This window comes from Streptosporangium sp. NPDC053982 (assembly GCF_055585205.1).
The window spans coordinates 272,427-320,878 of record NZ_JBVJKQ010000013.1 but is presented as its reverse complement, the minus strand read 5'-3'; the positions used below and the strand labels follow the sequence as shown (position 1 = coordinate 320,878).

The 48,452-nt window shown below is 69.4% G+C and carries 35 protein-coding genes and 1 tRNA gene (1 of these 36 only partly in view); 15 read left to right on the top strand and 21 right to left on the bottom strand.

The window, feature by feature from the left end:
• Positions 1 to 103 precede the first annotated feature (103 nt).
• Positions 104 to 580: an NUDIX domain-containing protein gene (locus ACZ6W9_RS25330; RefSeq protein ID WP_470119975.1), complete on the top strand. Its 477-nt coding sequence runs from the start codon at positions 104 to 106 to the stop codon at positions 578 to 580.
• Between the two features lie 2 nt (positions 581 to 582).
• On the opposite strand, the gene ACZ6W9_RS25325 is transcribed toward ACZ6W9_RS25330, so the two are convergent.
• From ACZ6W9_RS25325 to ACZ6W9_RS25310, 4 genes are all read right to left on the bottom strand, one after another.
• Positions 583 to 1,239: a DUF6000 family protein gene (locus tag ACZ6W9_RS25325; protein WP_470119973.1), complete on the bottom strand. Its 657-nt coding sequence runs from the start codon at positions 1,237 to 1,239 to the stop codon at positions 583 to 585.
• A gap of 7 nt (positions 1,240 to 1,246) precedes the next feature.
• Complete coding sequence (locus tag ACZ6W9_RS25320) at positions 1,247 to 1,798, bottom strand: HD domain-containing protein (RefSeq protein WP_470119971.1); 552 nt, start codon at positions 1,796 to 1,798, stop codon at positions 1,247 to 1,249.
• 67 nt (positions 1,799 to 1,865) lie between these two features.
• Positions 1,866 to 2,339, bottom strand: a complete 474-nt coding sequence (locus ACZ6W9_RS25315; protein ID WP_470119970.1) for a GntR family transcriptional regulator — start codon at positions 2,337 to 2,339, stop codon at positions 1,866 to 1,868.
• A 12-nt stretch (positions 2,340 to 2,351) separates the two neighbouring features.
• On the bottom strand, positions 2,352 to 2,696 hold the full coding sequence (locus ACZ6W9_RS25310) for a hypothetical protein (RefSeq protein ID WP_470119968.1): 345 nt from the start codon (positions 2,694 to 2,696) through the stop codon (positions 2,352 to 2,354).
• Between the two features lie 180 nt (positions 2,697 to 2,876).
• Between ACZ6W9_RS25310 and ACZ6W9_RS25305 the strand changes: the two genes are divergently transcribed.
• From ACZ6W9_RS25305 to ACZ6W9_RS25290, 4 genes are all read left to right on the top strand, one after another.
• Positions 2,877 to 3,608 carry an XRE family transcriptional regulator gene (locus ACZ6W9_RS25305; RefSeq protein ID WP_470119966.1) on the top strand — a complete coding sequence of 244 codons (732 nt, stop codon included), beginning with the start codon at positions 2,877 to 2,879 and terminating at the stop codon, positions 3,606 to 3,608.
• Positions 3,609 to 4,159: 551 nt separating this feature from the next.
• Complete coding sequence (locus tag ACZ6W9_RS25300; RefSeq protein ID WP_470119964.1) at positions 4,160 to 5,500, top strand: hypothetical protein; 1,341 nt, start codon at positions 4,160 to 4,162, stop codon at positions 5,498 to 5,500.
• Positions 5,501 to 5,511: 11 nt separating this feature from the next.
• The gene (locus ACZ6W9_RS25295; RefSeq protein WP_470119962.1) at positions 5,512 to 7,419 is read left to right on the top strand and encodes a DEAD/DEAH box helicase; all 1,908 of its coding nucleotides are present in this window, start codon (positions 5,512 to 5,514) and stop codon (positions 7,417 to 7,419) included.
• Positions 7,412 to 8,215 (top strand): protein NO VEIN domain-containing protein, encoded by an 804-nt coding sequence (locus ACZ6W9_RS25290; RefSeq protein ID WP_470119960.1) that lies wholly within the window; start codon positions 7,412 to 7,414, stop codon positions 8,213 to 8,215. Before ACZ6W9_RS25295 ends, ACZ6W9_RS25290 begins: the two co-directional genes overlap by 8 nt.
• A gap of 8 nt (positions 8,216 to 8,223) precedes the next feature.
• Here the strand turns inward: ACZ6W9_RS25290 and ACZ6W9_RS25285 are convergent, their stop codons facing one another.
• The 3 genes from ACZ6W9_RS25285 to ACZ6W9_RS25275 form a co-directional block, all read right to left on the bottom strand.
• The gene (locus tag ACZ6W9_RS25285) at positions 8,224 to 9,966 is read right to left on the bottom strand and encodes an Eco57I restriction-modification methylase domain-containing protein (protein WP_470119958.1); all 1,743 of its coding nucleotides are present in this window, start codon (positions 9,964 to 9,966) and stop codon (positions 8,224 to 8,226) included.
• 359 nt (positions 9,967 to 10,325) lie between these two features.
• Positions 10,326 to 10,703: a hypothetical protein gene (locus ACZ6W9_RS25280; RefSeq protein ID WP_470119956.1), complete on the bottom strand. Its 378-nt coding sequence runs from the start codon at positions 10,701 to 10,703 to the stop codon at positions 10,326 to 10,328.
• Positions 10,704 to 10,842: 139 nt separating this feature from the next.
• Positions 10,843 to 11,694, bottom strand: a complete 852-nt coding sequence (locus ACZ6W9_RS25275) for a hypothetical protein (protein ID WP_470119954.1) — start codon at positions 11,692 to 11,694, stop codon at positions 10,843 to 10,845.
• A gap of 651 nt (positions 11,695 to 12,345) precedes the next feature.
• Here ACZ6W9_RS25275 and ACZ6W9_RS25270 point away from each other — a divergent pair.
• Positions 12,346 to 12,417, top strand: a tRNA-Arg gene (locus ACZ6W9_RS25270).
• Positions 12,418 to 12,446: 29 nt separating this feature from the next.
• On the opposite strand, the gene ACZ6W9_RS25265 is transcribed toward ACZ6W9_RS25270, so the two are convergent.
• The gene (locus tag ACZ6W9_RS25265; protein ID WP_470119952.1) at positions 12,447 to 13,538 is read right to left on the bottom strand and encodes an HNH endonuclease; all 1,092 of its coding nucleotides are present in this window, start codon (positions 13,536 to 13,538) and stop codon (positions 12,447 to 12,449) included.
• 33 nt (positions 13,539 to 13,571) lie between these two features.
• Between ACZ6W9_RS25265 and ACZ6W9_RS25260 the strand changes: the two genes are divergently transcribed.
• The 3 genes from ACZ6W9_RS25260 to ACZ6W9_RS25250 all read left to right on the top strand — a co-directional run bounded on the left by ACZ6W9_RS25260 (position 13,572) and on the right by ACZ6W9_RS25250 (position 16,178).
• Positions 13,572 to 13,904, top strand: a complete 333-nt coding sequence (locus ACZ6W9_RS25260; RefSeq protein ID WP_470119951.1) for a nucleoside triphosphate pyrophosphohydrolase — start codon at positions 13,572 to 13,574, stop codon at positions 13,902 to 13,904.
• A 466-nt stretch (positions 13,905 to 14,370) separates the two neighbouring features.
• The gene (locus tag ACZ6W9_RS25255; protein WP_470119949.1) at positions 14,371 to 15,225 is read left to right on the top strand and encodes an ankyrin repeat domain-containing protein; all 855 of its coding nucleotides are present in this window, start codon (positions 14,371 to 14,373) and stop codon (positions 15,223 to 15,225) included.
• 137 nt (positions 15,226 to 15,362) lie between these two features.
• Positions 15,363 to 16,178, top strand: coding sequence for a YwqG family protein (locus ACZ6W9_RS25250; RefSeq protein WP_470119947.1), 816 nt, complete (start codon positions 15,363 to 15,365; stop codon positions 16,176 to 16,178).
• A 106-nt stretch (positions 16,179 to 16,284) separates the two neighbouring features.
• Here the strand turns inward: ACZ6W9_RS25250 and ACZ6W9_RS25245 are convergent, their stop codons facing one another.
• The 8 genes from ACZ6W9_RS25245 to ACZ6W9_RS25210 all read right to left on the bottom strand — a co-directional run bounded on the left by ACZ6W9_RS25245 (position 16,285) and on the right by ACZ6W9_RS25210 (position 26,380).
• On the bottom strand, positions 16,285 to 18,381 hold the full coding sequence (locus tag ACZ6W9_RS25245; protein ID WP_470119945.1) for a cellulase family glycosylhydrolase: 2,097 nt from the start codon (positions 18,379 to 18,381) through the stop codon (positions 16,285 to 16,287).
• Between the two features lie 596 nt (positions 18,382 to 18,977).
• Positions 18,978 to 19,304: a hypothetical protein gene (locus tag ACZ6W9_RS25240; protein ID WP_470119943.1), complete on the bottom strand. Its 327-nt coding sequence runs from the start codon at positions 19,302 to 19,304 to the stop codon at positions 18,978 to 18,980.
• A gap of 59 nt (positions 19,305 to 19,363) precedes the next feature.
• Positions 19,364 to 20,764, bottom strand: coding sequence for a hypothetical protein (locus tag ACZ6W9_RS25235; RefSeq protein ID WP_470119941.1), 1,401 nt, complete (start codon positions 20,762 to 20,764; stop codon positions 19,364 to 19,366).
• Between the two features lie 140 nt (positions 20,765 to 20,904).
• On the bottom strand, positions 20,905 to 22,170 hold the full coding sequence (locus ACZ6W9_RS25230) for a hypothetical protein (protein ID WP_470119939.1): 1,266 nt from the start codon (positions 22,168 to 22,170) through the stop codon (positions 20,905 to 20,907).
• Between the two features lie 151 nt (positions 22,171 to 22,321).
• Entirely contained in the window at positions 22,322 to 22,969 is a 648-nt protein-coding gene (locus tag ACZ6W9_RS25225; protein WP_389957258.1) for a LuxR C-terminal-related transcriptional regulator, read from the bottom strand.
• On the bottom strand, positions 22,960 to 24,687 hold the full coding sequence (locus ACZ6W9_RS25220; RefSeq protein WP_470119937.1) for a sensor histidine kinase: 1,728 nt from the start codon (positions 24,685 to 24,687) through the stop codon (positions 22,960 to 22,962). The genes ACZ6W9_RS25225 and ACZ6W9_RS25220 overlap by 10 nt, the downstream gene beginning before the upstream one ends.
• Before the next feature lie 237 nt (positions 24,688 to 24,924).
• Positions 24,925 to 25,314 (bottom strand): DoxX family protein, encoded by a 390-nt coding sequence (locus tag ACZ6W9_RS25215; RefSeq protein ID WP_389957263.1) that lies wholly within the window; start codon positions 25,312 to 25,314, stop codon positions 24,925 to 24,927.
• 442 nt (positions 25,315 to 25,756) lie between these two features.
• Positions 25,757 to 26,380, bottom strand: a complete 624-nt coding sequence (locus tag ACZ6W9_RS25210; protein WP_389957265.1) for a maleylpyruvate isomerase family mycothiol-dependent enzyme — start codon at positions 26,378 to 26,380, stop codon at positions 25,757 to 25,759.
• Between the two features lie 172 nt (positions 26,381 to 26,552).
• Between ACZ6W9_RS25210 and ACZ6W9_RS25205 the strand changes: the two genes are divergently transcribed.
• Both ACZ6W9_RS25205 and ACZ6W9_RS25200 read left to right on the top strand, forming a co-directional pair.
• The gene (locus tag ACZ6W9_RS25205; protein ID WP_389957268.1) at positions 26,553 to 27,566 is read left to right on the top strand and encodes a sigma-70 family RNA polymerase sigma factor; all 1,014 of its coding nucleotides are present in this window, start codon (positions 26,553 to 26,555) and stop codon (positions 27,564 to 27,566) included.
• 195 nt (positions 27,567 to 27,761) lie between these two features.
• Positions 27,762 to 28,118, top strand: a complete 357-nt coding sequence (locus ACZ6W9_RS25200) for a VOC family protein (protein ID WP_389957271.1) — start codon at positions 27,762 to 27,764, stop codon at positions 28,116 to 28,118.
• Here ACZ6W9_RS25200 and ACZ6W9_RS25195 read toward each other — a convergent pair.
• The 3 genes from ACZ6W9_RS25195 to ACZ6W9_RS25185 are packed head-to-tail and all read right to left on the bottom strand — an operon-like array spanning position 28,096 to position 42,712.
• The gene (locus ACZ6W9_RS25195; protein ID WP_470119934.1) at positions 28,096 to 29,283 is read right to left on the bottom strand and encodes a threonine ammonia-lyase; all 1,188 of its coding nucleotides are present in this window, start codon (positions 29,281 to 29,283) and stop codon (positions 28,096 to 28,098) included. The genes ACZ6W9_RS25200 and ACZ6W9_RS25195 overlap by 23 nt on opposite strands.
• Positions 29,280 to 37,853, bottom strand: a complete 8,574-nt coding sequence (locus tag ACZ6W9_RS25190; protein WP_470119932.1) for a non-ribosomal peptide synthetase/MFS transporter — start codon at positions 37,851 to 37,853, stop codon at positions 29,280 to 29,282. Before ACZ6W9_RS25190 ends, ACZ6W9_RS25195 begins: the two co-directional genes overlap by 4 nt.
• Positions 37,850 to 42,712, bottom strand: a complete 4,863-nt coding sequence (locus ACZ6W9_RS25185; protein WP_470119930.1) for an amino acid adenylation domain-containing protein — start codon at positions 42,710 to 42,712, stop codon at positions 37,850 to 37,852. The genes ACZ6W9_RS25190 and ACZ6W9_RS25185 overlap by 4 nt, the downstream gene beginning before the upstream one ends.
• 276 nt (positions 42,713 to 42,988) lie before the next feature.
• Between ACZ6W9_RS25185 and ACZ6W9_RS25180 the strand changes: the two genes are divergently transcribed.
• A complete protein-coding gene (locus ACZ6W9_RS25180; RefSeq protein WP_389957280.1) occupies positions 42,989 to 43,867 on the top strand; it encodes a MerR family transcriptional regulator in 879 nt (292 codons plus the stop codon).
• Between the two features lie 57 nt (positions 43,868 to 43,924).
• Here the strand turns inward: ACZ6W9_RS25180 and ACZ6W9_RS25175 are convergent, their stop codons facing one another.
• Positions 43,925 to 45,097 carry an FUSC family protein gene (locus tag ACZ6W9_RS25175; RefSeq protein ID WP_389957282.1) on the bottom strand — a complete coding sequence of 391 codons (1,173 nt, stop codon included), beginning with the start codon at positions 45,095 to 45,097 and terminating at the stop codon, positions 43,925 to 43,927.
• A gap of 693 nt (positions 45,098 to 45,790) precedes the next feature.
• Positions 45,791 to 46,297 carry a MarR family winged helix-turn-helix transcriptional regulator gene (locus ACZ6W9_RS25170; protein WP_389957285.1) on the bottom strand — a complete coding sequence of 169 codons (507 nt, stop codon included), beginning with the start codon at positions 46,295 to 46,297 and terminating at the stop codon, positions 45,791 to 45,793.
• 77 nt (positions 46,298 to 46,374) lie between these two features.
• Between ACZ6W9_RS25170 and ACZ6W9_RS25165 the strand changes: the two genes are divergently transcribed.
• From ACZ6W9_RS25165 to ACZ6W9_RS25155, 3 genes are all read left to right on the top strand, one after another.
• A complete protein-coding gene (locus ACZ6W9_RS25165; protein ID WP_389957288.1) occupies positions 46,375 to 47,004 on the top strand; it encodes an AAA family ATPase in 630 nt (209 codons plus the stop codon).
• Positions 47,005 to 47,242: 238 nt separating this feature from the next.
• The gene (locus ACZ6W9_RS25160; protein WP_470119927.1) at positions 47,243 to 47,680 is read left to right on the top strand and encodes an SgcJ/EcaC family oxidoreductase; all 438 of its coding nucleotides are present in this window, start codon (positions 47,243 to 47,245) and stop codon (positions 47,678 to 47,680) included.
• Positions 47,681 to 47,982: 302 nt separating this feature from the next.
• Positions 47,983 to 48,452 carry the 5' portion of a cellulose-binding domain-containing protein gene (locus ACZ6W9_RS25155; protein WP_470119925.1) on the top strand. It continues 787 nt past the right edge of the window, so 470 of the gene's 1,257 nt are visible here — the first part of the coding sequence; its start codon is at positions 47,983 to 47,985; its stop codon lies beyond the right edge, outside the window.

Genomic DNA, 48,452 nt, shown 5'->3' with positions numbered 1-48,452 from the left:
GTTGACGCGAAGGACCGCTCATACCCCGTTAGATATCCCGGCCGCCACCGACGACACAGACCGTGAATCCTCATGTGCGAAGAACAGGGCTAGAGTCCTGACCATGGCCCGCCGCATCGACTTCTACGACGACCCCGACGCACCCAAGCCCAACAGCCTGGTCCCGTCGGTCAACGTCGTGGTCACCAACGACGCCGGCGAGATCCTCATGATCCGCCGATCCGACAACGGCAACTGGGCTGTGCCCGGCGGCGCGATCGACCTAGGCGAGTCCCTGCCCGAGGCCGCGATCCGCGAGACGCTGGAAGAGACCGGCATCACGTGTGAGATCATCGGCCTGGTCGGCACCTACACCGACCCCAAGCACGTCATCCTCTACACCTCCAACGGCGAGGCTCGTCAGGAGTTCTCCATCGTGCTGACCGCACGGGCCGTCGACGGCGAGCCGACGCCGAGTGATGAGTCCCGCGAGGTGCGGTGGGTGCCTCGTGAAGAGGCCGGCGCATTGTCGATGGACCGGTCAATGCGCCTGCGGATCGGCCACTTCCTCGACGGCCGGGCGGTGCCGTACATCGGCTGAGGTCAACGCCGATCGAGGGCGCGGCGTTTCTTCGGAAGCCAGCGGACGATATCGCCGCTCATGCAGCTCTCGGCGAACCCGCACATCAGCTCCGTACGCCCCTTCTGCTCCGCAGGGTCCACGCCTGCCATGGCCGAGTTGTTCCAGAGTCCGTCAGGAATGAGGAACCGGGCAGTGCGGTCAGCCGAGTGCAGCTCGTCCAGATACAGGAGGGCCCCCATCGCGTCGTCCTGGTTGTAGGAGCGGGACTTCTCCGGGAGCCACCGATCCAGGTACGCCGTGAGGATCTCCGCATCGCGCTCTTCACCGAAACGGGCCAGGGCGAAGCAGTACCCCTGCCCGGCGTAGACGAGTTCGCTCCCCAGGAGCAGTGCGCCAAGCTGTTCGCGGAACCGTATGCGCCGGTCCATGCCGATCAGCCACGCCGCCGTCATGCGTGCCCGCCACTCGCTGTCCAGCAGGACACTCAGGTCATCGTCCGTGATCTCCCGCGCGTCCTTGGCCAGCGACCGGGCGAACCAGAGAAAGGCCGGATCAGGCAGACTCAAAAAGTTGCCGTGCAGCAGCTTAAGGTAGCGGCGGATTCCGCCCATGCCGGGGGATACGTAGCGCTTGGCCAGCGCCATCATCTGATCGTCCGGAGAAATCGGCAGGCGCACCGGCCCATCATGCCCGAGCGGTCAACACCGCCTCTACGGCGCGGACCGCGGCCAGGATGCAGGGTGTTGACGCCGTGATCGATCGCGAGACAAGATGCTCGGGACCGTAGCGCGAGTGGATCTCCGCCAACCGGTCGGTGACGCCGAGGGGTACGCCGTCCGGGCTGGTGGTCATGTCGCAGTAGGTCAGTGCCTCGACCAGCTCGGGGCGTTCCTGGTCGAACTCGCTCATGAGCGCGTCGAAGAGGCCGCGGTTGCGCGCCTCGTTGACCGCGCAGGAGTGATGAGCGACCAGGCGGCAGAGCCGGGCGTCGGCCTGGTGGACATTGCGCAGGTACCGGGCGCCGTCCAGTGGATGAAAGCCGGTGTCGACGAGATCGGGTGCGTAACCGATGTCGTGCAGCCAGGCCGCGGCGGTCAGCAGGTCGGCCTCCTGGCCGAGGATCGGCGCCAGGGACTCGGCACGCGCGGCCACTCCTTGCGTGTGGACCCAGCGGCGCGGCAACGGCTCACGCAGGAGGTTTTCGGCCAGGTCGCGTGCCCATTCAGCATGTCCCATACGGCTCACGATAGACGCCGGCCTCAGGGAGGTTTCCAGGGTCGGCGCCAGGACGTCCTTAGACGTCTTAATCCGGGGCAGGCCGGACGAACCGGCCTTTGCCGTGCGCAGTGGTGATCAGCCCTTCGCGCTCCAGCTCGGCCAGGGCGTGGCGGACGGTGTTGCGCGAGGCCCGGTGCCGGCGGCACAGCGCGTGCTCACTGGGCAGCATGGCCCCGGTGGGCAGCGCTCCGGTGCGGATCTGCTCACGCAGGCCGCGGGCGATCGCCTGGTAGCGGTAGGCCGCCTGCCGCTCCGGGTCCTCGCATCTGACGACGCGCCCCTTGCCGGGCAGGGTGACGATGAGGCCCTCGTCTTCCAGGACCGCCAGGCCACGCCGGGCCGTGGAGCGGGCGATGCGGAACCGATCGGCGAGGGCCGTCTCTGAGGGCAGGGTGCTGCCCGGCGGGTAGGTCCCCGCGGTGATCTGCGCGCGGAGCCGATCGGCGAGCTGGTGGTAGACCCGCCCGCCGGTCAGCCAACTGCTCTCAGCAACCGACATCGAAGGCCGGGTTCAGGAGCGGTAAGCCTGGCGGATCTGGCTGAGGTCCAGGCCGAGCTCTTCCTGCTCGCCGTCGCGCCAGCCGGCCCGCGCCGCCTCGGCGATCCGGTCGGCCGCGGGGAACAGCTTCAGGCACGAGACGCGCTCGTCGTGCTCGGCGCCCCAGTAGTACCACTGGAACGCCAGGTGGGCGTAGACGCGGCGGGGGCGGAACGCGCTGTCGGTGACGTCCAGGCGCGGCCGGTTCTTGCTGTCGGTGATCAGGACCGCGATGATCTCCCGGTTGATCAGCTCGTTGCGGAGCGCGGTGAGCAGCTCCACCTGGTAGGCGTGCTGGCTTTCTTTCACGGTGCCCATGACTGTTGTAGCTCCCATCGGATGGTGGAGGGCGAAGACCCCGGGATCAGGCAGGGGTCGCATGCCGATGAGCTTCGTCGCCGGGGAGGGACTCGGGCACCGCAAGTTAGGGACGTCTAGGGACGTCTTATGTTAGCGTCGCAGGCACCGGCCCTCCTGCTACGGAAGGTGCGTCCCCTGATGAACGAAAACCTCCGGCACGCCTTCATCCGGGCGCGACTGCAGCCCGTCGACATCGCCGCCCGCCTGGCGGTCGACCCCAAGACCGTCGCCCGCTGGATCAGCGGCCGCATCCCCCATCCCCGCCACCGCCTCGCGGTCGCCGACCTCCTTGGAGCCGAGGAGAGCGACCTGTGGCCCGACGCCGCCCGCGGCCGGCGCGTCCCTGATGAGATCAAGGCGATCTATTCCCACCGCTGGGCCGTACCCGCCGACGTCTGGCGCACCTTCTTCGAGACCGCGACCGAAGAGATCGGCATCCTCGTCTACAGCGGCCTGTTCCTCGCCGAAGACGCCGGCCTCCTGCGCATCCTCACCCAACGAGCACGAGCAGGGGTACAGGTCCGCATCCTCCTGGGCGACCCCAACAGCCCGGACGTCGCCGCCCGAGGCATCGAGGAAGGCATCGGAGGCGACGTCATGACCGCCCGCGTCCGCAACACCCTGACCCTCTACCGGCCCCTCCGAGACGTCGAGGGCATCGAAATCCGGCTGCACCGCACGGTGCTGTACAACTCGATCTACCGTGCCGACGGCAGCCTGTTGGTCAACCTCCATGCCTACGGCATCCGAGCCTCCGAAGCACCGGTCATTTACCTGGCCGGCACCGAGAACGGCAACGCCGCGACGACCTACCTCGACAGCTTCGAACGCGTCTGGACCAGCACCGAAACAGCAGCTCAGACGAGCTGACAGCCCTGCACCCCAAGATCGAACGTAACTTATCTGTTCGCTTTCAAGGCGTGCGCCGCCCGCGGCGGCCCACGCACGTGCTGGGCTCCTCCTGGCCGCATTGCGGCTCTCCGGCCGGTCGCGGCCAGGGACGCCCTGCACGGTTAGAGAACACCAGCGACCATCCCTCACTCTTGCCTAGCCGTCCGGACCGCACCAGAGAGGCACAGGTAACACATACGCCTCCAGCAAGATAACCCATACTGACGCCAACAAGTTGTATGGTCTGGTCCATGAAAGGTGACCCAGGATGCACCGGGCTCGGACGCACTTCTCCCGCAATACATCGCGCCCTTCTACCCGGAGCCAGCTAAGGGCCTCTATCCCAGAACTACAGCGAGCCACGAACCAGCCGGCAACATTCCGAAAAGCTGTACCAAACTACGCATGCAGGCATGACAGGGTGCATAATGACCGAGAACAGTAGGCGGCTCCACATATCACAAGCTCTCAAGCAGTATTGGGATAGCCAAGGGCCAAAAGAGACCTACCGTGTCCCCCTCCGAGGTCACATGACTCTCGAGGTCATCGACGTCCCTCTCTCCATTCCCGTACTCAACGCGGACAGCTTCCGGATCGCGCCTCAGCTCGATGAGCATCCCCAGCGAGAACTGGTACGTTCTGACCCATACTCTCCAGCTGCCCAGCAGCTCGTAAGTGACCTGGTTAAGAGCGTGCACAGACATTCCCAGGATCTCAAGGAAAACATCGGCGAGGAGGGTCAGAGCCAGCCAGGTGTCATAACTCGCGAAGGCAAGTTGATCAATGCCAACACCCGGTGCGTACTCCTTCGTGAGCTTGCCCGTGAGGGCAGGACAAAGATAACGACTCTACGTGTAGCAGTTCTCCCTGCCGATGTAACCGATCAAGAGCTTCTGGAACTTGAGATGCTGCTCCAGCAGCAGGTAGAACTCAAGGATGAGTATCGCCTCGTAAATCAGCTCACTATGATCAAGAAGCTCCATGACGCCGGTGTGAGCGACGACGCGATTGCAAGGAAGCTCAGAATACGAAGTGCTAGAAGCATGAGCGCCGGAGCACGTGTGCGCGAACTCCGGGAAGTCCTTTTCCTGATGGAAAGAACGAGACGACTAACAGAGCCAAGACTGTCTATCACTACCTTTGCTTCAGACCGTGACAAGGAACAGAACTGGCGAGAATTGTTGCGGGAAGTGAAGCGCCTTGATAGCACCCAAGGTCGCGAAGCAGCAGATGCACACATTCTCGGCTGGCTCATCGCATATCTCACCGGGATCGATTCCGTTCACAAGCTCCGGCTCGCCAACGGCGACTGGGTCGAACGTGGCGTCATCGATCAGCTCGCGCAACACCACCACGCCCTACATGACGCCATTGCCGGCAAGCAACAAGGAGAGACAACACCTTCAGGCCGTCCCGATAAGGTCGATCAAATCCCCGGTCTCGACTTGCTTGGTTCTCTCGAAGAGACATTGCCAGCCGAATCAGTCAAACCTCAAGTGCAAACCCTCGCCAACATTGTGGCACAAGCCCATCAGGCAGGAACCAATCACCATGTTACATTGCCCAACGGAACATCAGTATCCGCACCGGAAGTTCTAGAAAAAGTTGGCAATACTGTCAATAAAGCGATAGCAGCAGAAAAGCGGCGCAATAGGGCGGGTACAAGACTGACACGACCCCAGGGCTATCTGGACAGCGCACGCTCATCTCTTAACGACGCAATTAAAGCAATATATGAAGCAAAGCCAGACCCGGCATTCCATGCCCACCAAAGAGCAACCCTCAATTCCATGCTGACTGAGATCGAGGATCTGGTCGATCAAGCCCGCACCGCGCTTGAACAGGGCTTGATTGATACAGAAGAGGGCTAGGGACTCAGAAAATGACATACCCAGAATTCGCGCCCGCCATTAGAGTAAGCGCCGATGACAATAACCCCTGCATTCGCATCGAGCAAAATGGCATTGACAACGATGCTTGGGATGAGATCGCATTAGCCATAGGCAACGAACTGCCGGCGCCCGGCCTTCCGTTGCTTATACTCCCAGAAGTACTAATAAAAAATCGCAAGACACTGCAAAGCATTTTGGCACGTTACACGATCGGCCTACGTCCTGACGCTAGGGTTCGCGATCTCCTTATACGTTCCATCGAGGATGACCGTGCCATTCGCGCGTCCTTGAATCTTTCACAAGCTGCAACTAGTCCACCAATCACCAATGATTCTGATCTTAACAATACGGGTCCGAAGCTAACACGAGATCTCCGCCCTTTCCAACTGCGTGACCTCAACCGCCTTACACAACTTCGGCACGGGGCTAATTTCTCGGTTCCTGGCGCGGGCAAGACAACCGTAACCTACGCCCTGCATGATCAGGAACGTCGGCGCGGCCGGGTCAATCGGTTGCTCGTTGTCGCCCCCCTTTCGGCCTTTGATGCATGGGAAGAGGAGGCCCATTCGATCTTCGAACCGCATCTGACCATCGCTCGTTGGAGAGGCGGCGCGGCCCCAGACGCAGATGTGGTCCTCATTAACTATCAGAAACTCACTGGAGCCGTTAACCCACTTTCGGCATGGATGTCTCGACGTTCCGTCCACTTGGTGGTCGACGAGGCCCACCGGGCCAAGCGTGGCGCAACAGGACAGTGGGGCCGCGCCCTTCTCGCGCTTGCGCCCCTTGCCGCACGCCGTGACATTCTCACTGGGACACCAGCACCAAATCACCCAAAAGATCTGGCAGCTCTTCTTCAAATCTTGTGGCCCAATGGCGAGAGAGCAATTGAGCTCCCACGGCGGGCGTTACTTACAGACCCACCTGCTGAAGCTATCGCAGCGGTTAATGACGTGATCCGACCACTCTATGTGCGGACCACTAAAGAAGAGCTCGGCCTGCCCGATGTCTCTTTTAAGGTCGAGCCAGTTGCCCTTCGTCCTATACAGCAGGGCATTTATGATGCGATGCTAGATCTGTACTCAGGAAAGTTCTCGCTGGACCGGCGTGACAGTGCAATGTTCGCTCAGATGGGCGAAGTCACTATGTATCTTCTCCAAGGCGCATCTAGTCCTCGCCTTTTGTCGAATACCGCTGACCCTGCCCGGGCTTACAGGTATCCTTCGCTGGCTATACCTCCCGGCAGCAGGCTCGCCAAGCTCCTTGAGGATTATCCTGACCACGAAATCCCCGCCAAGTTTCAACGGGCGATTCAGATAATTTCCCAAAACGCGGAGGCTGGCAAGAAGACCCTAGTCTGGTCTAACTTTCCGCACAACCTGATTCATCTTGAGATGCATCTCGGAAGACTACAACCAGCGTTGATTTATGGAGCAATACCGAGCGCTGAAGATGCACCAGATGGTGTGCGCACCCGTGAACGAGAAATACAGCGCTTCAGGTATGACCCAGACTGCATGGTTCTTTTGGCAAATCCACAGGCGATGTCTGAAGGCGTCAGCTTGCATTACGTTTGCCATGATGCCATATATATAGACCGCACCTTCAATGCGGGCCAATATCTCCAATCACTAGATCGCATCCACCGTCTCGGACTGCAGGACGGCATCACAACAAACATTACAATTCTAGTGTCGGCAGGCACAATCGACGTCAGTGTAGACAATCGCGTGGCTGAAAAGACCCGACGGCTTGCTCGGATGCTGGCAGATCCCGCGCTAGTGCAAATGGCTCTACCGGATGATGAAGAATACGGCGAGCCTCTTGAGGATCTAGGCGACATTGAAGCCATACTCACACATCTCGGCAACGCCCCCACATCACCTGCCAATGGCTAAGCTGAGGTTCACCCGGCATGAAATCCGTGCTGCTCTCATAGTCGCTAGCCTTATCGACCAAGGCGGAACAGTTCTCGACGATGCAAGGCGTGCTTATGCTGATGCTATCACTCAAGGTATTTACTCAATAGACGATCTACAGAGCGGGGAATGCCTACTCGTCAAGACTGGCCTGCTCAAGCGCGACAGAGACATGCTTGTCCCTACAGCAGCTCTGCTAGTCCTCAACGCTGTTAACGAACAAGTAGCTTCGCTGATCCTCGTTTCGCTCCTAAAATCGACGCCAGATTATTACGCTGGTCCAGCGCCCTTTGATGCATTCAGCGCCAACTCGCCATTCGATCTGCAATCTCATCATTTACTGGGAGAAAAAGGTGAGTTGCTCGTAGTCAATGAATGCATTCAGGAGCTGGCGAGTCTTGGTCGAGAAGACCTCGCACCGAGAGTCCAGCGTGTCAGTCTTATCTCGTCATCGCTCGGCTTCGATGTAGTAGCCCCATCCAGGCATGGCAACGCTAGGCTACTTGAGGTAAAGACACAATCTGGGCCAGCAACATCATCCTTCCGGCTCTTTCTTACCAGAAACGAGTTTGAGGTAGGAAGGAGGAACAGTAGCTGGGCATTGATGGCATGTGTTGCGCCAGAAGGCCTTGGCGGTAGCGCTCAAGTCCTTGGATGGTGCCGAGCTGCCGCATTATTACCGTACTTGCCAGCCGATGCAGCTGGACGTTGGACTGAGGCGCTCGTGCATCTACCTATCTCTAAGCTAAACGCAGGTCTGCCTGGATTCCTTTAGCGCAAAGGCTAGAAAGTGAGAGCTTGCTGCTCAACAACCTGAGTCTGCTCAATAGTGGGGTGGGCTTCGATCCGAAGCACGGACATGGGCATTTGGATACCAAGGAGGGCCCGCGGCTCCAGCTTCAGGAGACGATCTCCATGCCGACGCGCTACGGCCTTCAGTGCCGACTGTCCTTGCACGCCTCTCAACCATTCTGCGAGCCGGCGTCTATTTTCAAGACTATCAAACGCCTCTTCTAGATACAATCCGTATAGTGTGTTAGTCGGTGTAACCCCGAAGGTATTGATTATGACCCTGAAAACGCTCTTGCTCATAGGACTTATCATAATGTGGGGAGTAGGAATGCGCTCAAGCTCATACCAGACAGGTCGCCGCGTACGACACAGATATGCTTTCTGAATGCCTTCGCTCTCTGCCTGGGTTAGTAGCTCGTCGATAACCGCTTGCTCCCTGTCCTTTTCGGTAAGGTTTAGGATCCAGCAACGCTCGCCTTTCTTGCGCATCTCATTGTGCAATTCCTCAGTAAGATCGTCCTCTTCTACCTCACGAAGCCGGGCGAGTGCAGGACGATAAGTCTCTGGTGGTAGGTCCTGTACTTCTTTGTCCGTCCGCAAGAAGAACGTATTACTGCCGGTAGCAACGCCCCTCCTGACCTTTAGGATATCGCCCAACAAAATCGAATCTTGAGAAGCTCCGCCCACGACCTCTGACACCTCAAGCCCGCTGGGCATAAAGGTCCTGGGCACTGATCCCTCACGAGCCCTCGATACGAGGAGAGATCCCTCAAATCCGCTCTCACTATTTCGCTTCACCTCAAATAGGTAAAGCGGAGATGGGTTAGCGGCTTGTGGCCCTACAAAAAGGACCATAGCCGAGACCTGGGCTGTCGGGAATACCTCTTCGTCGTCAGGAAAAAGGTGTATCTCGGTAGGCCTTGTTGGATCCAACCACAAATATCGGCGGACGGAGCGCGCGTAATCTGCCTCCAGCCAATTTATTGGGAGAAGCAGGCAAAGGCTATCCTCCGCCCTGAGCGCGCGAAGTGAAGCTGCCAAAAAATAAGTGGACAATCCCGCTCTTCCGGCAGGAGCAAGAACCCCCGACGCTTTTGCAGCTGCCCGCTTCTCATCCATGCTGAGTAGTTGGTGCCTTGTATAAGGAGGATTGCCGTAGATTAGTCGGCGCCCTCCTATCTCCTTCCATTCCTTCGTCAGCCAACTGAGAAAGTCTTGACGCCACAGCGTCAGTCTTTCCGTTAGACCTGCACCAGCCAAAGCTGGAGAAGCTGCCAGAAGTCCCAGGGTTACAAGGTTGATGTCGACTGCATGAACGTTTGCCTCAGGCCATAGTTTCAGTGCGGATGCGCTAAAAGCGCCGACTCCAGCTCCCGGGTCTGCAATAGCAGCCGGCTCTTCTTCATGTCTTTTCACGATGCCCTCTATGTAGGACATCACGTCTTTCGGCGTGAAGAATGTTCCCAGGCGTCGACGTTGCGCCCCAGCTACGAGACGTTCATATACTGTACCAAGCACGTCTTCGCCGGCTAGGCTTTGCTCCATAACCAAATCTATTATGGAGCTCTTTACATCTGGTGACGTGCGAATCCAGCTCACTACATCGTCTGGCCAGGATTCTGTCCGTATTTTGGTCTCTGCGGCGAGGGCTTTCGCAACGCCCCCCAAAGCCCTGAGAAGCTTTCGCTCATTTTCCTTGGCCCCGAGTACAGCCTCTTCCGGCAACGGCTCCAAGAATGAAGAATGTCCTTCACACCAAGCGACTGTCTGTGCAACTGCATCGTCGAACTTGGACTTGGTTGGCCTCTGAGGCTTCTGCGGCAAGGGGGGCCTTATCTTGAGAGCCTACACCAAACATGGTGAGGCCAAACGTGCGCGGAATCTCGTCATTATAGCATGTGTTACACGGTATTAGGTACTCTACCGGGCGCAAGCAGTAGGGAAATCAAGCACGAGTTGAGACCTGGATCACACAAATACTGAGTTTCCGCTGTGGCCCAGAATATATTTTTGGAGCTCGACCAGCGCTTTAAGGCAATAGTTCTTGGTGAACATGCTCATTCATTCAGCATGACGCAACTCTCCCCCGAGGGTCAATCGCCGGGAAGTCTCGGTTTGGCCGAGATTGCAACCTTTACTGTCTTTTCCGTTACCCATAGTGTATGTACAATCATCGCTCCTCCGTAGAATACTGCATCGAAGCAGAGGATAGCCAGCAGGCGATTCTGTGCAGTTTCATAGTCCATAAGGAGAGCGAGAAGAGAGAAGAGAGTTGTACAGGCCACCCAGCGCATGCTTCTGGTATAGGATCCAAATAGGTGAGGCCAATGCTTGGTCTGACGCAATATCTCAAAACGTGGTGAGCTCACGTAGGTCATCGCTATCGTAATTGCTGCGATTATAAATCCGAGCAGTGTGCCATGTAAACCCAAGATTGCCGCATACAATTCCTTGCGGCGCCCCTCCAGCATTTCTTGCGTAAAGCTATCGAAGATCGGGAGGAGCGACAGCTTGTATGTGACAGTGGACGCGATAATAAATACTAGAAGCTCTTTAAGGAACAGTGGAACTCGCCCTCGTCGCACTGTCTTTGCCTTTCAGGAGATGAGCTCAGCACTCAGAGGACAGACTAGCCGACGACGCCGACAAAAGATCTTCATAAATGTCGCGGTAGGCCTCCACGATCGTCCGATATGCATCCCTACTATCGAGAACCCTTGATCTTGCGGTCAATCGCAGTATTGATCTTTTACTGATCAAGTGATCCGCTAGGAGGTTGATTTCATCAACTTTCCCAGTAGCATCATCGACGATTGCAGCTCTTAGTTCTTCTGTTTGTTCATGCAGGTCTTCCCGACTTATGATCTTACGCAGGAACTCGGTCAGCTCTGGCTTGAGGTTTGTTCTTTTGTAAGGCTCGGGCTGCAACACTATGCCCACGGTCGCTGCGCCACTGCCCGTAGCTGCAGCTTCGAGGGCCTTTCCTAGGGATTCATTTGCCTCGGATATGGCGGCGATATAGGACCGACGCACTCGCATCGTAAGTTTGCGAATAGACTTCCTTCCTTGCAGCTGACTGGCCACATTATGGCGAAGAAGCGCTTCCAATGTGAAGCGAGTTACAGATCCAGATAGGGCGTACTGGACGTACGATGGCAGTCGTGTTGCCCGGGGTCCGTAGTAGTTATGTTCTACACCTACGATGCCGCTTGGAAAAACGCATATATGCGACATCTCACATATACCTTCATTGTCCTCGAGCGAAAGATTGCGCAGCCTGCCACCGAATTCAGATTGAGGTAACCCATTCTTTCGAATAGATCCCAGGCGCATCCTGGTAATTTCCGACACGTCATCTACCCATGCGCAAAGGGCGTTTCCGTCCGCCTGTGTCATGTACCGGGCGCTGTCAGAATCAAATGGCAGGTCCTCGATTGCTTTAAATGCGGCAGCTAGTTCCATGTCGACGTTTCTTGGAACTCCAGAGTCATCAGCTCCCGCATCGATCCGGTAGAAATAGATATTGCGCTCGACGGTCGCAGGGCTCTGGCTTCGTGCGGTAGTTCGACGGGACTGAGGGCTCATAGGTCTAGAATGCCACTAGAAGAGGTACCCTGACATGCCTTAACCAATTTCGGGGCGAAATGTCCAGATTGCGAATGGAAGCCATTCTCCGAGATGTCTGAATTGAGGCATGAGCGGCAGGTTTAGTCCTTGATGGTTATGATCATCCTATTTATCCTGTTGGTCAAGCCTGTCGCAGTCGTCGGCGGAACGTGCCTGGCCACGCCGGAGACCAGAGCTCGTTCTCGTCAGAGGAGCGATGATGCGCTAGAGGCTATTTGTCGCGCATCTTAAGCCTGCAAAGGTCGCCCCTCGCGGTATGGAGCGCTTGCTGGGGCATCTAAGCCATGTTCAACGCCATAGCCATCGTCGTCCCCTTCCCTTGATCGAGGTCCTGCCGCGTCGCTTCCGGTGCTCGGGCCTGGCAGCCCTGCGCTCCGGGTCGACTTGCCACCGGATGACGTGGTTCCGCTCCTGATCGGCGCCGGGGAGATGTGGGGGACGATCTTGCGTAGCCATCACGTTGCGTTGGCTATTTGCCCAGTTCAAGCCAGCTGAGTGGACAGGATGAACCCCACTCTCCTAAAGCGGGTGTCGCATGTTCGAATCATGCCGGGGGCACTCTTCCTGGATGAGAACTCCGGCGCCTCTCAGCCTGGTGTCCAGACGGCAGGTAGGAGTTCTGTCGCCCTTCGGTAGGCGTCCTTGAGGAATGCGTGCCGACGGGCCGGGGTCGTGCCGGTCTGGGCTATGAGGACTTCGCGTAGCGGGTGGCGTGACTCGATGAGGTCGTTGTTGCGCTGTTCGAGCCACGGCATCCAGGACTCGTGCGGTGCCCGGTCCCGCTTCTCGTCGTTGCAGGGCTTGCAGGACAGCACCAGATTCCAGACGGTGTCGACGTCAGGGCCCTTCCAGTCGCGGGTGAGCAGTTTCCAGGGCAGGACGTGCTCGACGATGGGGCCGCTGCTCTCCTGGACCATGAGCTCGTTGCAGTAGGCGCAGCGGCCGTCCTGGTATCCGTTGAGGGCGGGGACGACTCCGGTGACGCTCTTGCGGCGCTGCTTGGTCCGCAGGACCAGGTGCCGGGTGCTGGAGTCGTAGACCAGCTGGGGGACGGAGTCATGGACCAGCCGGACGCCGGAGTCGTGGACCAGTTGGACGCTGGGATCGTGGACCTGCTGGATGCCGGAGTCGCGGGCCGGCGAGGGGGCGAGTACGGCGCCGGAGATGCCGGTCGCCCAGGCCGTCTCCACCAGCCGCCACCGGGCGGCGGTCTCGGCGTCGAGGTCGGGGGCGTGCACCGACCGGGCGAGTTCGAGGAGTTCGTCGCGCAGTACCAGGCCCGGGGAGACGGAGTTCTTGCGCCGGTCCTCGTAGTAGCGCACCGGTGCCTGGTCGCTGCCGAGCTTGGGGAAGGCGTCGATGACGTTGGCGAAGCCGAGCTGGACGGTTCGCCGGTGCAGCGGGTCGAGGTCGATCTCGCCGGCGTTGAACGCGCGGCAGGCATCCAGGAACTTACTGCGGTCGGAGGTGCCCTGCCGGGGCTGACGCTGGAGGGCCTGGCAGAGCAGTTCCGCATACCGCGGCGCCAACTCGTCCAGCGTGACACGGTTACGACCGGTGGCGGCCATTTCAAGCAGGGTCGCGCCGAAGGCGAACTTGTAGGTGGCCGAGTTGGCACCGTACAAGACGATTGCACGCCATACGCTCTCACCGGTGACCACGCCGCGCTGGTAGTCCACATGCGGAGTATCCGTCAGGAGGGCGACATTTTTATGGAAAAACGGACAATAACGTACGGCAAGCTGGTCCGCGATCGGATCCCGGAGATCATCGAGGCCGACGGCGCGACGACCGAGGTGCGCGTTCTCGACGAGTCGGAGCTGGTCCCCGCCTTGATGGCCAAGCTCGCCGAAGAGACCGAAGAGCTGCGCGAGGCCGGACCCGCCGATCGCCTGGAGGAGCTGGCCGACGTCTACGAGGTGCTGGCGGCCCTCACTGGAGCGCTCGGATTCTCTGAGGAGCAGGTCCGGGAGGCGGGACACCTCAAGCGGGCCGAACGGGGCGGCTTCAGTCGCCGGCTGTGGCTCAACGAGGTATCCGGTTGATCGAGATTTAGGCGATGACGGTCGCCGGACATGGCTCGCGCTGTCGTGAGCCGGGTCAGCCGGCGGCCGTACGGCTCCGGCTTGCCGGGTATCCGGTGCGCTCAGGAGGACCACGCCGCGAGGAGTTCGGCGGGGCTGTACGCGGTGTCGAGTCCCGCCAATCGGTCCCGTTGCGTGATACGGCGATCACCAGCACGGGGGCGGCGTGAGCGCGGCGCGGTGGCGGTGCGGTGCCGCGAGATGGTGCCGGTCGAACCGACATCGTGCCGGTCGAACGGGGAGTTCTCCAGCCACTTCACCGAGCCGACGAACAGCGGTCCCCGGGTCGGACAGGGTTCCCGTCCTGCCTGACCGCGGCTTCGCGGGCGTTCGCCTCGGCCTGCTCCCCTTCGGTGAGACTTCGCCGACCCCGTTTTGTCGGTGCCGCAGTGTGTTCTTCACTCCACCCTCGAAAGGAGTCACAGGCATGCATGACGACGAGTCGGCGTTACAGGACGCGGCTGAGGATGGTTCGCCCAAAGAGGTCGCGGAGCTGGCCAGCCGGGTGGAGGACGTCGACGCCATGTATGAGGGCCGTACCGCTCTCTGGGTCGCCGTGTACGAGGGGCGTCACGAGAACGCCCGCGTTCTGGTGGCCGCCGGGGCCGACCCGTGGAAGCCGATGATGAGCGGCTGGTCGCCCGGACGCCTCAGCCTGGCCGGTCCGGAACCGGACCTGTTCGGCCGTCCCGCCGGGGTGAGCGGGCTGACGGATGACGAGGCCGCCGCGGTGGTGGAGGCGGAACGGCTGAGCGCGGCGCTGGGCGAGTTCTACTACGAGGGCACCGGGCTGGCGTGCGTGGCCGGGATCGACGCGGCCGAGGCGACGCGGCGGCTGGAGGCCATGGCCGAGGACGTGGACCCCGAGGAGTTCCTCGACGAGATCGACCCCTTCGATGACGAGTCGATGGCCTACGTCGGCGTCACCGACGTGCCCGGCGGCTGCGTCGTCACCCAGCCCTGGGGATACATACCGCAGGCCTCCGGTATCAGCAGGCGGCTGTCCGTGGGGACCGTCTGTTACGGCCTCTACGCCAATCCCAAGAGCGGCAACCAGGGCAGCATCGTTCGTGACGGCGAGATCGTCGGGTGGGACCTGCATCCCGGTGGAGCTCCCTGGGAGGACGACGGGCCCCTTGAGGTCCTTTTCTCCTACCTCTACCGGTACGACGCGGTCGCCTACTCCTGCGCCTACGCGGGTCTGCGGCTGACCGACGCGCGAGCGGTCACCGGCCCGCCTGACGCGTGGCTGCGTCTGCCGGAGCGCGACCACTGGGACTGACCTCGCCTTTCTCACGGGCCGGGCCTGTTTCCCGAGCCCTATCACGGGCCGGGCCCACTGTCCGAGCCCTCTCACGGGCCGGGCCCGCCGCCCGAGCACCGTTCCACTCAAGATCGAATATCGACAGGATGTGTGACATGCAGGACTGGATGGTTGATTTCGCCGAGTACGTCCGGGAGTTGTTACCCGAGGAGCTCGCCGAGCCGTTCGTCGCTCTGGCTCGTCCGGCCGTCCGGCTGTCGATCGCCGAGGAGGGCGAGACCGTCGTCGGTCGGCTGGGCGGCCTGCCTCGGCTGCCCGCCGGAGTGCCGTGGCCGGGCACCGAAGACGGCGGTTCGGGGATGGAGTTCCTCGCCGAGTTGGACTGCGCGGCGCTGGCGGCGTATGAGTCGGACATCGGCCTGCCCACCGAGGGCGCGCTGCTGTTCTTCGCCACCTGGGAGGGTACGGCCGCACAGGTGATCCTGCTTCCGCCCGGGGCCGTACGCGTGCCCGAGAAGGAGGCGCCCGTCCGCTGGGAGGCGCAGGTGTTCCCCGAGGTGCCGCTGACCGCCGAGACCGTGGTCACCTGGCCGACGCGCGGGCATGACGAGCTGGTCAGGCTGGGTGACGACTTCTGGGATCGCATCGTGGGAGAGGACCCCTGGGAGACCTTCGGCGACATGCTCGCCGACTTCGCCGAGGCGGAGGGCGGCCGGGCGCACCGGGTCGGCGGTTACTCCGACGCCCTGCACCAGCCGGTCGAGGCCGCCGCCGCGTACGCGGTGGCCGGGGTGGACCCGAAGGATCCCGGCTTCGCGGCGGAGGCGTCCCGGTGGGTCAACCTGCTCCAGCTCGACGAGGACAACGGGATGATGTTCGGAGACGGAGGGATCCTGATCTTCGGCATCCGCCGGGACCGGCTCGCCGCCCGCGACTTCGGCCAGGTCTTCCCCTACCTCCAAGGGCACTGACGCCGGCCGCTCTCCTCACACCGGGAGGGGCCGCGGCCGCGGCCCCCGGCGGGTGTTCGTCAGCCGGTGCCGCCGGGCACCACGGTGACCGGCGGCGTGGTGACCGTCAGCCGGTGCTGCCGGTCACCGTGGTGCCGGACTTGGTGATGTTGTAGGTGATCTTCGTGCCGCTCCAGAAGTGGAAGGTGAGGGTGACGCGGCCGTCGTTGACCTCGGCGAAGAACTCGGGCTTCAGGATGATGGTGTTCGCGGTGTAGTCGGGCTGGAAGTGCTCCCAGAAGTGCTTGTACGGGGTCCAGTTGGCCGGTCCCGCCGGGCTGCCGTCGGCGTACTTGGCCTCCATCGTGGCGAGCTGGTCGCCGCGGAACTGGGTGGGGATGGTGAACGAGCCAGTCGTGCCGGTAGCGGCGGCCTGGGTCGGCGGGTCGGAGGTGATGACGCTGATCTGCCACGGCACGCCCTGGGAGAAGCGGGCCTCGATGGTGGCGTTCACGCCGTAGGCGCGGTTGCCGGCAAGCCGGGTGAGGGCCGCCGCGGTGAGGGTCAGGGTGTTGCCGGACACGGTGTAGTCGGTGCCGGCGGCGAGTTTGGCGCCGCCCTGCCACAGGCCCTGGAACGAGGTGCCGTTGGGGTTGAGCGTGAGCGTCCTGGCGGTGATCGAGCCGCTGCGGGGGACGTACACCTGGTCGGACGAGGCGGTGCCGGAGCGCGTGGTCCAGCTGGCCTTCATCATCTCGTAGACGCCCTGGTCACGCCATCGCAGCTCGTTGCGGTTCAGGAACTGGCCCGCGTCCCAGAGCATGGTGGTGAGCTTCCGGGTGCGGGCGTGGTAGCCGACGGCTTCGAGATACTTCAGGAACTCGCCGCGTTCGATGATCCCGGGCCGGGTGTGGTCGTAGTCGAGCAGCGCCCACTCTCCGATGATCACGGGGATCCCGCGGGAGACGAAAGTGTCGCGCACCCGGTCGAAGGTGCCGACCAGGTCCTGTTCGACGTCGCTGTTGTAGGTGGTGCCGCCGGCGATGTTGACGCTGAACGGCCACCACCCGTAGAAGTGCACGGTCGCAGCGAGGTTGGGGTCCTTCAGCTGGTCGAAGGTGGCCTTCAGCGCGTCCAGCCGGGCCTGCTCGCCGCTGGTGTGCAGGGTGGGCAGCACGAGCAGCCGGGTGGCGTTGCCGCCGCCGGTCCCGCGCACGAGGCGGACGAACTCGGTGTTGAGCTCGTTCACCACCTGGTCGCTCGCCGCGTCTCCTGAGGTGCCGGTGAACTGCGGTTCGTTGATGCTCTCGAACACCAGCTTGGAGGAGTGGTCGCGGAACGTGCCGGCGATCTGCTTCCACAGCGCGGTGTACCGGTTCATCACGGTCGTACGGTCGCCGGGGTAGGTGTTGATCCACTGCCAGGAGTCGTGATGCAGGTTGATCATCACGTAGAAGCCCTCCGCCAGGGACCAGTCGACGATCTCGCGGACGCGGTTCAGCCAGGCGGCGTCGATGGTGTGGTCGGGAGCCGGGCCGTAGTGGTTGCTCCAGGTCACCGGGATCCGGATGCTGTTGTAGCCCTGGGATCGCACGTGGTGCAGCAGGGCCCGGGTCGTCAGCGGGTTGCCCCATGCCGTCTCGTCGGGGATGGCGTCGAGTGTGTTGCCCAGGTTCCAGCCGGGCTGCATCGCGGCCACCGTGGCCATCGCGTCGCCCGGCCGCGGGGACGTCGTCGGCGAGGGGCTCGAGCTGGGCGACGTCGTCGGCGTCGCGCTGGGGGACGGCGTTCCGCCGGTGCCTCCGGTGCAGGTGACGCCGTTGAGTGTGAACGCGGCCGGGGCGGCGTTGCTCCCGGACCACGATCCGTTGAAGCCGAAGGAGACCGTCCCGTTGGTCGCGACGGCCGCGTTGTAGCTCGCGTTCGCCGCGGTGACCTGCGCGCCCGAGGAGGTGACCGTCGCGTTCCACGCCTGGGTGACCTTCTGGCCCGAGGGGAACGTCCAGGCCAGACGCCAGCCGTTGATCGGGTCGCCGAGGTTGGTGACGTTCACGTTCGCGGTGAAGCCGCCCGTCCACTGGGTCGTGACCTCGTACGCCACCCGGCAGCCCGCGGCCGCCTGAGCGTTGACGGCCGTCGTCATCCCCGCGGCGAGCAGTACGGCCAGCGTGCCGACGACCATGCGCGCCCGCAGCCGGGCTCTTCGGAGGAATTGCGGATTCAAGAGCGCTCCCTTGCCTTGTACGGGTCGGCGCGAGCCGGCCGCCGGTGGTGACGTGAGGGGTGAGACGCCGACACGAGGGCGATCCCGACCGTGCAACAGAAACACGATGCGCGCGGAAACATAACATGACGACTTTCCATGGACCACTGCTCGCCGAATGGCGGCCGGAGCGATGTGCGGGCCATTTCACCAGCACGTACTTCGGGAGGCGATCCCCTGATCTGTGCCGCAGGTCAGCGACGGTGTCGCCGCCTTCTTCCGCACTCTGGTCCCATACGCGGAGAAGAAGGCATAGAAAGTTTCTAAGCCATTGCTCTGAAAATTTCAGGCTCGATGACCGTGTGACCGGGTGAGCGGAAGCCTCCCGGTCCCGGCGAGCGGCGATCAGATGGCGAAGATCACCAGAACGGTGAGGCCGATGCTCAGTGCGATGAGGACCGGCGTCCTCCCCTGCTCGGCGGCCTCCCTCCGAGAGGAGACCACCAGCACCGCGCCCACGGCCACCGCCGCCGCCAGGTGCAGGCCGTACCACAGGGGACAAGACAGGCTGGGCGATCGGCATCGTCCGGCCTTTCCCGGGTGGGTACGGCGCGGCGTCAGCCGGTGACGAGGGTGGTGAGCGTGAGGGTCTCCTCGCCCGAGGGGCCGGCGAGGCGTACGGACAGCTCCCACCCGCCGCCCATGGAGAACAGGTCGCCCTCCGCGACGAAGTGACCGGGGGCGGTCTTCCTGGCCGTGACCTCGGGCATCGCGTGGCCCATGGCGGGCATCACGGCGGCGACGGTGACCGTGTCGGCCTCTCCCCTGTCCAGCCGTACGTCGATCGTGTTCCGGTCGGCGGTGACGGTGACGGCGTAGTGGGCGCCCGCCGTGGTCACCGGGTCTCCGCCTGAGGCGCGGGCGGCGAAGAACACGATGATCACGACCCCCAGAATCCCGACGAGCTCTAGGCCGCCCAGACCTCGCCGGGCTTTCTTCCGGATCATCGGGGGACCTCCACGGTGAAGGGCACGGTGGTGATGCCGCGGTCTGTGGCGTACTGCGCCCAGGCGAAGTAGCGACCCGGCGCGGGGAAGCCGAATGTGAAGCGCAACCGGCTGCCGGGCGTCCCCATCTCGTGGACGTGGCCGAGGAATTCACCGTCCTCGGCGCGCACGATGAGGTGCCCCGCCATTCCGAGCCACGGCTTCGGTGTCCCGCTCGTGACCACCTGGATGGTGGCGGGCCGTCCCGACTGCGGTACGGCGGGCGTCATCGTCACCGTCCCCGCCTCGGCGCCGCGGATCCCGGGGCCGGGTGAGGACGCGGGGTCCGGGTCTCCGGCACCGGACGGGGCCGTGGCGTCCCGGGGCTTCGGACCGGTCGACGCGGTGGCGTCCCGGATCACCGGGTCGGGCGGGGCCGTGGCGTCCCGGCCGTCTGAGGCGTCTCCTGTCTCGGGCGGGGCCGTCGCGTCCCGGGCGTCCGGGTCGGGGGAGGTCGTCGGGGGGCTTTCCGGGCCGGCGACCGTGAAGGAGCCGGTGAGGAGCTGGCCGCCCGAGTCGGTGCGTTCGAGTTCGACGTAGGCGAGATAGCGGCCGGGACGGTCGGCGCGCAGCCGAGCCTCCAGCCGGCCCGGCGCGGTGCGCAGCGGATGGACGTGGCGGAAGTAGCGGCCGTCCTCGCTGGTGACCACCAGGTGGGCCATGGCCTCGTGGTGGACGGCGAGGTCGTCGACGGGCCGCCCGGTGGACCCGTCGAACAGTTCCACGCGCGTCACGAACTCCTCCCCCGCCGCCGGGTGGGCGGGGACCGTGCTCACCATCCGCTGGACGTACGGCCTGCCGAGCGCGGAGCCCGTGGGCCGGGGCTCGGCGCCGTCCGGCGACCCGGCGGGCAGCCAGGGTTCGAGGACCACGATCAGCGCGGCGACCGAGATCCCCGCGGCGGCGACCGCGGTCACGACGAACGCCGGTCTGCCGCGCCGGTTGAACGCCCCGCTGAGCAGGCCGCCCACCAGGAGCAGACCGGCCGTGAAAAGGCCGCCGTAGATCAGGTACTCCCACCCGGAGCCGCGGTCCACCAGGACCCGGAACGGGATCGTCGCGATCTCGCCTCCGGCGGCGACGGTCAGCTCGTGCGGCCCGGTCTCCTCGACCCGCAGCTGGGAGGGGCGGCCGGGCGCCACTGTGCCGTGCGTGACGCGCCCGTCGGTCATCGATCGGAGCCGCAGGTCCAGCGCCGGGGCGGTGGGGAATCCGACCACCTCGACGCGCAGCGGCCCCGGAACGCGGGTCGTGGCCTTGATGACGAGGGTCAGCTCGGCGCCCGCGATCGTCTGCGCGATCCGCAGGTCCGCCCCCGCCCTGACGTCGTGCGCCACCGCGGGCGACGCCGATGCCACCGTCAGCAGGACGGCCAGGCAGAACAGCCGGAGCAGGCGAAGCGGACCGGCCGGGCGGAGCGACCTAAGCGACCGAAGCGGCCGCAACGGACCGGCCGGGCGGAGCGGTCGGAGCCGTCGGGATCGTCGGAGCCGAAGGGTCATGCCCGTCGGGCGTCCGGCTCATCGGCCTCCGCCCGCGTCGCGTTCGCGGAGAACACGGCGTCCGGCCGGCCGCTCCGTGCGGTTGCCGCGTTCGACGGGGAACCGGCGCCCGCGGGCGTCCCGTCCGAAGGAAGGACGGTCTCCGCGGGTGTCCCGTTCGGGAGGAGGCCCGTCTGCGCGGGCATCGCGTTCGGGAGGAGGCCCGTCCGCGCGGGCACCGCGTTCGGGAGGAACAGGACGCCGAGTGCGAGGCCGATGAGACCCGCCACGATCGGCGCGCCGGTCCAGAGTTCGGGTACGGCGGGCAGCCGTCCCACGACCAGGGAGGCGACCGCGACGTACAGGGACCAGGTGGCGAACGCCGACAGGCCGGCGAAGGCCCAGTAGGCGGCCCGGCGCTCCCGCGAGGGGCGCAGCCACCGGATCAGCAGGTCGCCCACCAGCCCGGCGATGACGAACGTCAGCAGGATCGGCACGTTGCCGAAGGCCGTCTGCGCGCCCGGCATCAGGACGCCCACCAAGGACAGCACGGTCACGCTGCCGAACGGCAGGCGCCACCTCCGCAGGAGGAGCAGCACGGGGGCGAGCAGCATCGCGTTCGTGATGATCATCGATGCGGCCAGGGCGCCGGCGCCGCCGTCGTCCGCGCTGGAGAAGGCCCGGACGACGCTCTCCGCGCCCCACTGGATGGCGTTGCCGTACGACACGAACAGCGACACCAGCGCGGTGCCGAAGCCGAGTCCGACCAGCGCGGGCAGCAGCCGCGACAGACTGGGCCGATCCCCGAGGTCCGGGGCGTTCCAGGCCGAGCGGAGCGGGCTCGTGATGATGAGCATCATCGTCACGATCAGTCCCAGGTGGGAGGGGCTGAACAGGATGTCGACGGTCTGCTCGATGCCCAGGAACGTGTGCCACATCAGGTCGGCGAACCCGAACGCGGCGAACCCCGGGATGGCGAGCAGCCCCGCGAGGTATCCGTCCGGCACCGCGGACAGGCCGCTGCGGCCGGCGCGGACGTTGCGGTAGACCTGCCAGATGATCCACGCCGACACCGCCGCGAACCCCGAGTAGAAGGCCGCGTGCCAGGGCGTGAAGAACGTCTCCAGCTCGGCCAGGTTGCTGTGCGCCCAGGCGTCGATCATCAGCCCGACGCCGAACCAGACGCCGAGCAGCGCCGTGACCATGTCGGTCCGGAGGCTCACCCTCGGGCGTGCCTGCCCGGAGTCCGCGAGCAGCCGCCGTACTCCAGCGTCCACCGCCATCAGTGTGTTCCTTTTCCGTCGATGACTTTTCCGTCGAGCCGATCATCGACGACGGCAGCGGGAGGGGGAACCCGGCTGGCACCCTTCGAAAGGTGCGGTTACCCGCACCCCTCACGCGACCGGGCGTCGCCGGCCGTACGGGGACCGCCTGTCACGCGTTCAGGTAGCGCAGCACCGCCAGTACCCGCCGGTGGTCGTGCGCGCTCGCCTCCAGGTCGAGCTTGGCGAAGATGCTCGTGCAGTGCTTCTCCACGGTGCGCTCGGCGATGGCCAGTCGTTCGGCGATCGCCATGTTCGTGCGTCCCTCGGCCATCAGCCGCAGCACGGCGCGCTCGCGGTCGGTGAGCCGGCCCAGCGGGTCGCCGGGCTGCCGGTGGCGGCCGACGAGCTGCTCGACGACGACCGGGTCCAGCACGGATCCGCCCGACCCCACCCGGCGGATGGCGGCGGCGAACTCCGCCAGGTCCGACACCCGGTCCTTCAGCAGGTAGCCCACTCCCTCGGTGCGGCCGCCGAGCAGCTCGACCGCGTAGCTCACCCGGACGTACTGCGACAGCACGAGCACCCCCACCTCCGGGTGCCGTTCCCGCAGGGTGACGGCGGCGCGCAGCCCCTCGTCGGTGTGCGTGGGCGGCAGCCGGATGTCGAGCACGGCCACCTCGGGCGGGTCCTGTCCCACGTGGGCGAGGAGTTCGCCGGCGTCGTCGACGCACGCCGCCACCGTGAACCCGGACTCGGCCAGCAGACGGGCCAGTCCCTCGCGGAACAGCGTGGAGTCCTCGCAGATCGCTACGCGCACGGCAAAACCACCCTCAGCACGGTTCCCTCCCCCGGGGGACTGTCGATCGTGAGCCTGCCGCCGTTGGCCTCGGCGCGGTCGGCGAGACCCGCGAGCCCCGAACCCCGCGCGGGGTCGGCCCCGCCCGCGCCGTCGTCGCCCACCTCGACCAGGAGGCGGCCTTCGTGGCGGGCGAGCCGTACCCATGCCTTCGACGCGGCGGCGTGCCTGGTCACGTTGGCCAGGGCCTCGTTGACGATGTAGTAGGCCGCGGTCTCCACGGACTGCGGCAGCGGCCCGGCCGCCTCCAGGTCGCAGGTGACGGCGACGGTGACGGGGGAGACGGCGGCCAGCTCCTTGACCGCGCCGGCCAGGCCGCGCTCGGTCAGCACCGGCGGGTGGATGCCGTGGCTGACGGCGCGCAGGTCGTCCAGCGCGGCGAGCACCGCCGTCTTGGCCTCGCCGATCAGCGGTGCGGCCCGTCCGGGGTTCGCGCCGGCGGCCTCGGCCAGTCCGAGCGTCATCGCCACCGACAGCAGCCGCTGCTGCACGCCGTCGTGCAGGTCACGTTCGATCCTGCGGCGTTCGGCCTCGCCCCACTGCAGCATCCGCCGCCGGGAGGCCGCGAGCTGCCGCAGTCTGGCCCGCAGGTCCGCGGTGAGCCGCTCGTTCTCCAGGGCGAGGGCCGCGGCGGCGCACGCGGCCTCGACCAGCAGGGGCTGCTCCAGCAGGGCGGCGTCGTGCACGAGTACGGCGAGCGGCGACTCGCCCTGGTCGACGCGGGTGACGGCCCTGCCCCGCCCCGGATCCAGGTCGACGGGGCGGCCGTCGGCGTCCACGTATCGGTCCTGGTCGGCCGTCCAGTAGCCCACGGTCAGCCCCGGGTCCCGCAGGGTGGCGGCCAGCTCGTCGCGCAACGTGTCCGGCCGTTCGCGTCTGCTCAGGTGGACCACGAGTTCGGCCACCCGTCCGTGGTCCATGCGGCTTCGCATCAGCCCGGCGAGGTACGCCAGCGGGACCGCCGTGAAGGCCGCCAGCATGACGAGCGCGGTGGGGAGCTGCACCGGGTTCGGGGGGAAGAGGTTGGCCACGCGGTCCCCGGTGAAGGCGACCGTGGCGACGATCGACGCGCCGGTGACCGGTGCGATCGCCCTGCGCTGCGCCACGCTGGCCCGCTGCCAGCGTTCGACCGTGAGGACGAGCACCGCGCCGGAGATGAGGACCGTCGCCTGCCAGGACGAGGTGTCGATCGCGACGGCGACGTGCTGGAGCGGCGCGGGCAGCGGAAGGCGGATGAGTGCCTGTGCCACGGACAGCACGAGGGACGCGACGTACGCCAGGCCGGTCACCGCCCGGTACGACACGTGGCCCAGCCTGCCGGTGGGGAAGGCGAGGAACAGGTGGCAGGCGATCCCCGCCCAGACGCCGCACAGTGCCAGCGCCCACAGCGGGTCGCCGGGCAGGAACAGCATCTGCTGGGGGATCCACGCGAGCCCGAGCAGCACCATGAGCGGGCCGATCTGGTTACGCGGGTGCTTCCGGGCGATGACGATGCCGACCGTGAGGAAGGAGAGGCCGGCCAGCGCGCCGAGAGTCCAGATCAGGCCGCTGCGCCGGATGCCGCCCTGGCCGATCCCCAGGCCGGTGACGAACAGCAGCCACGCCGCTCCGGCCGCGACGGCGAGCAAGGCGGTGCCGCCCGTGGAACGCGACGCGGCGACGCGTGCGGAACGTGACACGGTGATGCCGCCCATGGAACGTGACGCGGTGGCGCGTGCGGAACGCGGTGACGCGGTGGTGCCCGTGGAACGCGTGGCCATCTCGCCCACCCCCGATGGGATTGTACGGACGAACCACCTGGAATGCGGCTGATCACGGAATGGCGGCAGGGGGATGTCACCGCCCCCGGCACCACGATCGGCACCGGGGGCGGCGGGAACATGATCGGTCGTCCGTACGGCGGGAATGCGCGGCCGTCATGCCCTGTCGTGTGCGAGGGTCCGCGAGGGTGTCAGCAGCGTGGACAGCGCCCATCGGCCGGGGCCGAGGACCGCGACGAGCAGGAAGCCCCAGCAGAAGAGGGCGGCCTTCTCCCCGCCGTTCTGGATCGGGAACAGCGCGTGGGGCTGGTGGACGGTGAAGTAGGCGAACGCCATGGTGCCCGAGCAGATGACGGCGGCGGTGCGGGCGCCGAGGCCGAGGAGGACGAGGACGCCGCCGACCAGTTCGATGGCCGCGGCCCACCACGAGGGCCACTGTCCGAGGGCGGGCACGTGGCCGCCTTCGGGACCTCCCAGTACGTTGAACAGGGTCGCCGCGCCGTGGCAGGCGAACAGCAGCCCCAGCACGATCCGGTACAGGGCCATGAACAGTCCCTGGCTCCCGGCGGCCGTGTCGGCGGTGACGCCCTTTCTCAGCGGGAGAGAGAGACGCCGTGCCCCCGCCAGGGGACCGAGACGCCGCCCCGGCTCGGGGACCGGCGTTCCGTGTGGTGTGGTGGGAAAGGCTTCATGTGTCGATGACATGCGGATCTGACCCCCAGGTGGAGTCGGAGGGAGAATGGGAGCGCTCCCATGCGACTTTTCAAGATCGGGCCTCGCATGTCAACGGCGCATCGCCCGGGGGCCGGCGCGCGGGTGTTCGCCACCCCTACAACATGGGCGAACACCCGGAGGAATTCTTCGTGATAGTGAAACTTTCAACTATCATGCGAAATTATCGAATCGCATTCGGGAAGAACCCGGGCTCGCCCGGCCGGCGCCGCCCCGCCGTTCGAACCGGTGGACGGGCGACCGGGCGGCTCCGGAGTCACCGGGAGAACCGCGCCGCGGGCTCGCCCGTGAGCCTGCCCGGCGGCAGGCGCCGCCCGCAGACGACGAGCAGCAGGTCCTGCGCCGGGCCCCGGAGCGGTGCCCCCGTGCCGTGGCTCCAGTCGATGTCGGTCGCCTGCAACCTGACCCCCGTGAGGTCGGTCCCGAAGAACGCGATGTTCTTCGGCCGTATCCCGGCCAGCACCATGGCGACCCGCTCCGGCGGAACCCGGCGGTCGAGTCCGAGGCCCACCGTGATGTCGAGCCCATGGATGACGTCGTGCGCGAGCGCCCCCGCGGCGCCCCCTCCCGGCGGCGTCCACGGGTGCTCGACGTTGTCCCGCAGCGAGGCGAGCAGCGTCTCGGGGGACATCGTGGCCGCGTCATGGCGCGCGTGCCGGTCGGCCATGCGGTTGAAGTTCCCGCGTGCCCTCACCAGCCCCAGCAGCGTTCTGCCGAGCGAGGCTCGGAAGGGCATGGTCGTGTGGGCGACGACCTCGCGCACCCGCCACCCCTCGCACAACGTGGGCGCGTCCCACTGTTCCGGGCTCAGGGTGGCGAGCAGATCCGCCTGCTCACCGCGCTCCGCCGCCACCGCCTTGCGGATGTCGTCCTCGGTCATCACGATCTCCTGCCGGTGCCGTTCGTCCTGTGGTCTCGACAGGGGTACGGATCCGGGACCCGAAACTCATCGGTCCTGGCTCCGTACGCCTCCGGCCGCCGCGTACGACCGGTTCACGGTGCCGGCCGGGGGAGAGCCGGAATGTGTCGGCGGCGGCGCGTATGGTCGGGGGATGGTCAAGACGCCGACCGGCGAGGTGTCCCGGCTGGAGCCGTTCCGGACAGAGCTGACCGGTTACTGCTACCGGATGCTCGGCTCCGGCTTCGAGGCCGAGGACGCCGTGCAGGAGACGCTGCTGCGCGCCTGGCGGTCGTTCGACCGCTACGACGAGCGTCGCGCCTCGCTGCGCACCTGGCTCTACGGCATCGCCACCAACGTCTGCGTCGACATGCTGCGCAGCGTCCAGCGTCGCGCCCTGGCCATGGACCTCGGCCCGGCGTCGGAGGCCGGGGCGGGCATCGGCGGGCCGGTGCCGGAGCGGGCCTGGGTCCAGCCGGTTCCGGACGCCCTCGTGTTGCCGCTGGACGGCGATCCGGAGGAGCTGGCCGTACGGCGTGAGACGATCCGCCTGGCGTTCGTCGCCGCGTTGCAGCGCCTGCCGCCCCGGCAGCGGGCCGTGCTGATCCTGCGCGACGTGCTGCGGTGGAAGGCCGAGGAGGTCGCGGCCCTCCTGGAGACCACCGTCGCGTCGGTGACCAGCGCGCTGCAGCGGGCGAGGACGACGCTCCGGGCGGCGGGCGCCGTGCCCGGTGAGCCGTTCCGGCCGTCCGACCCCGCCCAGCGCGAGCTGCTCGCCCGCTACTGCGCCGCGTTCGAACGGCACGACGTCGCCACGCTCGTCGCCCTGCTGCACGAGGACGCGACGCTGTCGATGCCTCCCTTCGCCTGGTGGCTGCGCGGCCGGGAGCAGATCAGGCGGGCGCTGCTGGCCCCCGGCGCGTCCTGCGAGGGCGCGCGGCTCATCCCGGTCGAGGCGAACGGCTCACCGGCGTTCTGGCAGACCAGGCCCGGCCCCGACGGCGTCCACGTCCCGTTCGGGCTGGTCGTCCTCGACGTGTCCGGGGGGCTGGTCACCGGCAGCACCACCCATCTCGACGCCGACCGGCTGCTTCCGCTCTTCGGTCTCCCCGCCGGCGCGTCCATGCCCGCCGGTTCCTCCTTCGCCGCCGAGAACGTCTCCGGCTGACGCGTCCCCGGCCGCGGCGGACGCACCGGCCCATTCGGCGCCGCCCCGCTCACGGTCGCCTCACCCCGGCCGCGGCGGACGTTCCCGGCCGACGCGCGCCCCTGCGGCCGTGAGCACTCCGGTCCCGCCGATGAGTTTCGCGCCGCCGCGCCGTACCACCTCGGACAGCGACGTGAAGTGAACGAAGGAGCGGATATGACGACCGTCCAGCCCATCATCATCACCCCCGGCCTGCCCCGGATGCGGTCCTTCTACGAGCGGCTGCTCGGCGCGGTGGAGACGAGCCGTTTCCCGGACGACGGCCCCGTCTTCTTCGTGGGACTGAAGCTGGGCGACTCCGAACTCGGCCTGGTCAGCGACGAAGCCGATCTGTCCGCGCCGCAGCGGTTCGCGCTGAGCGTGCGGGTCGACGACGTCGACGGGCTGCTGGAGCGGGTCGAGGCGGCCGGCGGGCGCGTGCTCGGCCCGCCGAACGACATGCCGTGGGGCGAGCGGGTCGCCCACGTCCACGACCCCGACGGCAACATGGTCAACCTGACCCAGCTCCTCTGAGGCGTCCCGGGGCGGCCTCGGGCCGCTCGCCCCCGCCGGATCGGTCGGCCGCGGTGCCGGCCGTGGCTTCGGCGGTGCCGGTGTCAGTGCCGGTGCCGGTGCCGGTGCCGACGTGGACCGCCACGTTTCCGCCCGAGAGGACGGCCGTCACGGGTCCGGGCGGCAACGTGGCCCGGTGGGTGAGGTAGGCCGCGGTGGTCACCGCGCCGCTGGGTTCGGCGCGCTCCCCCAGCTCCCGCCGGAGGAGGTCGGCGGCGGCCCCGATGCTCTCCTCGCTCACGGTCAGCATGTCGTCCACGTACCGGTGGATGTGCTCCCACGCCAGAGCGCCCAGGACCGGGCCGCGCAGGCCGTCGGCCACGGTGCGGTAGGTCCGTCCCACCGGCCACGCGATCCTGCGGCCCGCGCGGAAGCTGTCCGCGCCGTCGGCGGCCAGCTCGGGCTCGACGCCGATGACCCTGATCGCCGGGTCGACGGCCTTGGCGGCGACCGCGACCCCGGCCAGCAGGCCGCCGTTGCAGACGGGCACCAGGATCACGCCGGCGCGGGACTGGTCCCGGGCGATCTCGTCCCCGACGCTGCCGTGCCCGGCGATGACGTCGGAGTCGTCGGAGCCGACCACCGTGGCCGCGAGCCGGTCGGCGAGGGCCAGGCAGGTGACCTCCCGCAGAGCGGGCGGCACGATCACCACCTCCGCGCCGAGCCGGCGGGCCGCCTCGACCTTCAGCGCCGGCGCGGTGTCGGGCAGGACCACGGTGACCCGCAGGCCGTGCCTGTCGGCGGCGTACGCGACGGCCTGGGCGTGGTTGCCGGAGGACTGGGCGATGACGTGCCCGACACCCCGTTCGGCCAGCCGTCCCACGGCGTTCAGCGCGCCCCTCACCTTGAACGAGCGGGTGGGCTGCCGGTTCTCCGGTTTGATCCAGAGCCGTTCCCCGGGCAGGCGCAGCAGCGGTGTGCGCCGTACGGACGCCGCGATCCTGGTCGTGGCCGCGGCCACGTCGGCCTCCGTCACCAGGCGCATCGTGCCGGCCGCCGTCACCGGGCTCGCCACGCCGGGCTCTGTGTCCCGGCCCGCCACGTCAGGCTCCGTCGCCCGGCGCGTCCGCTCGGCTCCCCGGTCTCCGGCGACGTCCGGGCCGGTCTCTCCGGTCGTCCGGTTCATCGGCTCAGTGCCTCGTCCCTGCTCAGCACCCCGTCCTGGATGGCGTCCAGGTCGGCCTCGGCCTCCGGTGGCGGTGCGGCGTCGGGGACCAGGTCCTCCAGGCGGTACAGCGGGCGGTGGCGCAGTCCGAGCAGTCCCCAGACGACCAGGAACACGCCGCTGACCAGCAGCACCGCCGCCGCCCCCCGGCCGGGCCCCGAGGTGTGCGGCTGAACCCAGTCGGCCAGCGGGCCTGCCGACAGGAAGCCCAGCGGCTGCATGGCCGTGGCGAGCATGACGTTGACGGCCAGCACCCGGCCCTGCAGCTCGGGTCCCACCTTCACCTGGATGATGGACAGCCAGTGCGCGTTGCCGATGCTCATGCAGGCCAGCCGGAGGAACAGGCCGGCCGCGACCAGCCACACCGCCGGCCACACGCCCATCAGCACCACGCCGAGCCCCGACCCGGCCACGAAGCCGATCATGCCGACGGTCCTGCGCCGGGTCCCGCCCCACACCAGCACCACCGCGGTGCCCACGGCCGCGCCGAGGCCGCCGGCCGCGGTCACCGCGCCCAGGGACGCCGGGGAGCCGATGGCCAGGACGACCGGGGTGACGAGCACCCACATCAGCGCGGTGCAGAAGTTGACCACCGCGAAGTAGAGCGCCATCACCAGCAGCGGACGGCGGCGGATGAGGAACCGCCAGCCGCCGGTCAGCGCCGCCCGGAACGTCTCCTCCCGCCGGTGGAACAGCCGGTTGGGGAACCGGACCGCCAGCAGGGTCACCACCCCCAGCCCGAACGAGACCACGTCGATGGCCACCACCGACGACAGCCCGAACAGGCCGATCAGCGCGCCCCCGGCGAGCGGGGCCACCACGTTGCCGACGCCGAAGCCCAGGTTCGCCACGGCGTTGGCCTGCGGCAGGTACGGCTTGGGCACCAGTTGCGCGATCGCGGCCAGGTAGGCGGGCATCTGGAACGCGGTGACCACCGACGTCGCGCCGACGATGAGGCACACGTTCCACAGTTCCAGCCGGCCGGTGACCATCAGCAGCACCAGCGCCGCCATGGCGAGACCGGAGATCGCGTCGCAGGCCAGCATGATCCGGCGGCGGTCCCACCGGTCGGCCAGCGCGCCGCCCAGCGGGGTGAGCAGCACGGTCGGGATCTGCGCCAGCATCACGATCAGGGCCAGGTCCAGGATCTCGCCGCTCTGCTGGTAGGCCCAGACACCGAGGGCGAACGAGCTCAGCGCCGTTCCCACCGCCGAGGCGAACTGCCCGGCCGCGACGGTGTAGAAGGGGCGCAGGCCGGTGCGGCCTGCGCGGTCGGGTGGACGCACCGGGGCGGGCAGCCGGTCCGACGCCCAGTTCCGCAGGTGCTCGGCCACCAGGGCGGCCAGCGGCTCCGCCTGGTGCCGCAGGAAGTAGTGACCGGCGCGGGGCAGCACGGCCACGTCCGCCCGGGGCGCGAAGGCCGCCCACTCCGCGTACCGCTCCTGGTACAGCTCGGTGGCGCGGTCCCGTTCGCCCACCACGCACAGGAGGGGGGCGCGCAGCGGCGTCCCCGGGGCGGCCAGCTCACGGCCGAACCACTCCCGCGCCTGGTCGGCGTCGTGGCGCATCGCCCGCACCGCGACCTCCTTGGCGGCCTCGTCCATGTCGTCCAGCAGGCCGCCCGTGGCGCGCAGCGCGTCCCGGAACATCCGGTCGGAGACCCATCGGTCGCCGCGGAACAGCCGCTGGGCCAGGCCGGGCAGCCGGGCGCTGGGGAAGCTGCCGCCCGCGATCACGCCCAGTACGGGGATCCCGTCCGCCTCCAGCCGTCGGGCGAGGGCCACCGCGGGCGCGGATCCCACGCAGTGACCGTAGATCGCGATCGGGGCGGACGCGGTCGTGGCCACTTCCGCGGCCAGTGCCTCGACCAGCTCGTCCAGCGGCAGCGGCGACTCCTCCGGCCGGGCCGGGTCGTGGCCGGGCAGCTCCGCCGCGAGCACCTCCACCCCCTCGCCCAGCGCCCAGGCGAGCGGCTGGTACACGGCCGCCGACCCGCCGCCGTACGGCACGCACACCAGGGTGAACTCGCTGGTACGGCCGCCGCCCAGCCGGTGCAGCAGCCCGCCGCCGTCGCGGTGGTCCAGGAACGCGGCCAGTTCGGCGACGGTGGGCCGGGTGAACAGGTCGATCACCCGCAGGCCGGAGCCGATCTCCTTGACCGCGCGGACCGCGGCGAAGGAGTCTCCACCCAGGGCGAAGAAGTCGTCGTGCGCCCCGACCTCGGCCACGTCGAGCACCCGCGCCCAGGCCAGGGCGACCAGTTCCTCGGCGGCCGTGGACGGCGGCACGAACACGGCGGTCTCCGCCTGCGGCGCGGGCAGGGCGGCCCGGTCCACCTTGCCGTTCGGGTTGAGCGGAAGCCGGTCGAGGACGACGAACCGGGCCGGGACCATGTAGTCGGGCAACCGCTCCCGGAGCGCGGCCCTGACCGCCGCGGTGTCGACCGTCCTCCCGGTCTCCCCGGTCTCCCCGGCTCCCCCGGTCTCCCCTGCTCCCCCGGTCTTCCGGGTCTCCCCTGCGTCCCCGGTCTCCCCGGATCTCCCGGCGGACGGTGTCACCCAGGCGGCGAGCTGCCTGGCCTTCCCCTCGCCCACCGGCAGCACCACGGCCTCCGCGATCTGGGGCAGGGCGCGCAACGCGGTGATGATCTCACCCAGCTCGACCCGGTAGCCGCGCACCTTGACCTGGTCGTCCACCCGGCCGCGGAACTCCACCCGGCCGTCGGCCGTGACGCGCAGCAGGTCGCCGCTGCGGTAGCAGCGTCCCTGCCCGGTCAGCGGGTCGGGCACGAAGCGTTCCGCGGTCAGCTCGGGCAGGCCGATGTAGCCGCGGGTCACGCCCGGTCCGCCGACCACCAGCTCGCCGGGCACCCCGACCGGAACCGGCCGCATGCCCGCGTCCACCAGGTGCCCGTACACGCCCGGCAGGGGCCGGCCCAGCGGCACGATCCCGGTCCGGTGCGCGACCGGGATCTCCTCGGTGTCGCAGACCAGGCAGATCATCGTGGACTCGGTGTGCCCGTAGTGGCTCTGGATCCGCAGGCCCGGCCGCGCGGCCCTGGCCCGCTCCACGAGGTCCCACGGGCACGCCTCCCCCGCCAGGATCAGCAGTCTGCCCGGCAGGACGGCGGCCAGGTCGCCGCCGGAGGCCAGCAGCTCCAGGTGGCTGGGCACGCACTTGACCACGTCGATGTGGTGCGCGCCGAGGTAGCCGGCGAACGCGCCGGGGTCCATCGCGGTCTCCCGGGGCACCAGGTGCACCGTGCCGCCCGTGGTCAGGGCGCCGAACACGCAGGTGAGGCCGAAGTCGGCGGCGGGGGTGGACACCACCGCGTACGAACCGCCCGGCACGTCGATCCGGGGCAGCATGCCGTTCAGGTAGTTCACCACGCCGCGGTGCTCGGCGGCCACGGCCTTGGGAGTGCCGGTGGAGCCGGAGGTGAAGATCACGTGGTGCAGGTGCTCCGGCCGCACGTCGACCCGCGGCCGGGTCGCCTCCAGGGACGGGAGCCGGTCGAGTGCCAGCACGCGGCGGCCGGCGCCGGCCAGGCCGGAGAACTCGGCCGTGGTGACCACCGCCCGCACGCCGGCGGCGTCGAGCATGGCGGTGATCCGCGCGGCCGGGTACGCCGGGTCCAGCGGCAGGTAACCGCCGCCCGACTTCTGGATCCCGAACAGGGCGCAGGCCAGGTCGGCTCCCGGCTCCAGCAGGACGCCGACCGGCTCGTCGGCGCCCACCTCCGCGGCCAGCAGCCAGTGGGCGATCCGGTTGGCGTCCGTCTCCAGCTCGGCGTAGGTCAGGGCGCGGTCCGCGCCCACCACGGCCGGCGCGTCGGGGCGGCCGTCCACCCAGCGTTCGATCAGCCGGTGCACCGGCGTGTCCAGCGGCGCCGGCGTGCCGACCGTGGTGGCCGGGGACATTGAGCCCACCGCCCCCACCGGACCCGCCGCGTCGGCCGTGCCCGCCGGACCGGCCGTGCCCGCCGGACCGGCCGTGCCCGCCGGACCGGCCGGGGACGCCAGGCTCGCTGTACCGGCCGGACCTGCCGCGTCCGCCGTACCGGTCTGGGACGCAGGGCCGGCCGGGGGCGGCAGCGGTTCGCCGGCCAGGACCGGGCCGGTCACCGGCTCCAGCGGCACCGCGCCCACGGGCGCGTCCAGGTCGGCCAGCATCCCGTCCAGCAGGGCCACGTACCACCGGGTGAACCGGGCCGCGGTGTCCGCGTCGAACAGGTCGGTGCGGTAGCCGAGGCCGCCGCGCAGCGGCGTGCCGGGCCCCGCGTCGACGACGTGCCAGTTCAGGTCGAACTTCGCCGTCAGCTCCGGCAGGTGGATCTCGGTCGCCTCCAGGCCGGGCAGCCGCGGCCGTCCCACGGCGGTGACGTGGTTCAGCATCACCTGGAACAGCGGGGTCGCGGCCAGGTTCCGCTCCGGCCGCAGCAGGTCGACCACCCGGTCGAACGGCGTGCCCGCGTGCGCCAGGGCGCCCAGCGCGCCCTCCCTGACCCGGGCCAGCAGCTCGTGACCGGTCGGTTCGCCGCCGACCTCGGTCCGCACGACCACGGTGTTGAGGAAGCAGCCCACCACGCCCTCGGTGTCGGGGTGGTCCCTGCCGGAGACCGGCACACCCACCGCGATGTCGGTACCGGCCGACAGCCGCGCCAGCAGCGCCTGCAGCGCGGCCAGCAGCACGATGAACGGCGTCGCCCGGTAGGTGGCGGCCACCGTCCTGACCCGCTCGCCCAGCTCCACCGGCAGTTCGAGCTCCACCGAGGCGCCGCCCGGGTCGGGCACCGCCGGACGCGGCCGGTCGGTGGGCAGGTCGAGCACCGGCGGCAGGCCGCGCAGCCGCTCGGCCCACCACTCCAGGTCCGCCGTGTCGGGGACCGGCGCCACCTCGGCATACTGGGCCGGCGGCGCCTCCGGCGGCGGGCGCAGCCCGAGCCGGGCCGCGTACAGGTCGGACAGCTCCGACAGCAGCAGCCCGCGGGTCCACGCGTCGGTGGCGATGTGGTGGAAGGTGAGCGAGAGCACGTGCTCGGCGTCGCCGACCGTGAGGAGCACCGCCCGCATCGGCGGCTCCCGGTCCAGCGCGAACGGCGTGGCCAGGTGGGCGGCGACCGTCGCCTCCACCTCGGAGGCGTCGACGTCCGCGGTCGACACCGGCACGTCCTCGGCGGGCCGTGTCACCAGGACCGGTTCGGCGCCGGAGTCGTCGATCACGCCGCGCAGCACCCGGTGCCGCTCGGCCAGGTCGCGGACGGCGCCCAGCAGCGCCTCCACCTGGAGCGGCCCGCGCAGCCGCAGCGCCAGCGGCACGTTGTAGGCCGTGCTCTCCGGCTCCAGCTGCGCCAGGAACCACAGCCTGGCCTGCGCCCCCGACAGCGGGGCCGGGCCGTCCGCCCGCTGCCGTCGCGCCCTGGTCTCCGTGGCCGGGCGGGGCAGGCGGGCGGCCAGGTCGGCGAGCACCGGGTGTTCGAACAGCAGCCGCACCGCGACCGGCGCGCCCAGCCGTTCCCGCAGCCGCCCGGCCACCCGGGTCGCGGCGAAGGAGTGCCCGCCGAGGGCGAAGAAGTCGTCGTCCGCCCACACCCGCGGCAGGTCCAGCACCTCCGCCCAGATCCCGGCGACGAGGTGCTCCTGCGGTGTGCCCGGCGGCACCCGCACCGCCGGACCGGCCTCGGGGACCGGCAGCGCCGCCCGGTCCACCTTGCCGTTCGGGGTGAGCGGCAGCGCGTCCAGCGCGCCGATCGCGGCCGGCACCATGTAGTCGGGCAGCCGTTCCCGCAGCTCGGCCCGCACCCGCGCGACGTCCACGGTCGCGGGGGTCACCCAGGCGGTCAGGCGCCGCTCCGCCCCGGCGCCGACCGGCTGCACGAACGCCTCCGCCACCTGCGGCAGGGCCCGCAGCGCCGCGGTGACCTCGCCGAGCTCGACCCGGAAGCCGCGTACCTTCACCTGGTCGTCGATCCGCCCCAGGAACTCCACCAGGCCGGACTCGTTCACCCGCACCCGGTCCCCCGTGCGGTACCAGCCGCCGGTGAACCGCTGCGCCGTCAGGTCGGGCCGGCCCAGGTAGCCGCGGGCCAGGCTGGGCCCGCCGATCCACAGCTCCCCCGGCACGCCGTACGGCACGGCCCGCCCTCCGGGGTCGGCCACCCGGCACGCCACGTCGGCCAGCGGCCGGCCCAGCGGCGCCACGCCGGGAGGCACCTCGTCCGCGTCGCAGGCCAGCACCGACACCGTCGTCTCGGTGGGGCCGTAGTGGATCTGCACCGCCAGGTCGGGCCGTGCCCGCCGTATCCGCTCCAGCAGGTCGGGCGGCACGGCCTCACCGGCGAGGATCAGCAGTTTCGCGGGCAGGGCGTCCATCCCCAGCGGTTCCAGCTGGCTGGGCACCATCTTGACCGCGTCCACCGGACGCGCGGCCAGGTAGGCGGCGTAGGCGGCCGGGTCGGTGGCCGTCTCGTGGTCGATCAGGTGCAGGGTGGCGCCGGAGGTCAGCGCGCACAGCACGTTGGTCAGCCCCAGGTCGGCCGCGGCGGTGGACACCAGGGCGAAGGAGGACGTCCCCGCGGGGATCCGGCCGGCCACCGCGCCCAGGTAGTGGGTGATCTGCCGGTGTTCCACCGCGACGCCCTTGGGCTCCCCGGTGGAGCCGGAGGTGTAGATCACGTACGCCAGGTGGTCGGACGGCACCGCCACGTCCGGGCGGTGCTCCGGCTCGTCCCCGGCGGCGGCGACCTCGGCCTCGGTGAGCACGATCCGGGCCCCCGACGCGGCCAGGACGGCCTCGGTCCGCCGCGCCGGGTAGACCGGGTCGAGCGGCAGGTAGGCCGCGCCGGCCTTGAGCACTCCCAGCAGGGCGACCACCAGTTCGGGCCGCCGTTCCATCAGCACGGCGACCGGTTCCTGCGGCCGCACCCCGAGGGCAAGCAGCCGGTGCGCCACCTGGTTGGCCCGCCGGTCCAGCTCCGCGTAGCCGAGCTCCGCGAGCCCCGCGGGCGCCGCGAGCCCCGCGGCGCCCGCGGGTTCCGGGGACTCGGGAGACGTCGTGAGCCGCGAAGGGGCGGATGAGACGACCGCGAGCGCGTCGGGACGGGCGTCGGCCATCCGCTCGACCAGTGTGTGCAGCGGCACGTCCGTCGGCAGATCCGCGACCGGTCCGAGCAGGTCGGGGCCTTCGGGGAGGCGGACCGGCGCGCCGGTGTCGGTGAGCAGCCCGTCCAGCAGCGCCAGGTACCACTCCACCAGCCGCCGGACGGCGGTCTCGTCGAACAGGTCGGTCCGGTAACGCAGCTCGCCGGTGAACCGGCTCCCGTCGTCGCCGAGCGCCAGGTTCAGGTCGAACTTGGCGTTCGGCGCGGGCACCGCTTCGGTACGGACGTCCAGACCGGGCAGGGTCACCGGCGCACCGGCGTCGTAGACGTTCAGCATCACCTGGAACAGCGGGGTCACCGACAGGTTCCGCTCCGGCCGCAGCCGCTCCACGATCCGCTCGAACGGCGTGCGGGCGTGGGCGAACGCGTCCAGCGCTGCCGTGCGGGCCCGGTCCAGCAGTTCGGCGCCGGTGGGGTCGCCGGAGGTGTCGGTGCGGATCACCAGGGTGTTGATGAAGCAGCCCACCACCTTCTCGGCGTCGGGGTGGTGCCGTCCGGCGTGCGGCACCCCGACGGCGATGTCGTCGCCGCCGGACAGGCGGGCCAGCAGCGCCTGCAGGCCGGCCAGGAACACCATGAACGGCGTCGCGCCCGTCACCGCGCGCACCTTCGCGGACAGGGACTCGGGCACCTCGACCTCGATCGCGGCACCCTGCCAGGCGGAGACGGCCGGGCGCGGCCGGGCGACCGGCAGGTCCAGCACCGGCGGCAGGCCGGCCAGACGCCCGGTCCACCAGTCCACGTCGTCCTCGGGCCGCCCGGCCTCCCACGCGGCCACGTCCGCGTACTGCAGGGCCGGGGGCTCCGGTCGCGGCGCCAGGCCGAGCCGGGCCGCGTACAGCGCCGAGAGGTCCTCCAGCAGCAGCTTCTCCGACCAGGCGTCGGTGGCGATGTGGTGCAGGGTCAGCGCGAGCACGCACTCGTGGCCGCCCAGCCGGAACACCGTGGCCCGCAGGGGCGGCTCGGCGTCCAGCCGGAACGGGCGCCACGCCTGGGCGGCCAGCTCCCGCTCCAGCTCCGCGGGGTCGGTGTCCACCACGGAGACGGGGACGCCGTCTGCCGGCCGTACCCTCGTGCCGTCGATGACGCCGCGCAGGATCCAGTGCCGGTCGGCCAGGTCGGCCACCGCGGCGGTGAGCGCGCCGACGTCCACCGGCCCGCTCAGCCGCAGCGCCAGCGGCACGTTGTACGCGGGGGAGTCCGGCTCCAGCTGGGCCAGGAACCACAGCCGTTCCTGGGCGGGCGACAGCGGCATGTCCGTCTCGGAACGTGCCGGGATGCTCGTGACGCCGAGGGCCTCGGCCGCCGCCTGGGCGGCGGCGAACCGGGACCGGAGCAGTTCTGCGAGCCGGTCCTGAGCGAGCTCGGTCATGCGTGGCTCCCATCCGTCAGTTCGGCGACCAGCAGTTCTTCGAGTCCGGCGGCGAAGTCGGCGAGCACCGGCCGCTCGAACAGCATCCGTACGGGGACGGCCAGCCCCAGCGTCTCCCTGATCCGGACGGCCACGCGGGTCGCGGCGAAGGAGTGCCCGCCCAGGGCGAAGAAGTCGTCGTCGGCCCAGATCGCGGGGCGTTCCAGGACGGCCGCCCAGATGGTGGCCGCCAGGCGTTCGGCGTCGGTGGCGGGTGCGACCCGTCGCGCCTCCGGGACGTCGGCCGGCTCGGGCAGCGCCTTCCGGTCGATCTTGCCGCTGGGCAACGTGGGCAGGGCCGGCAACGCGACCCACCGCCGGGGCACCATGTGGCCGGGCAACCGCGACCGGACGTGGCTCTCGACCGCGGCCAGGTCGGCCGTCTCCGGCGCGACGTAGCCGACCAGGTGGGCGTGCGCCTCCGAGCCGGCCACGGTCACCGTCCCGTCGGCCACCTCCCGCAGCACCGCCTCGATCTCGCCCAGTTCGATCCGGTAGCCGCGGACCTTCACCTGGTGGTCGGTGCGGCCGTGGAACTCCAGCGTCCCGTCCGGCCGCCACCGCACCAGGTCCCCGGTCCGGTAGCACCGCCCGCCGGGTGTGAACGGGTCGTCGACGAACGCGTCCGCGGTCTGCCCGGGCCGGCCCCGGTAGCCCCGGGCCACCCCGGCGCCGCCGAGCAGCAGCTCGCCCACCGCGCCCGGCGGCACCAGGCGCAGCCCGGCGTCGACCACGTAGGCCCGCTCCCCCGGCATCGGCGGCCCGATCGGCACCCCCTCGGACGCGGGCGCCCGGACCCGGTGCAGGGTCGAGGTGACCGTGGTCTCGGTGGGGCCGTAGGCGTTCCACAGCTCGCCGACCCGCTCCAGGATCCGCTCGGCCAGGGCCGCGTCCAGGCTCTCCCCGCCTGCGACGGCCCGCAGCGCCGGGTCACCGGTCCAGCCGGCGGCCAGCAGCAGGCGGTACGCGGTGGGCACCAGGTCGATCACCGTCGCCCCGCAGGAGGCGATCAGTCCGGCCAGCGCGTGCCCGTCCACGGCCGTGGCCCGGTCCACCACCACGCAGGTGCCGCCGCGCGCCAGGACGCTCCACAGCTCGGAGGCGGAGATGTCGAAGGTGAGCGGCGCCACGGCCGGCTGGACGTCGCCGGGGCCCAGCCGCAGCGCGGCGGCGATCCCGGCCACGTAGGCGGCCAGGCCGCCGTGGGTGATCTCCACCCCCTTGGGCTCCCCGGTGGAACCGGAGGTGTGGAGCACGTACGCCAGATCCCCGGGTCGCACGACCGGCAGCTCCGCCCGCCCGGGGTGGGCGGCCACCAGGTGGTCCACGTCGAGGGTGTCGAGGCCCGGAACGCTCACCCCTCCCCGGGTGAGCACCGTCCGCACCCCGGCGTCCCGGGCCAGCCGGCGCAGCCGTTCGGCGGGATGCTCCGGGTCCAGCGGCAGGTACGCCGCGCCGGCCCGCCACACCGCCAGCAGGACCGCCGGCATCAGGTGGTCGCGCGGCAGGCAGACCCCGACCACCTCCCCCGGTGCGATCCCGTTCTCCAGCAGCGCCGCCGCCGCCCGCCCGGACCAGTCATGCAGCTCGGCGTGGCCGAGCGAGGTCCCGTCCGGGCCGATGACGGCCGTCCCGCCGGTGTGGGCCGCCAGCGCCTCCGGGACCGTCGGGAGGGTCTCCGGCAGCTCCGGACCGGCCGCGGCGGCCAGCAGGGCGGCGCGTTCGTCCGGGGTGACCCGCTCGAACGCCGCCGGGGGCCGGTCCGGGTCGGCCAGCGCGCACCGCAGCAGCCAGGTCAGCCGGTCCAGGTACGCCTCGGCGCGCGGCGGGTCGAGGTGGGCGCGGCCGTACTCCAGTTGCAGTTCGGTGCCGTCCACGGTCCGGTTGACGAGCACGCTGAGCTCGTGGACCGCGGCGCCCGAGCCCAGGTCGGTGAGCAGCTCCAGGCCGCCCAGGCGCACCGGCACCTCGGCGTGCTGCATGGCCAGCAGCACCGGAACGCGGGGCAGCTCGGCGGGCGGGATCTCCTGGTGGACCAGGGCCCTGGTGGTCGCGGCGGCGGCCTGCCGGACCAGGTCCCGGAAGGTCGGCTCATCGGCCGGCCGCAGCCGTGCCGGCACCATGTCGATCAGCGGGCCGATGACGCCGGTCAGCTCCGGCCGGGCACGCCGGGCCGCGGCCACCCCGACCAGCGTGTCGGGCTCACCGCTCGCCAGGGCGAGGGCCGCCAGGTACACCGCGAACGGGGTGGCGCCGCACTCCCGGGCCAGCGCGTCCACATCCGCCGTGAACTCCCCGGGCAGCGGCCGGATCACCCGGCCCGCCGTCAGGTCCGCGGGCGCGGGGGGCCCGGGGGGCGCGCCGTCCAGCTCGGCCCGCCAGAACTCCCGCAGCCGCTCCAGGTCCGGCTGTTCCTCCTGCCACACGGCCACGTCGCCGACCTGGACCGCCGGTTCGGGGACGACCTCGCCGGCCAGTCCGGCGGCCAGTTCGCCCATCAGCACCCCGACGGAGCCGCCGTCGAAGGCGATGTGGTCCACCACGACCACCAGTTCGGCCTCCGCGCCGCCGACCGGGCACAGGGAGGCCCGCATCAGCGGCACCTCGCTCGTCACGTCGAACACGTACGACGCCGCGGTCCTGGCCACGGTCTCGGGATCCTCGCCCGCCGCGTGCTCGGTCAGCGGCACCGGCGCCGGAGGACGCACCACGGCGTACGGCGTGCCGTCCCCGTCGACGGCGACCGTGCTGCGCAGCACCTCGTGCCGGCGCACGACCGCGTCCAGGGCCGCGCGCAGCGGCGCGACACCCGGCAGGCCGCGCACGCGCAGCCGGATCCCCAGCGTGGTGACCGGGCTTCCGGGGTGGAACTGCCGCAGGGTCCAGAACTGGCGCTGCGTGCCGGTGAGCGGGTGCCGGGTCCGGCCGGCCCGCCGTACCGGTCCGGAGCCGGCCTGGCGCAGCCGGGTGGCCAGGCCCGCGGCGGTCGGCTCGGTCAGGAAGGCCGCCAGCGGCACGGTGTGCCCCAGCCGGCGGGACAGTTCGGTGACGACCCTGGCGGCGGCCAGGGAGTGCCCGCCCAGGTCGGCGAACCGGTCGTGCACGCCGACCTCGGGCAGGCCGAGGACGCCGGCGATCACCTCCGCCGTCAGGCGCTCGTCGTCGGTGCGCGGAGCCACCGGCGCCGGGCCGGCCGGCCGGGCGGCGCCGAGCCGGGGCAGGGCCGCGCGGTCCACCTTGCCGTTGGGGCCGAGCGGGAGCTCATCGGCCACGCCGATGCGGGTCGGCACCAGGTGGGCGGGCAGCCGGGCGCGCAGCCAGTCGCGCAGCTCCGGCTCGCCCACCCCGGAGGCCGCCGCGTGGCCGGCGAGGTAGGCGATCCCGTCGTCGTCGGCCGCGGCCAGCACGACGGCCCGCCGTACCGCGGGGTGGCGCGACAGCACGGCCTCAACCTCGCCCGGTTCCACCCGGTAGCCGCGGATCTTGACCTGGTCGTCGGCCCGCCCGGCGAAGCGCAGTTCGCCGTCCACCCGGCGGACCAGGTCCCCGCTGCGGTAGACCCGGCCGCCGTCCGGATCGGTGCGGAACGCGGACGAGTCGCCCCGCAGGTAGCCGCGGGTCACCACCGGCCCGCCGATCCACAGCTCGCCCGCCTCCCCGTCCGGGACGGGGTCTCCGGCCGCGTCGCGGACCGAGAACACGGCTCCGGCGATCGGTTCGCCCAGGGACGGCTCGCCCTCGTGGTCCCGGCGCACCTCGGCGACGGCGCAGGTGGTGGTGCACTCGGTCGGGCCGTAGAGGTTCAGCACCCGGCGCACCCCGGGGTTGGCGTAGATCCGCCGCACCAGGGCGGCGGTCAGCGGCTCGCCGCCGGAGAACACCGCGCGCACCCCGCTCGGCAGCGGCTCGCGCAGCAGCGCCGTCAGCGCGGAGGGGACCCCGTAGACCGTGGTCACCTCGTCGCGGGCGGGCAGGTCCGGCAGCGCCAGCAGGTTGTCGGCCAGGATCACCGTCCCACCGGCGACCAGCGGCAGGAAGAGCTGGCTGATCGACGGGTCGAAGCAGATCGAGGCGGTGGCCAGCATGCCGCCCAGTTCCTCGGCGGTGTACGCCGACGCCTCCCAGCTCAGCAGGTTGAGGGTGTTGCGGTGCTCCACGACCACGCCTTTGGGCGTTCCGGTGGAGCCGGAGGTGTAGATGACGTACGCCGCGTCGCCGGGGTCCCCGTCCGGCTCCCCACCGCCGGACGCCCGGGATGTCCCGTCGCCCGGATGACCGGTCGCGCCGGTCGCCCCGGTCGCCCCGGGCGCGCCGGGCGCGCCAGGTGCGCCAGGTGCGCCAGGTGCGCCAGGTGCTTCGCCGTCCGGTGCCACATCGTCGGATGCTTCGCCGCCCGGCGCCACGTCGTCCACGAGAACGGGCCGGGCGCCGGTGAGGGCGGCGGTCCGGCGCAGCGCGGCGGAGGTGAGCACCGCGGTCACCGCGGAGTCCCCGGCCATGAACCGCAGCCGCTCGGCCGGGTAGGCGGGGTCCAGCGGCACGTAGGCCGCCCCCGCCTTCCACACCCCCACCAGTGCGGGGACCAGCCACTCGTCGCGCTCCAGGCAGACGCCGACCAGGTGGCCGCGCCCGATGCCCTCGGCGGCGAGGGCGCGTGCGACGCCGTCCGCTCTGCGGTCCAGCTCGGCGTAGCTGAGCCGGGTGGTTCCCGCCACGACGGCGACGCGTTGCGGAGTTTGTCTACTTTGGGCCTCTATCGCCTTGTGGACGCGCCCGTATCCCTCAAACGTCTCGATCGCCCCCGACCGTTCCGTGCTCACTATGAGCTTTTTGTGCCATAGGTGCTCGCGTGTGCAGCGTGGTATTTGATGTCCACGCCTTTTCGCACAGGCTCGCCGAGGAGACGTTATGGGGCGATACGGATAACAGTAAGACCCTTCATTAAATCGTTAGGCTATCTAGTCTTTTTCCGCTTTTGTCTACTTATATAGATTTTTAGGCACATTGTCGGCATGGCGGGGAACGCCTGGGGCCGCCCTCGTGGACGCTCGGACCGGGATGGACCCCCGCGCCCTCGGAGCGTCCATGCTGGGAGCGTGAACGAGGGATATCTGCCGATCGGACGGTTCGCCCGGCTCTGCCGGCTCAGCGTCAAGCAACTGCGCCACTACGACGAACTGGGGCTGCTGGCCCCCGCCCACGTCGACCCGGACAGCGGCTACCGCTACTACCGGCCCGACCAGGCGCGCGCCGCACTGCTGATCGGTCTGCTGCGCTCCCTCGACGTGCCCCTGCCGTCGATCGGGCGGGTGCTGTCCGACGGGACGGGCGCGCTCGGCGGCGTGCGCGACCGCATGGAGGCCGACCTGGCGCGCCGCGAGCGCAACTTCGCCGCGCTGGAACGCATCCTCTCCAGCGGCCTGCCCCACGCGGAGGTGACCGTCGTGCGCGAACCCGCCCGGCGGGTGGCCACCGTACGGGACACCGCGACGCTGGAGCGGATCGGCGCCGTCACGTCGGCGGGCGTGGCCCGGCTGATGACGGCCGTGAACGCCGTGGACGCCCTGAGAACCGCGGGCGCCGTGGCCTCCGCGGGCGTCGCCGGCGGGCCGGAGGGAACCGCGGGTGACACGGGTGGGCCGGTGAGCGGCGCGGGCGGGCCGACGGGGTCGCCGATCGGATTGTTCCCGCTCGACCTCACCGGGGAGCTCGCCGTGACCATCGCGGTGGAGACGTCCGCGGACGTCCCGGGGACGTCCCCGGACGTCCTGCCGGGCGGCCTGTACGCCTCGGCCACCCATGTCGGGCCGTACGACCAGATCTCCCTCACCACGCACGCGCTGCTCGCCTGGCTGGGCGAGCGCGGCCACACGCCCGACGGCCCGCTGCGCGAGGTGTACGTCTCCGACCCCAGGACCACGTCACCGGACCGGCTGGTGACACACCTGATGATCAAGCTGGAGGATCCCGGGTGAGCCCGGCCTGCCATCCGATGACGGAACGGAACCCGGGGGCGCCGTCCGCCGGCGCTCTCACCGCCCGGCTCTCGGCTCACCCGGCGCGTTCGGCCCGCCGGAGCTCCCACCGTCCGGCTCGTCCGGCCCGTCGGCGCCCTCGTCGCCCTCGTCGTCCGGCGCGTTCAGCGGGCGGAGCATGGCCGACGCCTCGTCGTGGTCCATCCCGGTCGCCTCCAGCAGATCGACGGCGATGGAACGCAGCTGTGCGAGGGTGACGTTCGCCGAGAAGCCCAGGTTCGTGGGTCGTTCCCGCTCGGCGACGGCGATCAGCGCCTGCCGGGCCAGCATCGGCTCGCGTCCGGCCCCCAGTTCGAGCTGGAGCAGCAGCGCCGCCTCCGAGACCTCGCGCAGCGAGTCGGCCAGCACGACCGGCGGCGGACCGGCCTCCCCCAGCGCCGCGAGTGTACGGCGGGCCAGCACGCGGGCGTTGCGCAGCGCGAGGTCCACCGGCATGGCGGCGGTCTCGTACCGGGTCAGCTGGGCCCGGTGGTGCCGGCGCAGCGGCGAGATCATGATGATCTCCTTGCTGTTCTCCAGCGCCGCCTCGAACTCCTCGACCACGTCCTGGGTCCTGCGCCCGCACTCCAGGGCCTCGGCGGCCAGGTCCATGTCCTTCTTCTCGATCGCCTCCGCGGACTGCTCCAGCACGGTGGAGAGGGCGTCGAGCACGCCGGACAGGTGCCGGCCCGCGATGGCGAGCGGGCTGGCGGGCAGCAACGCGACCGCGACGATGCCGACGACGCCGCCGGTGAGCGCGTCGGCCATCCGGTCCAGCCCGCCGACGTCCTCGCCCGGCACCAGCATGGCGACCAGCACCGCGGACGAGCCGACCTGCGACACGAACAGCTCACCGCTGCTCACCAGCCCCGCGACGGTCATGGACAGCGCGATCACGAGCGCCATCTGCCAGGGCCCCGAGCCGATCCAGGACCCCAGCAGGTCGCCGATCCCCACACCCAGGCTGACGCCGACCACCAGCTCGACCAGCCGGCGCAGCCTCCGCCCGTGTCCCACGCCCACGCAGATCATCACGGAGATGGGCGCGAAGAGGGGACGGGGATGGCCGAGCAGGTGGACGGCGACGATCCAGGCCAGCGCGGAGCCCACGGCGCACTGCGCGATGGAGGGCATGATCGGGCCGAACGTGCTCAGCCGCTTCCTGACTTGATCACCGAGCCACGTCCACACCCTTCCACCATGGCCGATCTTTATGACACTGGGGTCACATTTGCCCCAGGTTCCCCTAGTACGGGTGATTCGACGGGGGACAGGCCGGTCATCTCGGCGAGCCGGCTCCCGCCCCTGCCTCCGCCGTGTACGCCGCCCGGATCTCCGCGGTGAAGACCCACCCGCACTCCGGGTGATCCTCAACGGGGTACAGGTCACGGGCCGCCGGGTCGGTGAACCAGCGGTGGACCAGGTAGCGGTCGAACCCGCTGATCCCCCCGTGTACGACCGGTCGAGCACGGCGAGCGCGTCCTTCGAAGGCGGCAGGCGATCGCCTCCGGCCCCGCTCGTCTCCGTGCCCACGCCACACGGTTTCCACACCGGGCGTACATCGACACTACGGAGGCGCGGGCGCCGCAGGCGTGCACCGTCGCGACACCGGACGGCATTCCGGCGACATCATGAACCCACCGGCGCCGCGCGTCCCCGTTCACCCGGAGCATGGCGGAGCCGATGAGAAGCGGTGTCTCCATGCCGCCATCCTGCGGCAGCCGGGCCCCGTGAACAGGGATCGGTGATCCCACCCTCGGTCACGCGCGGGCGACGGCGTCGCCGCCCGGCAGGCCTCACCCCGGCAAGCGTCACCGCCCGGCAGGCGCCCGCTCACGACGCGGCGTCACCGGTGAACGCGCGGCCGCGGCCCGTACCGGTGGGTCAGCCGGCCCGGTTGCGGCCGGCGCGGGGTCTGGCCGATCGTGGCGGGATGGCGCGCATGTGGTCGCGGACGCGGCCGAGGATGTCGCCGAGCCGGGCGAGGTCGCCGTCGGTCATCGGGTCGAACAGCAGACGCCGGACGCTGTCCACGTGGCCGGGCAGCACCTGGGCGACCAGGTCGCGCCCGGCGTCGGTGACGGTCACGATGACGCTGCGCTCGTCGTCGGGACACGGCGAGCGGGTGATGAGGCCGCGCTTGTCGAGCAGACCGGCCTGGTAGGTGAGTCCGCTGCGGCTGTAGACGACGCCGTCGGCCAGATCGGTCATCCGGAGCCTGCTCTCCGGCGCGTCGGTCAGGCGGGCGAGGATCTGGAACTGCACGTAGCTCAGGTCGCCGTCGGCGCGCAGATGCTCGTCGACGGCGTGCTGAAGAAGGCTGCTGACCTCCATCAGGGCGAAGTACGCGCCGAGTTGCTCGATGTTCAGGCCGGGTGCCGGGTCACTCACACAACCGACCTTACTTTGAATTCGAAACGTATTTCCGTTGACGAACGCGTCGAACTCAGAAGACGGAAGGAGCGCACATGGGCAGGAGCCATACCGGGGCCGCGCCCCGGGTCGTGGTGACCGGGGGTCCCGGGGCCGGGAAGAGCACGTTGATCGACCGGTTGCAGGAAGCCGGGTTCGCGCGGTCGCACGAGGCGGGGCGCGGCGTCATCCGGGACCAGATGGCGATCGGCGGGCGCGCGCTGCCCTGGGCCGACCGGGAGCTGTTCGCCGAGCTGATGCTCGGCTGGGAGCTGCGCTCCTACCGGACGGCCCCGGCGGCGCCGCCTGCGGCGAGCGCGGAGGGGACGGCGGACGCGGTGAACGAGGAAGGGGCGACGCGCACGCCGGTGGCGACGCCGGTCTTCTTCGATCGCGGGATCCCCGACATCGTCGGCTACCTGCGCCTGGAGGGGCTGCCCGTCCCCGAGCACGTCCACGCGGCGGCGCTCAGGTTCCGCTACCACCGGATCGTGTTCGTCGCGCCTCCCTGGCCGGAGATCTACCGCCGGGACGCCGAGCGCAGGCAGTCCTACGAGGAGGCCGAACTGACCTACGAGTCCATGGTCGCGACCTACACCGAGTACGGCTACGAGCCGGTGCCGCTCCCTCTCGCGCCGGTCGAGGAGCGCGTCCGGTTCGTCATCGAACGTCTGCGGCGGGGCTGAGACGGCGTCAGGCGCCACAGCGGTCCGGCGGCTCGTCCCGGCCGGGACGCCGAGCCGTCCGCCATGGCTTCCGAGCGCCGCGAGCGCCGTGGGTTCGGGGCTTTCCGTTGTTCTCCGATTCGTCGCCTCAGGCCGATGAGTGCGGATGGTGTCCCCGGTATGTACCGGTGAGCTCACAAGAGCTCGCGAGGCGCCGGCACGGCCGATGGGCCGCGACCGGGACATGACGAGGACGGACATGACCGCAGAGAACCACTCCGGCACGATCATCGAGGACCGCTCCGCGACCACCCGGGAGGAGGACCGCGAGGCCGTACTCGGCCTGCTCCACGCGGTCTACGCCGCCTGGGCCGACAACGACGCCGACGCCTTCGTCGCGCCGTACGCCGAGGACGCCACCTCGATCCTGCCGGGTTCGTACCGGCGGGACAGGGAGGAGATCCGGGCCCGGATGGCGGCGGGCTTCGCCGGCCCGCTCAAGGGGTCGCGGGTCGTCGACGAGGTGCAGAGCGTACGGTTCCCCGGCGCGGACGCGGCCGTGGTGGTCAGCCGGAGCGTCGTCCTGATGGCCGGGGAGAGCGAGGCGCCCGGCGGACGCCAGGTGATGGCCACCTGGATGTGCTCCCGGCGGGACGGCGGGTGGGTCATCGACGCCTACCACAACTGCCCCGCCTGACCTTCCGGCACGGGTACGGGGACCACCGCGGCCGGCCACCGGCGCGGGTACGGAACCGCCCCGCCGGCTGTGGGTACGAGGAGCCCCGGCCGCGGGTGCGGGTACGGTCCGCGTGACGGGCCCCGCTGAAAGATTCACCGGGCGGGAGGGCCGGAAGGCTCGCCCGCCGGGAGAAACCCCTGGTCCCCGAACCGGGTGAGAGGCGGCGGGGCGCGGGGCCGGGGGGCGGGCGTTGACGGGTGGGCGGTGCGGTACGAAACATCGTCGTCGTCCCGCTTCGCCGAATCCGAAGGTGCGATGCCATGGCGCTCCCCGCTTCGTTCGCCGCCCGGTTCCGGGCCGTCGCCGTCTCGGCGGCGCTGGTGCTGGGAGGTCTCGCCGCGACGGCGGCCGTCCCGGCGGCGGCCCTGCCGGACACCGGCTGCCGGGTGGACTACACCCTGAACCAGTGGCAGGGCGGGTTCACCGCCCAGGTGAAGGTGACCAACCTGGGGCCGGCGGTCAACGGCTGGCGACTGCGGTGGACCTTCGGCGGCGACCAGCGGGTGACGAGCGCCTGGAGCGCGCAGGTCGGTCAGAGCGGCACGACGGTGACCGCGACGAACGTCTCGTGGAACGCCTCCCTGCCCACCGGCGGGACCGCCGACTTCGGCCTGCAGGGCACCTGGACGGCGGCCGACCCGGTGCCCGCCGACTTCACCCTCAACGACGTGGCCTGCAACGGCGCCGGTTCCCCGAGTCCGAGCGTCACCCCGACGGCCACCCCCACCGC

What these genes read in the sequence shown, in the direction of transcription:
- ACZ6W9_RS25330 (WP_470119975.1), top strand. Translation starts at nt 104, where the DNA reads ATGGCCCGCCGCATCGACTTCTACGACGACCCCGACGCACCCAAGCCC.
- ACZ6W9_RS25320 (WP_470119971.1), bottom strand. Translation starts at nt 1,798, where the DNA reads ATGGGACATGCTGAATGGGCACGCGACCTGGCCGAAAACCTCCTGCGT.
- ACZ6W9_RS25315 (WP_470119970.1), bottom strand. Translation starts at nt 2,339, where the DNA reads ATGTCGGTTGCTGAGAGCAGTTGGCTGACCGGCGGGCGGGTCTACCAC.
- ACZ6W9_RS25310 (WP_470119968.1), bottom strand. Translation starts at nt 2,696, where the DNA reads ATGGGCACCGTGAAAGAAAGCCAGCACGCCTACCAGGTGGAGCTGCTC.
- ACZ6W9_RS25305 (WP_470119966.1), top strand. Translation starts at nt 2,877, where the DNA reads ATGAACGAAAACCTCCGGCACGCCTTCATCCGGGCGCGACTGCAGCCC.
- ACZ6W9_RS25300 (WP_470119964.1), top strand. Translation starts at nt 4,160, where the DNA reads ATGACTCTCGAGGTCATCGACGTCCCTCTCTCCATTCCCGTACTCAAC.
- ACZ6W9_RS25295 (WP_470119962.1), top strand. Translation starts at nt 5,512, where the DNA reads ATGACATACCCAGAATTCGCGCCCGCCATTAGAGTAAGCGCCGATGAC.
- ACZ6W9_RS25290 (WP_470119960.1), top strand. Translation starts at nt 7,412, where the DNA reads ATGGCTAAGCTGAGGTTCACCCGGCATGAAATCCGTGCTGCTCTCATA.
- ACZ6W9_RS25280 (WP_470119956.1), bottom strand. Translation starts at nt 10,703, where the DNA reads ATGCTGGAGGGGCGCCGCAAGGAATTGTATGCGGCAATCTTGGGTTTA.
- ACZ6W9_RS25275 (WP_470119954.1), bottom strand. Translation starts at nt 11,694, where the DNA reads ATGGAACTAGCTGCCGCATTTAAAGCAATCGAGGACCTGCCATTTGAT.
- ACZ6W9_RS25260 (WP_470119951.1), top strand. Translation starts at nt 13,572, where the DNA reads ATGGAAAAACGGACAATAACGTACGGCAAGCTGGTCCGCGATCGGATC.
- ACZ6W9_RS25255 (WP_470119949.1), top strand. Translation starts at nt 14,371, where the DNA reads ATGCATGACGACGAGTCGGCGTTACAGGACGCGGCTGAGGATGGTTCG.
- ACZ6W9_RS25250 (WP_470119947.1), top strand. Translation starts at nt 15,363, where the DNA reads ATGCAGGACTGGATGGTTGATTTCGCCGAGTACGTCCGGGAGTTGTTA.
- ACZ6W9_RS25230 (WP_470119939.1), bottom strand. Translation starts at nt 22,170, where the DNA reads ATGGCGGTGGACGCTGGAGTACGGCGGCTGCTCGCGGACTCCGGGCAG.
- ACZ6W9_RS25215 (WP_389957263.1), bottom strand. Translation starts at nt 25,314, where the DNA reads ATGGCCCTGTACCGGATCGTGCTGGGGCTGCTGTTCGCCTGCCACGGC.
- ACZ6W9_RS25210 (WP_389957265.1), bottom strand. Translation starts at nt 26,380, where the DNA reads ATGACCGAGGACGACATCCGCAAGGCGGTGGCGGCGGAGCGCGGTGAG.
- ACZ6W9_RS25205 (WP_389957268.1), top strand. Translation starts at nt 26,553, where the DNA reads ATGGTCAAGACGCCGACCGGCGAGGTGTCCCGGCTGGAGCCGTTCCGG.
- ACZ6W9_RS25200 (WP_389957271.1), top strand. Translation starts at nt 27,762, where the DNA reads ATGACGACCGTCCAGCCCATCATCATCACCCCCGGCCTGCCCCGGATG.
- ACZ6W9_RS25195 (WP_470119934.1), bottom strand. Translation starts at nt 29,283, where the DNA reads ATGAACCGGACGACCGGAGAGACCGGCCCGGACGTCGCCGGAGACCGG.
- ACZ6W9_RS25190 (WP_470119932.1), bottom strand. Translation starts at nt 37,853, where the DNA reads ATGACCGAGCTCGCTCAGGACCGGCTCGCAGAACTGCTCCGGTCCCGG.
- ACZ6W9_RS25165 (WP_389957288.1), top strand. Translation starts at nt 46,375, where the DNA reads ATGGGCAGGAGCCATACCGGGGCCGCGCCCCGGGTCGTGGTGACCGGG.
- ACZ6W9_RS25160 (WP_470119927.1), top strand. Translation starts at nt 47,243, where the DNA reads ATGACCGCAGAGAACCACTCCGGCACGATCATCGAGGACCGCTCCGCG.